Source organism: Deltaproteobacteria bacterium (assembly GCA_019310525.1).
In the GTDB taxonomy this organism is placed as follows: domain Bacteria; phylum Desulfobacterota; class DSM-4660; order Desulfatiglandales; family HGW-15; genus JAFDEE01.
Genome location: JAFDEE010000033.1, coordinates 1 through 52,320 on the forward strand (window position 1 = coordinate 1; position 52,320 = coordinate 52,320).

The 52,320-nt window shown below is 54.7% G+C and carries 40 protein-coding genes and 2 tRNA genes; 19 read left to right on the forward strand and 23 right to left on the reverse strand.

Features of this window, described 5'->3' with window-relative positions; genetic code table 11:
* The first annotated feature begins 390 nt into the window (after nucleotides 1-390).
* Nucleotides 391-744 carry a hypothetical protein gene (locus JRF57_07755; protein MBW2303591.1) on the forward strand — a complete coding sequence of 118 codons (354 nt, stop codon included), beginning with the start codon at nucleotides 391-393 and terminating at the stop codon, nucleotides 742-744.
* A gap of 111 nt (nucleotides 745-855) precedes the next feature.
* Here the strand turns inward: JRF57_07755 and JRF57_07760 are convergent, their stop codons facing one another.
* The gene (locus tag JRF57_07760; protein MBW2303592.1) at nucleotides 856-2,178 is read right to left on the reverse strand and encodes an HD domain-containing protein; all 1,323 of its coding nucleotides are present in this window, start codon (nucleotides 2,176-2,178) and stop codon (nucleotides 856-858) included.
* A gap of 579 nt (nucleotides 2,179-2,757) precedes the next feature.
* Here JRF57_07760 and gltX point away from each other — a divergent pair.
* The 3 genes from gltX (at nucleotide 2,758) to JRF57_07775 (ending at nucleotide 6,678) form a co-directional block, all read left to right on the forward strand.
* Nucleotides 2,758-4,179, forward strand: a complete 1,422-nt coding sequence (gltX, locus tag JRF57_07765; GenBank protein ID MBW2303593.1) for a glutamate--tRNA ligase — start codon at nucleotides 2,758-2,760, stop codon at nucleotides 4,177-4,179.
* A 320-nt stretch (nucleotides 4,180-4,499) separates the two neighbouring features.
* Nucleotides 4,500-5,378, forward strand: coding sequence for a hypothetical protein (locus JRF57_07770; GenBank protein ID MBW2303594.1), 879 nt, complete (start codon nucleotides 4,500-4,502; stop codon nucleotides 5,376-5,378).
* 43 nt (nucleotides 5,379-5,421) lie between these two features.
* The gene (locus tag JRF57_07775) at nucleotides 5,422-6,678 is read left to right on the forward strand and encodes an HAD-IB family phosphatase (GenBank protein MBW2303595.1); all 1,257 of its coding nucleotides are present in this window, start codon (nucleotides 5,422-5,424) and stop codon (nucleotides 6,676-6,678) included.
* Nucleotides 6,679-6,713: 35 nt separating this feature from the next.
* On the opposite strand, the gene lpdA is transcribed toward JRF57_07775, so the two are convergent.
* Nucleotides 6,714-8,141 carry a dihydrolipoyl dehydrogenase gene (gene lpdA / locus JRF57_07780; GenBank protein ID MBW2303596.1) on the reverse strand — a complete coding sequence of 476 codons (1,428 nt, stop codon included), beginning with the start codon at nucleotides 8,139-8,141 and terminating at the stop codon, nucleotides 6,714-6,716.
* 216 nt (nucleotides 8,142-8,357) lie between these two features.
* Between lpdA and JRF57_07785 the strand changes: the two genes are divergently transcribed.
* From JRF57_07785 to bamE, 4 genes are all read left to right on the forward strand, one after another.
* Entirely contained in the window at nucleotides 8,358-8,801 is a 444-nt protein-coding gene (locus JRF57_07785; protein ID MBW2303597.1) for an Lrp/AsnC family transcriptional regulator, read from the forward strand.
* Between the two features lie 292 nt (nucleotides 8,802-9,093).
* Nucleotides 9,094-9,178 (forward strand) — tRNA-Leu (locus tag JRF57_07790).
* A 155-nt stretch (nucleotides 9,179-9,333) separates the two neighbouring features.
* The gene (locus tag JRF57_07795) at nucleotides 9,334-10,446 is read left to right on the forward strand and encodes a mechanosensitive ion channel family protein (protein ID MBW2303598.1); all 1,113 of its coding nucleotides are present in this window, start codon (nucleotides 9,334-9,336) and stop codon (nucleotides 10,444-10,446) included.
* Nucleotides 10,447-10,894: 448 nt separating this feature from the next.
* On the forward strand, nucleotides 10,895-11,305 hold the full coding sequence (gene bamE, locus JRF57_07800; GenBank protein ID MBW2303599.1) for an outer membrane protein assembly factor BamE: 411 nt from the start codon (nucleotides 10,895-10,897) through the stop codon (nucleotides 11,303-11,305).
* Nucleotides 11,306-11,466: 161 nt separating this feature from the next.
* Here bamE and JRF57_07805 read toward each other — a convergent pair whose 3' ends face one another.
* The gene (locus tag JRF57_07805; protein ID MBW2303600.1) at nucleotides 11,467-11,607 is read right to left on the reverse strand and encodes a hypothetical protein; all 141 of its coding nucleotides are present in this window, start codon (nucleotides 11,605-11,607) and stop codon (nucleotides 11,467-11,469) included.
* 69 nt (nucleotides 11,608-11,676) lie between these two features.
* A complete protein-coding gene (locus JRF57_07810; GenBank protein ID MBW2303601.1) occupies nucleotides 11,677-12,477 on the reverse strand; it encodes an RNA methyltransferase in 801 nt (266 codons plus the stop codon).
* A gap of 669 nt (nucleotides 12,478-13,146) precedes the next feature.
* Between JRF57_07810 and speE the strand changes: the two genes are divergently transcribed.
* The gene (gene speE / locus JRF57_07815) at nucleotides 13,147-13,986 is read left to right on the forward strand and encodes a polyamine aminopropyltransferase (GenBank protein MBW2303602.1); all 840 of its coding nucleotides are present in this window, start codon (nucleotides 13,147-13,149) and stop codon (nucleotides 13,984-13,986) included.
* Nucleotides 13,987-14,030: 44 nt separating this feature from the next.
* Here the strand turns inward: speE and nadC are convergent, their stop codons facing one another.
* From nadC to JRF57_07830, 3 genes are all read right to left on the reverse strand, one after another.
* Nucleotides 14,031-14,879, reverse strand: a complete 849-nt coding sequence (gene nadC / locus JRF57_07820; GenBank protein ID MBW2303603.1) for a carboxylating nicotinate-nucleotide diphosphorylase — start codon at nucleotides 14,877-14,879, stop codon at nucleotides 14,031-14,033.
* Nucleotides 14,872-17,523: a valine--tRNA ligase gene (locus JRF57_07825; protein MBW2303604.1), complete on the reverse strand. Its 2,652-nt coding sequence runs from the start codon at nucleotides 17,521-17,523 to the stop codon at nucleotides 14,872-14,874. Before JRF57_07825 ends, nadC begins: the two co-directional genes overlap by 8 nt.
* Before the next feature lie 102 nt (nucleotides 17,524-17,625).
* Nucleotides 17,626-18,813, reverse strand: a complete 1,188-nt coding sequence (locus JRF57_07830) for a hypothetical protein (protein ID MBW2303605.1) — start codon at nucleotides 18,811-18,813, stop codon at nucleotides 17,626-17,628.
* Between the two features lie 442 nt (nucleotides 18,814-19,255).
* On the opposite strand from JRF57_07830, the gene JRF57_07835 reads away from it, so the two are divergent.
* Both JRF57_07835 and JRF57_07840 read left to right on the forward strand, forming a co-directional pair.
* Nucleotides 19,256-19,332, forward strand: a tRNA-Arg gene (locus JRF57_07835).
* A 469-nt stretch (nucleotides 19,333-19,801) separates the two neighbouring features.
* Complete coding sequence (locus tag JRF57_07840; GenBank protein ID MBW2303606.1) at nucleotides 19,802-20,308, forward strand: hypothetical protein; 507 nt, start codon at nucleotides 19,802-19,804, stop codon at nucleotides 20,306-20,308.
* A gap of 291 nt (nucleotides 20,309-20,599) precedes the next feature.
* Here the strand turns inward: JRF57_07840 and JRF57_07845 are convergent, their stop codons facing one another.
* The 6 genes from JRF57_07845 to JRF57_07870 all read right to left on the reverse strand — a co-directional run bounded on the left by JRF57_07845 (nucleotide 20,600) and on the right by JRF57_07870 (nucleotide 29,431).
* Entirely contained in the window at nucleotides 20,600-21,025 is a 426-nt protein-coding gene (locus JRF57_07845) for a holin family protein (protein MBW2303607.1), read from the reverse strand.
* Nucleotides 21,022-21,537 (reverse strand): N-acetylmuramidase, encoded by a 516-nt coding sequence (locus JRF57_07850; protein ID MBW2303608.1) that lies wholly within the window; start codon nucleotides 21,535-21,537, stop codon nucleotides 21,022-21,024. The genes JRF57_07845 and JRF57_07850 overlap by 4 nt, the downstream gene beginning before the upstream one ends.
* A 126-nt stretch (nucleotides 21,538-21,663) precedes the next feature.
* Nucleotides 21,664-22,377 carry a hypothetical protein gene (locus tag JRF57_07855; protein ID MBW2303609.1) on the reverse strand — a complete coding sequence of 238 codons (714 nt, stop codon included), beginning with the start codon at nucleotides 22,375-22,377 and terminating at the stop codon, nucleotides 21,664-21,666.
* A 79-nt stretch (nucleotides 22,378-22,456) separates the two neighbouring features.
* Nucleotides 22,457-25,516: an aminotransferase class III-fold pyridoxal phosphate-dependent enzyme gene (locus tag JRF57_07860; protein ID MBW2303610.1), complete on the reverse strand. Its 3,060-nt coding sequence runs from the start codon at nucleotides 25,514-25,516 to the stop codon at nucleotides 22,457-22,459.
* Nucleotides 25,517-25,679: 163 nt separating this feature from the next.
* Nucleotides 25,680-28,406 (reverse strand): PAS domain S-box protein, encoded by a 2,727-nt coding sequence (locus tag JRF57_07865; protein ID MBW2303611.1) that lies wholly within the window; start codon nucleotides 28,404-28,406, stop codon nucleotides 25,680-25,682.
* Nucleotides 28,406-29,431, reverse strand: a complete 1,026-nt coding sequence (locus JRF57_07870; GenBank protein MBW2303612.1) for a hypothetical protein — start codon at nucleotides 29,429-29,431, stop codon at nucleotides 28,406-28,408. Before JRF57_07870 ends, JRF57_07865 begins: the two co-directional genes overlap by 1 nt.
* Nucleotides 29,432-29,933: 502 nt before the next feature.
* Here JRF57_07870 and JRF57_07875 point away from each other — a divergent pair.
* The 3 genes from JRF57_07875 to JRF57_07885 all read left to right on the forward strand — a co-directional run bounded on the left by JRF57_07875 (nucleotide 29,934) and on the right by JRF57_07885 (nucleotide 37,209).
* Nucleotides 29,934-32,393 carry a PAS domain S-box protein gene (locus tag JRF57_07875; GenBank protein ID MBW2303613.1) on the forward strand — a complete coding sequence of 820 codons (2,460 nt, stop codon included), beginning with the start codon at nucleotides 29,934-29,936 and terminating at the stop codon, nucleotides 32,391-32,393.
* 812 nt (nucleotides 32,394-33,205) lie between these two features.
* A complete protein-coding gene (locus JRF57_07880) occupies nucleotides 33,206-34,591 on the forward strand; it encodes a TrpB-like pyridoxal phosphate-dependent enzyme (GenBank protein ID MBW2303614.1) in 1,386 nt (461 codons plus the stop codon).
* Between the two features lie 260 nt (nucleotides 34,592-34,851).
* Nucleotides 34,852-37,209, forward strand: coding sequence for a hypothetical protein (locus tag JRF57_07885; protein MBW2303615.1), 2,358 nt, complete (start codon nucleotides 34,852-34,854; stop codon nucleotides 37,207-37,209).
* Here the strand turns inward: JRF57_07885 and JRF57_07890 are convergent.
* From JRF57_07890 to JRF57_07900, 3 genes are all read right to left on the reverse strand, one after another.
* Complete coding sequence (locus JRF57_07890) at nucleotides 37,190-37,885, reverse strand: threonylcarbamoyl-AMP synthase (GenBank protein MBW2303616.1); 696 nt, start codon at nucleotides 37,883-37,885, stop codon at nucleotides 37,190-37,192. The genes JRF57_07885 and JRF57_07890 overlap by 20 nt on opposite strands.
* A complete protein-coding gene (gene purE, locus JRF57_07895; protein MBW2303617.1) occupies nucleotides 37,857-38,357 on the reverse strand; it encodes a 5-(carboxyamino)imidazole ribonucleotide mutase in 501 nt (166 codons plus the stop codon). The genes JRF57_07890 and purE overlap by 29 nt, the downstream gene beginning before the upstream one ends.
* Nucleotides 38,358-38,488: 131 nt before the next feature.
* On the reverse strand, nucleotides 38,489-39,133 hold the full coding sequence (locus JRF57_07900; GenBank protein MBW2303618.1) for a DUF3786 domain-containing protein: 645 nt from the start codon (nucleotides 39,131-39,133) through the stop codon (nucleotides 38,489-38,491).
* Between the two features lie 208 nt (nucleotides 39,134-39,341).
* Here JRF57_07900 and JRF57_07905 point away from each other — a divergent pair, with 208 nt between their 5' ends.
* The 3 genes from JRF57_07905 to JRF57_07915 all read left to right on the forward strand — a co-directional run bounded on the left by JRF57_07905 (nucleotide 39,342) and on the right by JRF57_07915 (nucleotide 42,534).
* The gene (locus JRF57_07905; GenBank protein MBW2303619.1) at nucleotides 39,342-40,007 is read left to right on the forward strand and encodes a Smr/MutS family protein; all 666 of its coding nucleotides are present in this window, start codon (nucleotides 39,342-39,344) and stop codon (nucleotides 40,005-40,007) included.
* 141 nt (nucleotides 40,008-40,148) lie between these two features.
* Complete coding sequence (ychF, locus tag JRF57_07910) at nucleotides 40,149-41,198, forward strand: redox-regulated ATPase YchF (GenBank protein MBW2303620.1); 1,050 nt, start codon at nucleotides 40,149-40,151, stop codon at nucleotides 41,196-41,198.
* Between the two features lie 274 nt (nucleotides 41,199-41,472).
* Nucleotides 41,473-42,534, forward strand: a complete 1,062-nt coding sequence (locus JRF57_07915; GenBank protein ID MBW2303621.1) for an N-acetyl-gamma-glutamyl-phosphate reductase — start codon at nucleotides 41,473-41,475, stop codon at nucleotides 42,532-42,534.
* Between the two features lie 164 nt (nucleotides 42,535-42,698).
* Here JRF57_07915 and rlmB read toward each other — a convergent pair whose 3' ends face one another.
* The 6 genes from rlmB to rfaE1 all read right to left on the reverse strand — a co-directional run bounded on the left by rlmB (nucleotide 42,699) and on the right by rfaE1 (nucleotide 47,338).
* Nucleotides 42,699-43,508, reverse strand: a complete 810-nt coding sequence (gene rlmB / locus JRF57_07920; protein ID MBW2303622.1) for a 23S rRNA (guanosine(2251)-2'-O)-methyltransferase RlmB — start codon at nucleotides 43,506-43,508, stop codon at nucleotides 42,699-42,701.
* A 214-nt stretch (nucleotides 43,509-43,722) separates the two neighbouring features.
* A complete protein-coding gene (gmk, locus tag JRF57_07925) occupies nucleotides 43,723-44,337 on the reverse strand; it encodes a guanylate kinase (protein ID MBW2303623.1) in 615 nt (204 codons plus the stop codon).
* A gap of 2 nt (nucleotides 44,338-44,339) precedes the next feature.
* Nucleotides 44,340-44,612, reverse strand: a complete 273-nt coding sequence (locus JRF57_07930) for a DUF370 domain-containing protein (protein ID MBW2303624.1) — start codon at nucleotides 44,610-44,612, stop codon at nucleotides 44,340-44,342.
* A gap of 12 nt (nucleotides 44,613-44,624) precedes the next feature.
* Nucleotides 44,625-45,506 (reverse strand): YicC family protein, encoded by an 882-nt coding sequence (locus JRF57_07935; protein MBW2303625.1) that lies wholly within the window; start codon nucleotides 45,504-45,506, stop codon nucleotides 44,625-44,627.
* Nucleotides 45,507-45,650: 144 nt separating this feature from the next.
* Nucleotides 45,651-46,232 (reverse strand): DUF4416 family protein, encoded by a 582-nt coding sequence (locus JRF57_07940; protein ID MBW2303626.1) that lies wholly within the window; start codon nucleotides 46,230-46,232, stop codon nucleotides 45,651-45,653.
* A gap of 95 nt (nucleotides 46,233-46,327) precedes the next feature.
* On the reverse strand, nucleotides 46,328-47,338 hold the full coding sequence (gene rfaE1 / locus JRF57_07945) for a D-glycero-beta-D-manno-heptose-7-phosphate kinase (protein MBW2303627.1): 1,011 nt from the start codon (nucleotides 47,336-47,338) through the stop codon (nucleotides 46,328-46,330).
* Between the two features lie 471 nt (nucleotides 47,339-47,809).
* Between rfaE1 and trkA the strand changes: the two genes are divergently transcribed.
* Together trkA and JRF57_07955 are read left to right on the forward strand one after the other, a co-directional pair.
* Nucleotides 47,810-49,168 (forward strand): Trk system potassium transporter TrkA, encoded by a 1,359-nt coding sequence (gene trkA, locus JRF57_07950; protein ID MBW2303628.1) that lies wholly within the window; start codon nucleotides 47,810-47,812, stop codon nucleotides 49,166-49,168.
* Between the two features lies 1 nt (nucleotide 49,169).
* Nucleotides 49,170-50,618 (forward strand): TrkH family potassium uptake protein, encoded by a 1,449-nt coding sequence (locus JRF57_07955; GenBank protein ID MBW2303629.1) that lies wholly within the window; start codon nucleotides 49,170-49,172, stop codon nucleotides 50,616-50,618.
* A 2-nt stretch (nucleotides 50,619-50,620) separates the two neighbouring features.
* On the opposite strand, the gene JRF57_07960 is transcribed toward JRF57_07955, so the two are convergent.
* Entirely contained in the window at nucleotides 50,621-51,787 is a 1,167-nt protein-coding gene (locus tag JRF57_07960) for a TraB/GumN family protein (protein MBW2303630.1), read from the reverse strand.
* Nucleotides 51,788-52,320 lie beyond the last annotated feature (533 nt).

Consider the following 52,320-nt stretch of genomic DNA (forward strand, 5'->3'; position numbering starts at 1 on the left):
CTGCCTGCCCCTTGGAATGGCAGATAGGTCCGGCACAGGCAGGCGCAGAGATTGGGGAAAAGGGCCATTTATGGATGGGCACGAAATAGGGAGATCCCGCTTCCCCCCCATGTAAAACAAGGCATACTCATCCTGCCTTCCGAAATTTCCCCTGACCTCCCGGGCACCAAGTTTGATTTTCAATGAAGCTCACCCCTGCACGCAGCAGGGAATCTTGAGCTGAATGGCTATTAGGGTTCACCATGTCATTCTTGCAGCGAGCTACAGGGCTACAGGGTATCCTGGCGAAGGCGAATGAAACGCGGTGCCGGATTAACCAGAAAAGCCTTGACATGACCTTCACTTGTGCATTTACTCATCCTAATCATATTACGAAGGGAGGTCAAATCTTTGCTTCGTCCTACCTGGCAAATCGCTTTTTTGACGGGATTGTTTTTCTTGGGGTACCCGAGTTTTTCGAGCCTTGCCCAACCGTTCGGTGTGGGGAGTACGCGCCCCCCGGAGATAAAACAGCACCTTTCCCTGGGCTGTCCGGGTGGACGGTTTGTCTTCGGACAGATTTCCGATTCCAGCAAGGACCAGTACATGCTGGATACCGCTACCGGCCGGCTGTGGCGCATAGCAGAGAGTGGGGAAGTAGGTATCTTCCTGCGTCCTGTTCCCTACCGCACGGAGTCGGGCCGGTATTCTCCCCTTCCGGACGAACCGCCGCCTAGGGAAAAAAAGAAACCGGGTAAAAACTGAAGCGATACAGAGAAAGGTTCGCATTCAGTGCAAAACGATTGATCCCGGGACTTACTCCCGAGGGGAGCCCGGGACAGAACCGCCCCCGAAAAGACCCCTTGCTTTCCCCGGCTAGGCCCTCAACTCTTCTTCCAGCAGCGTGATGAGCCTCCGACGCGTGTTCAATTGGGGGGCCTCGGTTACCCGCTCCAACAAGTGATTCAATATCCTTCCCACCTCAGGACCGGGGGAAAGATTCAGGATCTCCATCACTTCATGGCCGTCAATGGCCAGGTCCCGGATGCCTATCGCCATGGATCTCCCTTTCACCTCCTCGACTCTCCTCTCCAATTCCGAAAGCTCGTGAAGGGGAATATCTTCCCTGCCGTGGGCCAGGAGATCAGCACGGCGAAACGCAATGAGGCGGTCCAGATTCTCAGGTCCGACACGGCGGACAAAACGTCTGACCGCGCTGTCTCCCCATCCGGAATGGTAACCGACCACATGGTTCCTGATGAGGTGGGTTACCTCCTGTATCATGTTCCGGCTGAACTTGAGCCGATCCATGATTTGGGCGGCCAGGATCGCGCTTTCATCTTCGTGACCGTGAAACCGGAAAACCCCTTCCACCTTTTTCCGAACACGGGGTTTCCCAATATCATGAAAAAGGGCCACCAGCCGGAGGACGGGCTCGGCTTCGACCCGATCCAGGGTCTCCATGATATGTCTGTAGATGGTGAAACGATGGTATTTGGGGTTTTGGCGTTTCCCATACCCTTCCAGGAGTTCGGGCAGGATGTAGTCCATGAGCCCTGTCCTCCTGAGCATCGAAAATGCCTTTGAAGGAGCGGGGACAAGAAGGATCTTCATCAATTCGTCCCGCATTCTCTCCTTTGCCGCACCGGCCACCAAATCCGCCATATCTCTGATGACCTCTTGAGTGACCGGTTCAATCCGAAATCGGGTCTCGGCGGCGATCCGCACGGCCCGCAGAAGCCTGATGGGGTCTTCGAGAAACCGTTCCCTGGGCTCTTCCACTGCCCTGACCAGTCCTCTCTTGATATCGGCCTTCCCTCCAAAAGGATCAATGATACACTCCCCCATTGGATCATAGGCCATGGCGTTGATCGTAAAATCCCTGAAACGCAGGTCTTCCTCGATGCTCCGCCCGCGCCCCTCAGCCCCTTTGAACGGCGTTATCTCCAGGTGTTTTTCTCCCATGACAAGGGTTACGGTATCGTGCTTGAGAGAAAACCTGGGGGTATCCCGGAATACCGCATGGATCCGGGCCGGATCCGCTGAGGTGGCCACATCCCAGTCAGATACGCTCTCCCGCCCCATCATCATGTCCCGTACGGCCCCACCCACGACAAAGGCCTTGAATCCGGAACGATCCAGTCGTTCAATCGCTTCTCTCACGAATAGAGGTATTGCCTCTCTATAGATTGGGTTCATCCCCATCCCTTCCGGTCGCCTTGAATCTTTTCCTTGCTTCCATGAGTCCCATGATTTCACCGAGCCCGACATATATAAACTACTATCGGCTGAAGCCGATAGCTTTAGGGGCCAAGTAAAAATCATCTTTCCTTGAATCCCGATTTCTCACTCGAACCCAGGGCCCCTTGGATCCTTGAACCCTATTATAAAACGATCTAATAAAGTCTTCTTCTGAAGGCGCAGGTTTCTCCCCTTCCCAGATTGGGACATTAAAACATTTTGGATATTCGACATGCCCCTGACTTGACGAACACTATCCTGCGACTTTTGAACAGTAACACAAACGCCCCCGTCAATCCAGTCCGGGCCAGAGTATGCCCTCCCCAATGTCCTCCTTCATGGGATCTCTTCCTGCAAGGAGATAAACTTCGCAGCACTGAAACCGCTCGGGAATGCAAGCATTCCCTAAGGGGAGGGTTCAGAGGCGAGTGGATGGTGCTTGTCAGCTTCCCGGCCCTGTGTTACAGTCCCTGCGTCCGGTATCCGCGGATTCCGCGAACCGAAATCCTGACTGAGCCATTGGAGGCTGAAGAGTTCATGACAACCCAGAAAATCGTCACACGTTTTCCTCCCAGCCCTACGGGGTACCTGCATATCGGTGGGGCCCGCACCGCTCTTTTCAACTGGCTTTTCGCCCGCCAGAAGGGAGGCAAATTCATCCTTCGCATCGAGGACACGGACAGGGAACGATCCACACCGGAGGCCACCAACGCCATCCTGGAATCCTTGCGATGGCTTGGGCTTGACTGGGACGAAGGGCCATATTTCCAGTCCGAGAGGTACCCGATCTACCAAGAATTCATCGAGCGCCTCCTCTCGGCGGGGAAGGCCTACCACTGTCATTGCAGCCCCGAGGACTTGGAAAAACGGCGCAAGGAGGCCCTGGCAAAGGGGTTGAAACCCAAATACGACGGCAGGTGCCGCGACCTCGGACTGGGCCCGACCCCTGGATCGGTCGTTCGGCTGAAGGCGCCCCAGACAGGGAAGACCGTGTTTCATGACCTGGTTAAGGGTCCTCTTAGCTTTAACAACGAGGAACTGGACGACCTGATCCTCAGGCGTTCAAATGGAATGCCGACTTACCACCTTGCCGTCGTGGTCGACGACATCACCATGGGAATGACCCATATCATCCGGGGAGACGATCATGTCAACAACACACCCCGTCAGATCCACATCTACCAGGCCCTGGGCGAACCCCTTCCCCACTACGCCCACGTTCCCATGATCCTCGGGCCGGACAGGACCAGGCTGAGCAAACGACACGGAGCCACCTCCGTACTGGCATACAGGGACATGGGATACCTGCCCCATGCCCTCCTCAACGCCCTGGTAAGGCTCGGCTGGTCTTACGGAGATCAGGAAAAATTCACCATCGAAGAACTCATTGAAAAATTTTCCCTGGAAAATGTGGGTAAGTCCGCCGGGATCTTCAACGCTGAAAAACTGCTTGATCTCAATGCCCGCTACATCAGGGAATCGGATACAGCAGCCCTGGCGGAGGCTGTCCTCCCTTTCCTGGAGAAACGCGGGTTTAAAGGCCTGGACAAGAATGAGGTGGCACGAGCCGTCGAGACCTTGAAGCTGCGAAGCCGTACCCTTGATGAGATGGCGGAATCAGCCCTTTTCTATTTTCAAGACCAAGTGAGCTACGAGGAAAAGGGGGACCGGAAGTTCCTCAAGCCCGGCATCCTGGATCTCCTGGAGGAAATCAAGGGGACCCTCGCAGGGACGGAGGATTTCAGCGAGAAAGGACTGGAAAGGGTCTTCCTGGACTTCCTGGAGAAAAAACAGATCAAGCTGGGAAAGATCGCGCAACCCATCCGTGTGGCCCTTACAGGCAGGACGGCCAGTCCCGGATTGTTCGAAGTCATGGCGGTTCTTGGAAGGGAAAAGGTCCTGGACCGCCTCGAACGTGCCATTTCCCACATCCGGGCCAAGGCGGGAAAATCCCTATGACCACTCCATCCAGGGCGGTACGAGCCAATGAGAGGAAACCTAAAAGACAGGTTTCCTCTCGCCCTTCCTTTTAAAGATTTTTCTATTTTTTCATTCTTTTCCTTTACATTTCATCAATTTTCTCTTTATTCTATGTCCAATCCGCAAATATTATTGAATGTGAGGGAAATTCCAAAAAACGGGACCTCCAGTCGCATCCAAGGCTGAAGGTCCCGGCATGTGGGCGAACGATCCGGTGGATGTCCAGGCACGAAACGGGGCCCACGGACTGGATCCCGTCCTTTTCAAAAAATACCGACTCGAAATTCCACCCTGATGCCATGTTTTCCATAAAGACCGAAAGCCTTGAACTGAAACTCGAAGTGGTGCCGGTAAATTCTCTCTTGATCCACGAAGAGGTCCTGCCCAACCTGGCACACAAGTTGCTTCTCGAATTCAAGAACTGGAACAACTTGCAGAACCCGATCATTGTGGACGAAAACCACATCGTTCTGGACGGAAATCATCGGGCCTATGCCTTCAAAAAATTAAGGTTCACCTACATTCCGGTTTGCAAGATAGACTATTTCCACGAAAAAGCTGAACTACGGTACTGGTTCAGGGTCCTGGATGGAGTAAAGAATATCGCCGTTGTCGAAAGGGTTGCAAAAGAACTTGGAGGTATTGTGCAGGAGGTGGGAGACAAAGAACGATTGAACGAGATCCTCGACCTGAATCCCTTGTCTTGCGGAATCCAGAAAAGGGACTATTGCGCCTCCCTCACCTTTCCCCGGGACACCGTCAAGGATGCGGTCGACGCTTACGGGGCCCTGGAAAAGATACAAAAACGCTTGACAGCCCTGGGTATCGAGGTAAGATTCGTGCCTTGCCAGCACATCACGGAAGGGGATTTTTCCAACACCCTCAAAGATGACGAGGTCGTGCTATGGACCCCCAGGATGACCAAGAAAATGGTCGTGGATGCCGCGAAAAGGGGTCGGGTGTTTGCACCCAAATCTACGCGGCATTGCATTCCTGCCCGCCCCTTGAACGTGAATGTGCCCACCACCTGGTTCAAGGAAGAAGTGACCTTGGATGAAATGAATGATCGCTTCCGGAGGTTCCTTGAGGGGAAACGACTCAAGCGGTTCGGTCCCGGTCAGGTGATCGAGGGAAGATATTACGAAGAAGAAGTATTCGTTTTCTACGACAAGGCCTGATTTTTCGAGGATCGATACCCAGGAAAAATCATGGGTGAAAACAATGGGTGAAACGAACAAGATCTTGAGTCTGTCAGCGGTGGGTCTCGACTCACCCGGCCTGGTCTCCAAGATCACGAGAACCATATACGAATTGGCAGGCAATATCATCGACGTGGAAGAGAACTGTCGTAGGGGGCTGTTTTCCATCTTTCTCGTGATCGATTTTTCATCCTCCGAAAAATCCATGGACGACATCGAAAAGGCCCTGGGAGACCTTGAAAAGGAAACGGGACTGAAGGTAACTTTCGGAGTTTTTGAAAGCGACGAAATTTACTACCCCGGGGAGCGGGAACACCATATCGTCACCCTTCTCGGCACGGATAAACCCGGGATCATTATGCAGGTGTCCACCTTCTTCCACAAATGGAACATCAACATCGAGAATTGCAAGATGATCGCCAGGGGAGAATTCTTCTCCATGGAGATGGTAATCGACACCAGTCATATTCGTGTGGAGGAAGGACGATCGAGGGAGGAGGCCCTGGATCGGATGAAGGCAGAGCTTAAGGAGCTTTGTGGATTACTGGGGCAGAGCGTAGTCATCCAGAGTGAAGACATTTACAGGAAAGCCAAAAAGCTTGTCGTGTTCGATGTGGAATCAACCCTGATCCGACACGATTCCCTCACGCAGTTCTTCGAGAAAATCGCCGGAAAAGTGAAGGCCGCCAATGGAGAATCGATCCATGGCGAGGAGGGAGAGAACGGTCTTGAGCGCCCTGAAGACTATGCCAGGCATTTGAAAGGCATCCCGATCAAGGACCTTGAAAGCTTCGGAGAGGTGCTCCAACTGAATCCCGGCTCCCTTGAGCTGATCCGAATCCTCAAGTCTATGGGCTTCAAGATCGCCCTTATCTCCTCGGGGTTCAGTTTTTTCATCAAGAGAATCTTCGAAGAGGCCGGAGTGGACTATGCCTTCTCGAACATGCTCGAGGTCGACCGGGAAGGCATCATCACTGGAAAATTGGAGGAGCCGGCCATCACGCCGGCCAGCAAGGAAGAAATTCTCGAATTCATCATGGGGATGGAAAAGGTGGGGCCCGATCAGGTCATCGGGGTGGGGGACGGATCAACACAGTCTCATTTCATCCGGAACACCGGTCTTTCCATCGCCTTCAAACCCGAAAACACCACTATCGCCACCGACGGCATCCTGGGTGGGGACAAGATCCTGAGCATGCTCTATTGTCTTGGCATCCCGAAGCAGGAAATCGAGAAGCACTTGAAGAACGCTCCTCCCCTTTCTCCACAACAATCCTGACTCCCCCGAAACCCTGGGAGGAAAAACCGTTCCTTTTAGCCGTGTAGGGATTGATCCAACGCCTTTAAGGCCGTCTCCATCATGATTTCCGGCAGGGTCGGGTGGGCATGGATTGTGTCGGCAAGTTCCCGGACCGTGCACTCATTTTGGACGGCCAGGGTCCCTTCCGCGATCAGGTCGCTGGCATGAGGCCCAACTATGTGAACGCCCAGGATCTTTCCGCTTTTCCTCTCGGAGACTATTCTGGTCTCACCGGCGATTTCCCCGATCACGTGGGCCTTTCCAAGGTTCCTGAAAAGCACCCTGTCCACCCGAATATCCAGGCCCTCCGAGAGCGCCCCGGCTTCCGTAAGGCCCACGTCGGCCACTTCCGGAGAGGTGAAGACCGCGCCAGGAACGGCCCTGTAATTCATGAACAGGTCGTCTCCCATGGCGTTTTGGGCGGCGACGAGGCCTTCCTTGGAAGCCACGTGGGCCAGCATGGGTCTGGAGGGACCGAGAATATCCCCAATGGCATAGATTCCCGGCACAGAGGTCTCCATCTTTTCATTTACGCGGACCCACCCCTTTGCGTCCGTCTCCACCCCGGCACGTTCCAGTCCAACGGCTTCCGTGTTGGGTTTGCGTCCCACGCATACCAGGACCTTTTCCACATCACGCGTCAGGATCTTCTTGTCCTTCTCTTTCAAGTCATCGCAAAAAGGAGAGGGGCCGATGGTCACGCGACAACCGTCCTCCCCCATCTCGATCGACGCTGCGGTCCGGTTCACCATGAACTCGATCTTCGATTTCTTCATCTCCCGCTCGAGGACCTTCGAGCAGCCCTCCTCCACCGACGGAAGGGGCAGAAGCCTTGAGAGACCTTCTACAAGGGTGACCCTGGTCCCAAGGGCGGAGAAGATGAATGCGAATTCACACCCGATGACTCCGCCCCCCAGGATCATGAGAGATCGTGGAATCTCCTTAAGCAAAAAGGCATCGTTGCTTGAAAGGACCCGCTCCCCGTCGAAAGGAAAGTCAGGGAGATCCGCCGGCCGGGAACCCATGGCAAGGATCAACCGATCCCAGGGGACATCAATGGATTCTCCCTCAGGGGACCTGAATTCCACAACTCCGCCTTCCTTTAGGAATCCCTCGCCCTGGAGGTAGCGGACCCTGCTGTGGTCCAGCAAGGTGCGAATACCCCTTGCTTGATCCCGGACCACGCGGTCTTTCCGGGCCATAAGAGTTTCCAGGTCCGGCCGAACATCCCCCTCCACCCGGATGCCAAACTCCGCCGCCCGCCTGAACCGGAGCAACATCTCGGCCGTGGTCTTCAAGACCTTTGAAGGAATGCACCCCCAATTAAGGCATGTGCCTCCAACATTTTCCCGCTCGATGAGGGTGACATCCCCTCCCAACTGGGCCGCCCGAATGGCCGCCACATACCCACCCGGTCCCGCTCCTATTACAACGATTTTCATAGTTTCCACCTTCTGACTTTAAAATTAACGATCCCTTTCCTCCAGAGACCAACATGTTATGCATTAACACCTAAAAGTAGAACTTTTCAAGACCTATAACCCAAAAATCTGCGATTATTGTTAAAATAAGTCAGACATATTGACAGAACCTTCAATATTTATTAAACTTGAGGAAGTTTGTCATCGAGAGCCCTGGACTTTTGGAGGCATGTTCCTGTGAAAATTGATGAAATCAATATCGCCATCATCCGTCACCTCAAGGACGGACGCAAGTCTTTTCATGATATCGCCACCGCCCTATCGGTTTCGGAAAATACGGTCCGGGCTAGGGCCAACAAACTGATGGAAGAGGGCTTGCTGGATGTATCGGGTCTCGTAGATCCTGAACTGCTTCCCGGGCACATGGTCGCCCTGATAGGGGTTAAGCTGGGATGTATGGATCTCGTTAAGAAGGGCAAAGAGTTCAGCGAACTGAAAGGTGTCGTATCCGTAGCGGTAGTAACTGGCCGCTTCGATCTTATTCTCCAAATCCTGCTAAACAACGAGTTTGGACTCCTTGAGTTTTATACCGAGGAGGTATCCCGAATTAAAGATGTCCAATCCGTTGAAACCTTTGTAGTATACAAGGCTTACAACATGAAAGTGCCCTATATCCTGTAATCCTTGTGTGAAACGAAAGCCTTTTTCCGCCCACCAGATGGCCTTGCCCTCTGCAACATGGATGCGTACCAGCCGTGCTCTCTCCGAGGTTTCGATATCCTCATCACCTTCCATGATTCAAAGACATTGACAGGGAGGGGAAAATCTTTCATGATCTAGGCCATTCCGATCCGGGGCAATAATGGGATCAGGGTGATCATTAACAGGCTGTTGAAGGAGAGGCGGAGGATAGGATTCCAGCGGGTTTGGAGTTGATGAACCGGACGAAAAATAGTGGACAAATCCATTCCGTGCGAGAGTGGCGGAACTGGTAGACGCGCTGGACTTAGGATCCAGTCTCTTCGGAGGTAGGGGTTCGAGTCCCCTCTCTCGCACCACCGGCATAAATACCCAAAGAGGCCTTTTCTGAAACCCTCTCTCTAAAGGCCTTTCACGCCCCTTTGTCGAAACGAGCCAAGGTCGAAAAGGTCCGGGATTCACTAGCGATTTCACTCATCCGGGCTGTGCTTCCTGGAGAGAAAACGAGAGAGCCATGATCGATTTTGAAATCGCCGGTAACAGCCTCTGGCATATCATCTCACTCTTTGCAATCCTTTTGGCCGGATTTTTGGGTGGAAAAATCGCCAGGCTGGTTCTTCTGAAGACCTCGGGACAATTCGAAAAAAAGCAGAAGCCGATCCTATCCATCGTGATGAGTTCTCTTGCCAAAGGGGTGGTATTCCTTTCCGTAGTGATCGCGTTTTCCATCGGCCAGGGAATCCTGAGTTTAGGACCGGGGGCCGCCGAACTTTTTAAAACTCTTACAGCGATACTCGTCAGCGTGGCCGTGGGATACCTCCTTTACTGGCTGGTGGAAGTCCCCAACACCTGGCTCACGAACATCTCGGCCAAAACCGAGAGCCGCCTGGACGACATGATCGTCCCCATCGTACGAAAAAGCCTCCGATTCACCATCGTAATACTGGTCCTGGTTCAGATCGCCCAACTCCTCAGCGACAAACCCATAACCTCCATAATCGCAGGCCTCGGCATCGGCGGTCTGGCCGTCGCCCTGGCCGCCCAGGACACCATCAAAAACATCTTCGGCTCCATCATCCTCTTTGCAGACAAACCCTTTCAACTCGGGGATCGGATCGTAGTGGACGGCCACGACGGACCCGTGGAGGAAGTCGGCCTGCGGTCGACCCGCATACGCACGCTGGACGGCCACCTGGTCACCGTCCCCAACGGAGAACTTGCCAACAAGACCATCCGAAACATCGGGAAACGCCCTTACATCCGGCGAATCGCCAACATCACCATCACTTACGACACCCCTCCCGAAAAGGTGGACCGGGCCTTGGAGATCCTCCGGGAAATCCTGGACAATCACGAGGGCATGCACCCTGATTACCCTCCCCGGGTCTATTTCAGCGACTTCAACGCCGAATCCCTCAACCTTATGGTGATTTACTGGTACCACCCCCCCAATTACTGGGATTACATGGCCTTCTCCGAACGATTCAACAGGGAAGTTCTCCGCCGGTTCAATGAAGAGGGAATCGAATTCGCTTTCCCCACCCAAACTCTATACCTGGCAGGCGACCCATCGAGACCCCTCACCCTGAGGCTTCGACGATTGGATCAGCAACCCGACGATCCCTGATGACCCCCTTGCCCATTCGATCCAGGGGACGCGACCTTGATTCCTCTCTCCTGCCGTCCCCCATTCATCACTTTCCCTATTCAAGATTTTCCTCTTTGCTGCCGATATAGGGTCGTAATCTGGGAGAGAACGGGTATGTTGCGGATTATCAAAGAAACCTGGTGGTCCCTGGTCATTATCCTTTTAGGTGCTTATCTCTTCTGGCTCACCTGATCCGGAAACCGAGAGTTTTCCCATTCAAAACCAGGCCACCCTTTTCCTTTCAGGATATCCTTTTCCGGAAAGCCTTGCCTCCCATATTATCTTCTGCTAGTGTATTGTTCTACATACGTTGCAATGCCCTGAAAAAATCCGCGGACCCGGTTGAGCCGATCTTTTTCGATTGGATGGATCGATGTTTCCCCCTGGGTCCGACATGTTCCCAACTCGGGGCACACCCTTACGGATCATGACACCCATAAAGCTTCCCAAAAGGTTTGCACTTTACAGAATCACCCTTCTGCTGATTCTGTCTCTTTCCCTTCTGATTCCTGTCCATTCCCGGGCCGAAGACGGAGAGATCATCCAACTTAGACGAAAGGTATCTGAACTCGAAAAAAGAATCAGGGATCTCGAGACCCGCCTCCAGGAATGCGAAAAGTATGGGATCTCCGAAAACATTTCTGAAAACGGTTGGCGCAACAAAAAGAACTGGCGGCGCCTCCAGGTGGGGATGAAGAGGGGCCAGGTAGAGGCCCTTCTTGGAAAGCCGGTTAAGGTCATCAAGGGAGTCCGGACCCTCTGGTACTACCCAAACATCTTTTGCGGTTACGTATCCTTCGATGAGAAGGGGAAGGTTACCGGTTGGAGTGAGCCGTAAAAACTGACTCGGTGATCTCGGGATCTGAGACCGCCGGCCGTCAATCTTCGATCAGGTGGAACAGGAAAGAATAAGGATTATACCAGTGATGATTTGAGACAGAAATTTCTCCCCATACATCAGGAAGTCAAAAACAGACTCTCTCTTTCCTTTTCTCTTTCTCAAGAGGGACTTTCGGCCGCAAGTTCGGCCAGGATTTCCCGGTTCCGCTGGATTCGCTTCATGTCCGCTTTTCGATTGGCCTTGTTCGGCCTTTTCTTGCCTTTCCGGATGGCCCGGACTTTCTTTGTCTTGGAAGCCATATCTCTAATTACCTCCCTAATGCCCGTCCAAAAATAAGACGGCTTTTTTATCCTCAACCTGCAAAATTGTCAAGACGTATTTTTCACGAAAGTCTCCACGGTTCGTTCCCACCCATCCTTACCGAACCTCCAAAGAAAAAGCGCGATTCCCGTCGCCATAGCGGCGTTCAGGGATTCAACCCCCGGCACCATAGGGATCCCCACGGTCTCCAGATGATCCATTCCCCCGGGGAGCCCCGGGCCCTCAAGACCCGGAAGGAGGCCAAATACGGGAGGGAAGCAGAAAGAGCGGATGTCCTTGCCGGAAGGGGAAAGGGCCACGACGGGGTTTTCCGGCTCCATCAACGCTTTTATTGAAGGACCTTTTACCAAGGGAACCCGGAAAAGGCAACTCCCGGCGGCCCTGAGGCACTTGGGATGAAAGGGGTGGGCCGACTCCTCCAGCAGGACCACTCGTGGGACCCCGAACGCCGCCCCCGCCCGGATCACGGCCCCCACGTTCGCCGGGTCCTGGAAAGGAACGAAAAGGGTGCATCCCCGGGGCCAATGACCCGGATCCCATTTGTCGAGACGGGGTGCCCGGAGGAGCAGAACAGGCCCTCCTGTCCCGAAGATATCCACCTCCCTGAAAAGCGCCGGACTCAGGCGATAAAGGGGGAGGCCCGCCGGTACGGCCAACCCCGAAATCTTCCGCCCTTCCTTCAAGACCAGTGCTTCGCAAAGGTCGGGAAAGTCCCGGAGGATTTCTCCGACCTGCCGGGCCCCATAAAGGAGTGTGTATCCCGATTTTTTAACCCCTCTGGGACCGGACACTTTGACAAGCATCTTGAAAAATGAATTGTTCCGGCTGGCGATCTTCACTCCTTCCATGGACATTCATCCCTGGACGGCCGAACTCTTGTCCCCCGGCGCCCCGGGAAAGGTCCAAGCCCAACCTTTTCGGGCGGGCCACTCAGGAACCCGGTCAGCGATCTAAGATCATCGGCTGAAAGGGTCCGGGGGCGAAAAGTCCCGGCGATGGATGGAACCCCGTATCCCGCCATCCATAGCTTAGCCCCCTTAGCGGGAGGACGATGCACCAAATTTTTCTCTGTTCCGTTGCTTCAACCTCTTCTGCCTTCGCCTGCGGCGGCGTTCTATCTCTCGCCTGCGCTCGATCTTCTTGTGTCTTGCCATATTGTTCTTTCCTCCTGATTCTCATTTTTTCACGACCCGAAAACGGCTGCTTCCCCGGCGGGTCGGAACAGTACTTGGTCAAAAAGAACCGGGATCCACGCCCCGGATTACTCCCCCTTACCTATAAAGGCTTGAAAGGCCCCTCGTCAACAAATAAAACCTCAAACCCCTTACCTGCTAGAACGCCTCCCGAACACGGTCTCCTGGTCCGGCAATTTCCTGTTGACCGTCATGGGATCTTTTCCTATATTCGCCCAGGTGGCTTCACGTTGTTCAAATCCCCTTTTCGCGAGGAACCTAATGGTGGATACAAAAGAAATGAATATCGGACTGGTGGATTTTGATCCCAAAAACAACCAGATCGTGGACTTGTGGTTTCAAGACAGTATCGAGTTCGGGCACGGATGCAGTCTTCACATCAGGATCAAAAACGTCCTCTATCATGCCCGTTCCGATTTCCAGGAGATCGTAATCTTTGAAACCGAAAAGCTTGGAAGGATGCTCGTCATCGATGGGATTACCATGCTCACGGAATACGACGAGCACGCTTACCATGAAATGATCGTCCACGTTCCCCTCCTGCTGCACCCGAAACCTTCAAGGGTACTGGTCATCGGCGGGGGGGACGGCGGCACCGTAAGGGAGGTCGTCAAACATGCAGAGGTGGAGTCCGTCCATGTATGTGAAATAGACAGACAGGTGGTCGAATCCTGCCGCCGTTACTTGCCTTCCCTGGCCTCCTCTTTTGATGACCCCCGGGTTGAGGTCTTTTATGAAGACGGCGCCCGTTTCGTGAAGGAACATCCAGACTCTTACGATATCATCATCGTTGATTCGACCGATCCCCTTGGGCCCGGCCAGATCTTATTCCAGAGACCCTTTTACGAGGACATGAAGCAATGCTTGAGGGGGCAGGGTATTGCAGTCACCCAATGTGAATCCATTTACCTCCATGAAGACGTCATCCGCGGGGTTCACTCCTTTGCGAAAGAACTCTTCCCCAAGACGGGATACTATTACACCCTTGTCCCCACTTACCCGAGCGGGACCATAGGGTTCTACTTCTGTTCTCTCGGGCGGGATCCATTAGAGGATATCGACGAAGAAAGGGCTTTGCGGCTTCCGGGGCTGAAGTATTATACTCCACAAGTCCACCGCTCCGCCTTCACCTTGCCCCTTTTCGCCGCCCGGTTTCTGGAATAACACAGGGGGAGCCCAGTTCAGGTCAGGGGTCCCGCCTTGGGGGTTCAGGAAGCAACCTGCTCCAACTCCAAGCTCAAATCCACAGCCCGGACCGAATGGGTCAGGGCCCCGACCGAGATGATATCCACCCCGGTCCCGGCCACTTCCCCAATGGAATCAAGGTCGATTCCTCCAGATGCCTCGACAAGGACCTTTCCCCCCGCGATCTTGACGGCCTCCCTCATCTGTTCGACACTCATGTTGTCCAGGAGCACGGCGTCCGCACCCGCCTGAATGGCCTCCTTGAGTCCCGCCAGGTCTTCCACCTCGACCTCAATTTTCAGGGTATGGGGTATCCCGGCCCTGGCCAGTTCCACTGCACGCCCGATGGAGCCCGCGGCGGCGATATGGTTGTCCTTGATCAGGACGCCGTCATAGAGGCCCATGCGGTGATTATACCCGCCTCCCATCCTGACGGCATACTTGTCCAGATACCGCAGGCCCGGGACTGTCTTCCGGGTGTCCGTCACCCTGACCTTCGAAGAACCGGCTCTTTCCACGAAACGGTGCGTCAAGGTGGCGATTCCGCTCATTCGCTGCAACAGGTTCAAGGCCGTGCGCTCTCCCATAAGGATACCCCGGATCCCACCCTTGAGCCGGCAGACTTTCTCGCCCCCCTGAACCCGATCCCCGTCTCGGTGATAGGGCTCCATCCGAATGTCGGGAGACAAGAGTTCGAAGACCCGGTTAAAGACTTTCAACCCCGCCAGTACCAATTCCTCCTTGGCGATGAGAATAGCGCTTCCCTGTGAATCGGGTTCGATCAAGGCCTCCGTGGTGATATCCCCGGGACCGATATCCTCCTCGAGAACCCTTCGGAGAAGGGGGTCCAATGAAAAGGAAAAATCATTCATGGATCGACTCGAAAAAAGAGAGGTTTTGATGGAGTTTCCTTAGTTTCGCATCTCCTGTTTCAACCTTTTCCCTCACCTTTGCCACTATGTCCTCGGGGGCCTTGGACATGAACTGCTCGTTCGAGAGCTTCTTCCGGGCCGCTTCCAGGTCCTTCTCGATCTTACGGATTTCCTTCTTAAGCCGCTTTTTCTCCTCCTCGAAATCCAGAAGCCCCTTCAGGAGCACGTGAACCTGGTTTTCACCAAAAACCGCCGTGGCAGAGGCCTCGGGCTTGGCAATCTTTGTTTCCACGGTCGCGGAATCGATCCTGGCCAGGCTTCGAATATAGTCCATGTTCCCCCGCAAAACGTCCGCATCCTCCTTGCGCGGGGCCTCGATGGCGATGCTCACCTTCTTGGAGGGCGCGATATTCATCTCCCCCCTGATATTCCGGATCCCCGTGACAACCCCCATGATCAGCTCCATTTCCGAGAGGGCCTCCAAATCCTGCGGGAACTCTCCGGGTTGTGGAAAAGGTGCGACCATGATGCTGCCTTCCGTCCCTGGAAGCCTGTGCCAGATCTCCTCGGTGACAAAGGGCATGAAGGGATGCAGGAACCTCAGGACGGCCTTGAGGGTCTCGCGGACCACATGGCGGGCTGATCCCTTCAGGATGGGATCGGTGGAATAAAGGCCCTGTTTGGCCATTTCCAGGTACCAGTCACAGTACTCGTGCCAGGCGAACTGGTAACAGAGTCCCGCCGCGTCGTTGAATCGATACTCGTCCAGTGCCCGGGAAATCTCGGCGCTCACCTGACCGATCCTTGTCAGGATCCAGCGGTCGGGCAGCGTATATTGAAGAGTTTCCGGGGCGTTGCCCTCGTCTCCTTCCAGGTTCATGAGGGCGAGCCGGGCCGAATTCCAAATCTTGTTCACGAAATGCCGGTATCCCGATATCCTTTCCTCAGAGAGCTTGACATCCCGTCCCTGGGCGGCCAGGGCGGCAAGGGTGAACCGGAATGCGTCCGTGCCGAACCGGTCCATGACCTCCAGGGGATCGATCACATTCCCCTTGGATTTGCTCATCTTCTTCCCTTCTGCGTCTCTGACCAGGGCATGGATATAAACATCCTTGAAAGGGACGTCTCCCATGAAGTGAAGCCCCATCATCATCATTCTTGCCACCCAGAAAAAAAGGATGTCGAAACCCGTGATGAGCACCGAGGTGGGATAAAAGGTCTCAAGCGCATCGGTCCGGTCGGGCCAGCCAAGGGTGGAAAAGGGCCAGAGGGCCGAGCTGAACCAGGTGTCCAGCACGTCGGTCTCCTGCTCGATGTGCCCACTACCGCAGAAACGGCACTGTTCTGGCGTTTCCCTGGCCACGGTCACCTCCCCGCACTCCCTGCAATACCAGGCCGGAATGCGATGGCCCCACCAGATCTGCCGGGATATACACCAGTCCTTGATATTGGTCATCCACTCATAGTACACCGCCTCCCAATTGGAGGGTACGATTTTAGTACGGCCCTCCCGGACCGCCCGAACGGCCTCCTCCGCCAGGGGTCCGACCTTTACGAACCATTGCTTGGAGAGGAGAGGCTCGATCATGGTCTTACACCGGTAACAATGCCCCACGGCGTTCCGGTAAGGCTCCACCTTCTCAAGGAGACCGGCCGTCTCCAAATCGGCCACGATCTTTTCCCTGCATTCGAAACGGTCCATTCCCTCGTAGGGACCCGCCAACTTATTCATCCGTCCCCGCTCGTCGATCACCTTGATACGTTCGAGGCCGTGCTTGTTCCCGATCTCGAAGTCGTTGGGGTCGTGGGCGGGTGTGATCTTGAGGGCACCGGTACCGAACTCCATGTCCACGTAACGGTCGAAGATCACGGGTATGGGCTTGTTCAGCACCGGCAGGAGCACCTTGGCGCCCGAGAGGTTACTATAGCGTTCATCATCGGGATGGACGGCCACCGCCGTATCCCCGAGAAGGGTCTCGGGACGCGTCGTGGCCACGGTAAGGGATCCCTCCCCATTTTCGAAGGGATAGCGCACAAAATAAAGGAAGCTGTCCATCTCGGCATGTTCCACTTCAAGATCCGCCAAGGCCGTCTGGCACCTCGGGCACCAGTTGATGATATAGTCGCCCCTGTAAATAAGGCCCTCCTCGTAAAGTTGAACGAATACCTGTCTCACGGCCCGTGACAATCCTTCATCCATGGTAAACCGCTCGCGGCTCCAATCGCAGGAACAACCCAGCCTCTTGAGCTGATTGAGAATCACCCCCCCGTATTTTTCCCTCCACTCCCAGACCAGTTCTATGAATTTATCCCTTCCCACCTGGTGCCGGTCCAACCCTTTAGCGGCCAGATCCCTTTCCACCACGTTCTGGGTGGCGATACCGGCGTGATCGGTGCCCGGTTGCCACAGGGTATTAAACCCCTTCATTCGCTTGTAGCGGATGAGGATGTCCTGCAGGGTATTGTTGAGGGCATGCCCCATATGAAGCGAGCCCGTAACATTGGGCGGGGGGATGACGATGCAGAAAGGTTCCCGTTCAGACCTTTCCTCTCCCTTGAAAAGACCGTTCTCTTCCCAGTACCGGTACCACCGGATTTCCACGTCTCTCGATTCATAGGCCTTGGGCATAATCTCGTCATGCATGGGTTACACTCCTAAAAAATCATATAGAAAAGGGGCCGCAGCAACTGCAACCCCTTAACTAAACACAAAACGTCCGAATTTCAAAGTTCTTTTTTGCTGCAACTAGTCCGAGGAGGTATCAAGGCTCTTTCGGAGAGAATCGATCGCCTCGGTGATGAGCTTCTCCGCTACTTCAGCCATGGTCTCCCGGGCAGTGTTTTCACTCAATTCCCGTACGGCCTGTTTCATTGTGGGCTCGAGTCCTTCCCGGATCCGGTCCACGGCTTCCCCGAGAAATCTCTCCAGCCTCTCCTCCATAACTTCGCGCACGGCCCTATCCACCGCCTCCTTGACCACGGGAGCCACCATGGCCTCGAGCTCTTCCCTGCCAAGGACCGATGCGGGCTCCGGAATGGTTTCAGGGGGGCCGGCTTCCTGTTCGACCGCAGCAACCCCTTCCTCCCCGGGAACACCCTCGCCGGTCATAGGGGTTGCTTCCAGATCCCCTTCGGGTTCCGGTAAAGGAGCCCCTATCTCATCGGCCGCCAGGTCCGCTTCCCCGGGAATTTCCTCGCTGAGCATCTTCTCGAGATCCTCCTCGGTGATCTCCTCTGGGTCCCCGGTGGTCTCCATCTCCTTGGCCGGCGTCTCTTCCAGGCCCCCGGCCGACACTTCGTCCGTTTCCATCCCTCCGGGCTCCAGCTCCGCAGCAGAAGGGCTTACCTCTTCGAGCAAACCTTCGAGATCTGATTCACTGATTTCATCCTCGCCCTCGCCAAGATCCGCCTCATCACCGGTAATCAGCTCATCAGCACCCTCCTCGGGTTCTTCCTCCAGAATCCCCGCTAAGTCCTCAGCGCTGATCTCCTCTTCATCCAAGGAGACGCCCTCTTTCGCTTCTTCTTCCTCGATTTCAAGGTCCAGGTCGTCCACGGCCTTTTCCAATAGGGCGTCTTCAAGTTCCCCTTCGGAGATCTCCCCTACACCCTCTTCATCAGGCTGGAGTCCCGCCCCGAAATCAGGGCTCTCTTCATGCAAAGTTTCGGCAAGATCCCCCTCCTCATGCTCTGACTCTTGTTCACCGGGAGGAATTTGATCACTGTCGGAATCCACCCCCTTTTGAACTTCCAGGTCTTCCTCTGCGGTCGTTTGAAATTCCGGGCCCTTCTCCACGAGGTCAACGAGTTCGATGACCTCCTCCCCGCCGGCTTCCTTGTCCTCCTCCTCCAGCGACAGTTCATCAAGGTCAAAATCGAGCAACTCCTCGTCCTTCAGCACCTCATCGTCCAAGGGCCTATCTTCCTTGTCCATGGTCGGGCTCCGTTTCTCGTTGGTTTTTCAAAGGTCTCCCTGTATCCACCGGTTACAGTGAATGTCCGTCATCAAGTCTCCGTCTTCTCCTTGGACCGTCCTGTTAGTAAAATTCCGGTCATTTCAAGGTACACGGACGGTACTCAATGGTAACATTACGGAAAAATTATAGAAATGATCATCTCTAACTGTCAAGATTTTTTCTTCTTTTTATTAATTCAAATTAACTGGTGTCCATCCATAAACAGGCAATTTTATTCAAGGTCAAGGAAGGCGAAAAATTTATGTGTTTCAAGGATTAAAATTTGTCCGCACGCAGCGACGACCCTCCGCCTTCCGGGAGCATATCTCGAATGATGCACTGATCACGGCCGGACATTTCCTCAGGTTGGCTGTTGACCTGAAGATACAAACCTGGTAGAAAGATTATTAATTATATTGTGGGCGATTAGCTCAGTTGGATAGAGCGTTGGTCTCCGGAACCAGAGGTCGCGCGTTCGAGTCGCGCATCGCCCACCATAGGAAAGAATTGAAAAACGTTCGATTTTGTTCAAGGTCAAGGAAGGCGAAAATTTTAACCGCAAGAATACACTGAGTATTCCGAGGATTCTAATTTGTCCGCGTTCAACGACGACACCCCACCTTCCGGGGGGACCCTTGGGTTGAGCCTGACAATAATGTTGGACAAAAGAGAACGCTTTTCAAAGGTCTTAGAAGATCAAGGGCTTAGATCGATTTCTAAGCCTTTTTTATTGACCCGAAAGCTCTTTTTCCAACCCCTGAAACTCCTTTCTGGTTAGTCACAACATCTCGTTGTGCTCCGAGTGGCCTTCTTTCCCGGAATCGTGGACACACCAAACAGCGAAATCGTATCGATAAAGCTCCCCTCCGCAAGCTACAGGGCATCCCGGCAGGGCGGCCCGGGAGAGCGTCTCGAAATGGGTAGAGAGAAGGGTCGAACTGCACGACCCCCAAGGAGACAAGGCAGATGAAAGCCTATATCTTGATGTCCGACGGGAAGCTGGAACCTTTCGACGACCACCCTCGCGAGTGTCTGATCGTGAACCGGCCCTTGGCCAGCCTTCAGCAGGAGGCCATGGAAAAGGTGGACCTGTCCCCCGTGCCAGTGGCAGACCTCGCGCTCATTGACGACAGGGACGAATACATAGTGTTCGACGACTACCTGTATTTTACCCCCGAACTCCTCCTGGAATTCATATCGAGGTCCCGCCCCTTGCGGTGCAGGACGGTAGCGGCGTTCAAACGGGGGATCACAACGCTCAGGACCATTTCGGCCACCCAAAGCGTGGAGGAGTGCGAAGACCTCGTCAAGTATCGACTTTGGTACGTACCTTCGGAAGACAAACGGGGTGAAGATACGCGGGCCGTGATAATTATGGGTGTTCAATGTACCCGAAGGTGGCACGGGTGCCATCAGCCATGCCTTTTACGCCTTGGGCGGGAAATACTCCATCACGGCCAAAGGATTCTATAAGGGATTGGGGTGGTGGAGCATCCTGTGGACCTATGTGATATTCACCATCGCCACCTGTATCGGCGCCTATTCCATGAAATGGAACATGAAGCGCTATTTTATCGGATGGACCATTATTTTCTTCGGTTCCTCGACGTTTTGTCATCGGGTTTTAACCTTAGAGATCATGTGTTCAGCCGCGATCCATCGGCCATGATCCGCTGACACAATCGAACATGAATATCGTGGCACCACCATGCAACACCCTTGGCACAGCCGGGACCTGACAGCAAAACCGGTGGATTATGGTTGTCATCTAATTCTGTCTGTCTGGGTTTTTTTGAGTTTATCAAAGCTTCGCATGCCTCCAATACCAAGCATTCCTGTAACGATGGCGAACAACGGACCTGCCTGGAATACGGGCGGAGGCTTTATCTCAGCAGATATCCAATTATTCGCCTGAGAAAGGGTCCAGAGCCAAACCATCAACGGATAAATTATGAACTGATAGGCCAAAGCCAATCCGCCGACCCAACCGATAAACGGCCGCCAACCGGCCACAAAAATGCTTTTATGTTGGGCCTCGGCTCTATTGATCTCAAGTTGACCTTTCACCAATTCAGCCTCGATTTCCTTTTCTTTCAAGGCGATCTTTAACCGCTCTTCATCTGAAGTGAAAAGGTCATCTGCGATCTTTCCCACACCTTGTATAATACTTCCAATACCTAACAAATTCATGCCAATGCCCCCAATGTTCGATTGATCCATCCAAGGAGAAACTTCTTCTGGCTTGGATCACGATTACAAATTTCCGCATAACGCGCCACTTTTGCCAAAGCATATTTGGTTACAAAGGTCTCTTCCCCGGCCTCGTTCAGCTTTGCGATCGATTTTGGGCCGATAACCCCGTCAGGTGTAGCGCCGACAACGATCTGAGCAAGCTTTGATGCGGTTCTAACCCCGGCGTTCACCGAAAAATCAAACAGACTCTCCGCGATTCTTTGTTTGGTGAGATCATCTCCTTTGATTTTGTCCCAAAAGTTATCTTTGTAAAAATCACGCACCATCTGGGTGAGCTGTGGATTTTCCAAATCGTTTTTATCTATCAGTTCCCAACCATTCCAGTTCGGGTGATAGTTTCTGGCGATTCCCGCGTAGGTTTCACCTCCCCGGTCGCCGGAAACCCTGTGCAAAACATAACCACCCTCATTTTTTATCATCTTTTCAAAAGCACTATTGAAATCCGCCATTTCATCTCCTTTTGAAAGATAAGGTTTAATGCATTCCCGGGAAGGGATCGCCCCTTTCATCTTCCCAACTTACGCGAAAATCCTTGTACTGTGTTCAACTGCCAATAGACTTCGTTTACCAGACCATCACACATGTTTTTCCAGAATAATAGTGGTCAACAGACGGGTAAGAATTTCCCCTCTGTTAGCGAAAAACAACCAATTCTTGTTTGAGTCGATCACAGGGATGGAGTCCGTATGCATTTTTTGCATTTTTTCCAGCACAGTCATTACAGAAGCATTTTGTTCCACTGTTTCTTTGTTAATACCAACGATCATATCCTTAAGTCTATAATAATCTACGGCCCTGTCTTCTCTTGGCAGTTGGGCTACAAATGTACTTGATGGGATCCAACCATCGAATTTCCCTCTATGCTGAAAAACAACGAATTGCAAACCAAGAGTACTTATATATTGTTTCAGCAGATCCACTGAATACCTAGGACCATTTGACAATATCAGCGTATTGATGGTCTTTGACGGATTATTCCGGAGTTCTCGTTTCAATCTCATAAGGTAAAGCTCTGAACTCTTTCTTATTGCTCCTGCATGACCACCGACGGCTTTTATTGATATATTTTCAGTTGTTAAATCTCGGATCTCGGTTCGTTTGGCAGCCTCGCCGAGTTTCAAAAATCCCCCTATTTCCACACTCCTACCTGACTTTATGCTTTTAAGTATTATATTGTACACTTCACCGGCTTCTTGATTGAAAACCAAAAGTAAGATTACTATGAAAAAAGGCCAGACCAATTTGTTTATCAGGGGAATCCAATCGGTTATTCTTCTATCTTCGCCCATGGCCTTCCACCCTCCATTGTTTTATTTCCATCCATAAATGGTATTTCAGCGTTTCCGGGCCTTTTTCAAAATCTACCTACTACTTGAAGTCCTCCCTCAGGATCTTCTCCATGGTCTCAACCAGGAAATCGGCGTCCCTTTCGGAGAAAGGCATTGGAGGCCTGATCTTCACCACGTTGTGGTATGGACCGTCGGTCCCCAACAGGATTCCCTCCTCCCGCATACGATCGGCGATGAAGGCCGCTTCCTCGCCTGCCGGTTCAAGGGTTTCCCGGTCTTTAACGAGTTCCACACCCAGGAACAGGCCGGACCCTCGAACGTCCCCCACGATGGGATACCGCTCCACAAAAGGACGGAGGCCTTCGAGCATCCTCCGGCCGACGTGAAGGGCATGTGCCTGGAGATCTTCTTCCAGTACTACGTTAAGCACCGCCAGTCCTACCGCGCAGGATACTGTGTTTCCTCCGAAGGTACTGAAAAACTCCATTCCGTTATCAAAGGATGCCGCAATCTCGGGCGTGGTGATGACCGCGCTTAAGGGGTGCCCGTTTCCGATGGGTTTCCCGAGGACCACGATGTCGGGTACCACCCCCTGGGCCTCAAAGGCATAGAAGTGGGTTCCGATACGGCCGTATCCCGTCTGGACCTCGTCCGCTATACAGAGCCCCCCGGCTGCACGCACGTGACGGTAGACCTCGGACAGGTACCCCTCGGGGAAAAAAATCTGTCCCCCCACGCTGGGGCAGCTCTCAGCTATGAATCCCGCCGGTCCTCGGCCCTTCTCCTCCAATTCCTCGATGATCCGTTTCACGTGAAGAGCGTACTTCTTACCGGCCTCGGGATCGTCCCGCTTATAAGGACCGCGATAAGTATCGGCGATCGGAGCCCTGTGAACCCAGTCGGGAGCACCGGCTCCTCCGGGGCCGTCGTGCTTGTAAGGGCTGATATCGATCAGGGAGGTGGTATGACCGTGGTAGGCCGCCTCCAGGACGATCATATCCTTACGTTTCGTATGGGCGCGAACCAGGCGAAGTGCCAGCTCATTGCCTTCACTTGCCGAATTTACGAAGAAGCACACGCTGAGTGGCCTTGGCAAGGTGTTGCACAGCTTCTCTGCAAGCCGGTTGATGTGGTCGTGCAGGTATCTCGTATTGGTGTTCAACACCCCCATCTGGCTGCAAGCGGCCTCTACGACCCTCGGGTGGCAGTGCCCCACGTGGGGCACGTTGTTATATGCATCCAGGTATTTCCTTCCCGTCTCATCATAAAGGTACTGCATCCAGCCCCGTACCACCTTGACCGGGTCCCGGTACCCGATGCTCAAATTCCGGCCGATTCTCTTCTTCCTCTGGGCCAGGGTCTCCGCCTTGGTCGGCTCCGGAGGCGGGAAAAGTCTGTCCGGAATCCGGAGGATGAGGTTGGGATCGGGCGAGAACGCGGTCCAGACCCTGCGTTCAGCGGCCCGGCATACGCCGGGGAAATCGCAATCGAGATCAAGGGAGTCAATAATGATCTGGAAGTGGAGATGGGGGGACCAGCCGCCGTTTACATCCGGGGTTCCTATGGTCCCGACTCGGTCCCCGGCCTCCAGATGCATCCCCACCTGTAGACCTGCGATGGATTCCCGGTCCAGGTGCCCGTAAAGGGTAAAAAATGGAATGCCGTCGCTTGTTTCATGTCTCAAAAGAACGACAGGCCCGTAATCGCGTTCCTCCTTATTGTCCGCAAAGGCATGTATGATACCGGGGAGTGGAGTATGGACCGGGGTCCCGGGGCGGGAGAAGAGATCCATTCCAAGGTGAACGGTGCGGTACTCACCCACAGGGCCCTCTCCCACCTTGAAGGGGGGCATGTGGTAGAGTCGGGCTTCATTGTACCGGCCGATGCCCACGAGTGCACCCGTCTCCTCCATCTTTCCGAAAATTCTCTCTGTAAGTTCCGGCTCTCTGTTTTCCGAGGGATCCCCCTTGACGAGAGGGCTTCCGACGCCCAAATCCAGGACGATACAAGGCTCCTTTTCCATATCAAAGCCCAGTATCGGGGCGTAGGGCTCTTTTCTGCCCTTGAGCCACTCGGTCACGACCAGGGCACGTGGAACGGGGGCCAATCCGCAGGCCTCTCTTAAAACCGCTTCGGCGAACCGGGGGGGGATTGCTGAAAGAACAGGCAGTGTTTTTCGAATCGGCCCCTGGCTCACCACAAGGTAATCATCCTCCGGCCGCTGTCTGACCTGCCATGCCGCCACGGAAGCGCTCAGGCAAAGGCGCATCTTCACAAGTCCAAAAAGCGCCCGGATTTCCGGCTCCTCGAGGGGAAATTCGGCGTGGTATCCTTCGACCACCTGGGCCGCAACCCCCAGGGGATCGGGCTTGTCTAACACGGCGTAAGCCAGAGCCACGGCCAGATCGGCCACGGTATAGCTGTAAACCATGTCCCCGAAATCGATTATCCCAGTGACACGTTGCCCCCTGGAATAGAGATCCTGGCCTCCCCCTACGATAACGTTGTAATCATTGGCGTCGTTGTGGATTACGCTTTTCCTGAGCCCTGGAAGGAGGGGTCGGACATCTCTTTCAAACTCCGCCATGCACTGCTCGACCAGCCTCCGAATTTCCGGTTCCTTTATCAATGGGCCGTACTCCCCGATCACCTCTTCGGCCCTGGCTAGGTCCCAGTGGAATGCCCTATGTGCCCCGGGATGATCGAAATCGGCAAGGGCTCTGTCCAGCTGTGCAACACGCCGCCCGAGATCCTGAAACAAGTCACTCGAATGGCGACTTATCTGCCCAAGAGGTCTGCCAGAGAGAAAGGATACCAGCCGCACGAAATGGGTCTTTCCGTCCGGGGACCGGACCTCTGAAATCAGGGTTCCCGTCCTGGAGGGGAATATCTTCGGACAGAAGGGCACCTTCCCTTCAAGGTGTACCAGGGCCTGGTTCTGGGTTTCGAGAAAATCACGCTCCTCCCTGGCGTTTGCAATCTTGAGGACGTAACGCTCACCGCCCTCCGCTTCCAGGAGAAAATTCTGATCCCTCTCGCTGGGTAGCGGGGAGGCTGTAGCCCGGATCCCGAAAAGATCCAAGGCGATCTCGGAGGCTTCGGATTCTGAAAAACAGGGTGTATCGTCAAGCAGGGGCATGGTTATCCTTTCTTTTGCAGTACCGGGAAACCGGTTTCTAACTAGTTTCCATCAATAAGGCCGATTTTGGCAATCTTTCTCCTTCCCCTCCGGGGCGTACGTAGGTCCTACGGGCCAGAGATTTGACCTTGCATAAATTTTCTCATTTATGGATGGATACCAACTATCCCTTCAATCCATCCAGCACCCTCCGTACGGTCTTTGCCAGTGTGGTCATATCTATGGGTTTCATAACAAAGGCCTTGATACCCAATTCCCGGGCCTTTTCCTCGTGGATCCCTTCACTGTACCCGGTGCACAGGATGATAGGGATATCTGGGCGGATCGCCATGATTTCCTGGGCCAGCCTATCACCCCTCAATCTGGGCATGGTCAGGTCGGTGATCACCAAGTCGAATCCTTCCGGACTGGAGCGAAAGACATCCAGGGCCTCAATGCTCTCCGTCTTGGAAAGGACCCGGTACCCAAGCTTTTCAAGCAAAGGATGGTAAACACCGATTACGGCCTGCTCATCATCCACGAGGAGAATCCGCTCCTTTCCACCGGGAAGGGGTTTACGGCGTCCGGTCTCAGCCGCGGGCCGTGCTTCCAGGGCGGGAAAGAGGATTTGAAAAACCGCACCCTCCCCGGGTTGGCTGCGAAAAGCAATTTTCCCTCCGTGTTTCTCTACGATGCCCTGGGCCACAGCGAGTCCCATCCCGGATCCCTCGCCAACATCCTTGGTGGTGAAATAGGGATCGAAAATCCTGCCTTGGATCTCCAGGGGGATCCCGTGTCCGGAATCCTGTACCGTGAGCCGGACATAGTCGCCCTGCCCGGCATCCGGGAAGTCCGGATCGCTTTGATCTGCCTCCACTCGCACATCCTCAACTGAAATCTCCAGGACTCCGCCATCCTCTTTCATGGCATGGGCCGAGTTCATGCAGAGGTTGATCAGGACCTGATTGATCTGGGAAGGATCCGCCGAAATTTGCCGGGTCTTTTCCGGGACGGACAACCGGATATCGACGGTGGTGGGGATAGAGGAGCGAAGGAGTTTGACAAACTCCTTTACGAGCGGGACCAGATCGAGGGGCTGCAGGCTATGGTCCACGTGCCTGCTGAAGGCCATGATCTGCTGGATGACGTCCCTGGCACGGAAGCTTGCCTTCTTGATCTCCTCCAGATTGTAGCGGATAGGGCTCCATTCAGGGGTATCAGTGAGGGCCAAATCCGTATTTCCGATGATGATTCCAAGAATGTTGTTGAAATCATGCGCCACCCCTCCGGCCAGGGTGCCGATGGCCTCCAGTTTCCGGGCCTTCTGGAGCTGTTCCTGGAGTCGCTCCTGCTCCGTGATATCTCTCAGGAGTCCTTGGATGACGAATTTTCCTCCGTAGGTTACGATGGATCCTGAAACCTCGGCTCGGAATGATGAGCCGTCCTTTCTCAAGGCCTGGTAAATATCGGTTGTATAGGACCCGGTCTTTCCCACAAGGTATCCCTTGATCCGCCTCTGGACACGGTCGTGGTCTGCAGGAGCGATGGCGTCCCATAGTGTTATTTTAAGGGCTTCTTCCATGGAATACCCGAATAGTTTGCAGATCCGCCTGTTGAGGAACAGGAAGCGGCCGGACGGAATCTCCGCCATGAAAAACCCTTCCAGGGTATTCTCCACCAGGGAGCGGTACCTTTCCTCGCTCTGCATAAGTTCCGCTTCGGCCTTCTTTCGTTCCGATATGTCGTTTCCTATGACGAGCACCCCGGGTTCTCCCCTGAATTCGATGGGCAGGGCCGCAGCCTCCAGAAGGAGCTTTCCGCCGTCCTGCTTCATGACCTCGATCTCGGCAGGGGAGGAGCCCTGCCCATCCTTCGCGCTTTTCTCTACACTGGAAGTGATGGCCTCCAGTGAAAGGGGATCCATTATATCCCCGGCTGCCAGGCCCATAAGCTCCCCGGATCCTGAAAAACCGAGCATACGGGCGGCGGCCGGGTTGTTGAATGCGATCCTGCCCTCCTGGATGACGAGGATGAAGTTGGGAGAGGCCTCGATCAGGGCCCGGTACCGTTCCTCGCTTTCACGAAGGGCCTCTTCGGTGTGCTTTCGTTCAGAGATCTCCTGGACCAGCTCACTGTTTTTCTCCGCAAGGTCAGAAATTTTCTCCCTCACGGCATCCCGCATTCGGGCGAAACTCCTTGCCAGCAGGCCGAGTTCGTCCCTGCGGCCGGTATCGATGGGATGGCTGAGGTTGCCGGAAGCAATCTCGACCGCAGCCTGGATAAGGGTCGAAACCGGCCTGGTGAAGCGGTTGATCACCACAAAAAGGACCGCCAGCACCAGGAGAGTTACCACGAGAAGGATCTCACCCAGGGTCCTCCGGAAGGCGGCTCCGTCGGCGTATTTGAGTTTAATCGGAACCGCATACCCGACGATCCATCTCCATTCCTTGAAAAAGGAGAAGATACACCAGATCTTCTCCCCGGCGGAATTCATGAAAACCAGTTCTCCCCTCTTCTCCTTCAACATCTCCCGGACATACCCTTTCTCAGCGAGGGACCGGTCGCCGCGGGAAAGACGGGGATGCATAACGACCTCGCCGTTTTCCTTCAGGATGAACGGAGATACGGCCTGTCCTGGAGACTTGTAATGGAGCCTTCGCAAGTCTTTCAACGCGGATTCCTTGAAATCCTCATCATAGGCCGCCCTCATTCCAGTAGCCTCGAGGCGGTCAACCCTTCTCTCAAGCATCCCGATGATATTTTCGATCTTCTCGAAATACACGGCTCTCTGGCTTTTATCCAGGATCGTTTTCAGCCGGTTATCCGCCAGGAGGAGGATGCAGAGCGCGGCGATTGCGAAGGCCATGGCGATGATGACCAGCAACTTAAAGGTGATGGAATTTCTCCCCATCACTGCCTCCCTTTTCTGATGAATGTGGCCCTGTCGATGAGTTCCATGGGAAATTTGATTTCGAGTTTTCTGGCCAAGTCCATATTGAGCAGAATCCTCGCCTGCCTGTTTCTGGTTATGGGAATCCGATCGGGGGCCACTCCGTGCAGGATACGGAGTGCGGTGCGTGCGGCATACTCACCGAACTCCTGATTGACTTTCGCAAAACTCACCAAGACCCACCGCCCCAGATGGGTCGAGACCGTTCCGGTCGGAACGCACGTGTTTTCCATGACGAACTTCTCGGCGGCTCGGTCGTTCCAACCCTTGATTCCGGAATTGTTCCGAAAGAAAAGAATATCCACTTCCCGCTGAATAGTCTTGTATTGCCTGCGCCATTGGAAGAAGTCATCCACGAGGGCGGTTCGGTCGAAACGGAGGTGGAGCACACGGAGGTAATATCCGAGGGCCTTGCGATCGGTAAGAGTATCCCCGCTGATCATGCCGATTCGGTCACCCCGCGAGTACTTCCGAAGTTCATCAAGGAGTTCCATGATCAATTCCACTTCAATCTGCCCGGTGACATTCCGGCATGGGTATCCGTAAACGGCTGCATCCCAGTTGACTCCGATGAAAACCACGGGCAGATCCGAATCCCGATAATAGGGAACAATGAGGTACTGGTTGGCGGGGTTGGCGGGGTCATCGGCCGCAATGATAAGATCCGGCTTCCACCTCTCTATGACCTCCCTGGCCTTGAGGGCCGCCCTTTTGAGCATTTCCGGTGATTTCTTCCGCTTTTCGTCAAGATAGACCACCTCCATTTTCACTCCGGAGGCCTCAAGGATTCGGCGTGCGGCCCTCTGCATGATTCGGCCCGGCACATACTCGGCATGGTAGGAATCCACGTAGATCACTTTCTTTAAGGGATTCGCCAGAGCCTTCGCCCCGGCCTTCACCACCGATTCCATCTTCCCTGAAAACAGAAGGATGGAGGAGAAAGCAAACAGCCCGAGAAACCTTGCCGCAAAAACGGATATCTTCATGTCTGCCCTCGTCAACAGGGCATATTCATATACCGATCCCGCCACGGATCCGTACAGGGCCTTGATATTGGATTTTGGGCGGGAAGATCGCGGGAGATGAGAAGTCAAGACTCGTTCGCGCTTTTTTTCGCTCGAGAGTATAAGGTCGGTCGCTATGCTCTTCCCTGTACCGGGACAGATTTTTTTATCCTTAGAAACGCTCTAGAAGGAGAGACCGTACGAAAAAAATCTGCATATAGAAATTTTCCGAAATTGTCAAGGGAAAACTATGAGTTACTGCAATATAAGTGCTTTTTTCTGGAACTTTCGATCTGATCCTGCTTTCAGCCCTTTGATCCTTTCCCGCGGCCCCGGCCCGGGACCCCCGTGATCCTGTAAAAGGTGTTTGACAGGCGCAACAAATCTGGATTAATAACAAATAGTTCTTCGATACATTCACCAGCCTCCATAAAGGGCGCGTCCCCACAGGCCTTTATTGAAACAGCACCAGTTGGGGGAAAGAATGAGCGAAAAAAGAAGATCCCTCAGGACGGTAGAGGTCCCCCTCTCCTTTCAGCCCGCCTTCAACCATGCCGAGGAGTACGTAGCACGATACTTTGATCAAAGGCTGGAAGATCCCTCCCGGGGGCGCATCGAAATCTCAGGGGAACGATACATCCTTGTGAGAGCGGCCTCCATGTCCAAGGAGTTTTTCGACCTTGTAACATCCCTTTACCGGGACCGGGGAGACCGGCGGGCAAGGGCCGAGGCCCTGAGTTTCTTATTCGATCTGGCCCATGCCATCGGAAAGGCTGATGCAAAGAGTTTCTTCACCAAGATGGGCGTAAAGGACCCCATCGAGAAGCTTTCCGCAGGCCCGGTGCATTTCGCCTATACCGGGTGGGCTTTTGTCAAGATATTTAAAGAATCCCGTCCCACCCCGGACGAAAATTACTTTCTGATTTACGATCATCCCTTCTCCTTCGAGGCCGATGCCTGGCTCAAGAGAGGCGAGAAGACGGATTTTCCCGTGTGCATGATGAACGCGGGGTATTCTTCCGGGTGGTGCGAAGAGAGTTTCGGGGTCTCTCTTGTTGCCGCAGAAGTGCAATGCCGCGCCATGGGCGATGATTGTTGCCGTTTCATCATGGCCCCTCCCTCAAGAATCAAGGACCATATTGCCAGGTATCAAGGTGAAACGCCCTCAGATGACCGCGATCCCGGCCCTTTCGGAATCCCGGAATTCTTTCAGCGGAAGAGACTTGAGGATGAACTCATCAAGAGCGAGGAGACGGTCCGGGCACTTTTGAATGCTCCCAACGACCGGGCCATGCTGCTTGATGCCGGAGGGAAGATCCTGGCCCTTAACAAGACGGCCGCCGATACCTTTGGGAAAAGAGTGGAGGAACTTATCGGGCGAAACGCATTTGATCTGCTTCCCGAAACTCTCTCTAGCCGGAGGAAGTCCTGGCACGAGCAGGTAGTCCGAACCGGAAAGCCTTACCGTTGCGAAGACCGCTGGAACGGCCGGTGGATGGATACAACCGTTGACCCTGTAAGGGATGCCCAGGGAAACGTGGCCAGGGTGGCTGTGGTGAGCAGGGACATGACGGATTATAAGCGCATGGAAGAGGCCCTTCGCAAAGAGAAGGAATTCAATGCCACTTTGATCAAGACATCTCCAGCCCTGTTCGTGGCGATCGATGCAAAGGGTCGAATACTGCTGATCAACGAGGCCATGCAAAAAACCCTTGGATACTCACATGAAGAAGTCGCCGGGAAAAACTATTTGAAAACCTTTGTTCCCAGAAGTGAATGGCCTTTCCTCAAGGCCGTGTTCCGGGATCTTCGTGGAGCTGGAACGACCGTCAACGAGGGAAAAATGGTCACCAAGGACGGCAGGGAACTCATCGTCGAGTGGCACAGCCGGCATATCCTCAAGGAGGACGGAAGGCTCGATTACTTTCTTGCCATCGGGGTGGACGTAACGGAACGCAAGCGCGCGGAAGAGGAGTTGAGAAGACACCGTGATCATCTGGAAGAACTGGTAAGGGAACGTACCGACAGCCTGACAAAAACGAACGAGCGGTTACAAAGGGAAATTGCTGAACGGAAGCAGGCCGAAGAGGCCCTCAAGAAAAGTGAGACCATGCAAAGGGCCATATTCGATCAGACCTTGCAGTTTACGGGCGTCCTGAAACTGGACGGCACAGTGCTCAAGGTAAACAAGACAGCTATGGATTTCATCGGGGCCCGGGAGCTCGAAATCACGGGGATGCCCTTCTGGGAAACACCCTGGTGGGAACAGTCCGAGAAGGAGCGCGAACGGCTGAAAAGGGCTGTGGGCCTGGCGGCCAAGGGGGAGCTTGTGCGGTTTGAGACCACCCATGCCGCCGCCGACGGTCGGCAGATGGACATAGACTTCTCGCTCAAGCCGGTGCGGGATGATACGGGAAAAATCCTCCTTCTCATCGCCGAGGGTCGGGACATCACTCCTCTGAAAACCGCGATGAGGGAACTCAGGAAGAGCGAGACTCGTTTGAAGGTCCAGTCCAAGAGCCTTGAAGAAGCCAACATCGCATTGAAGGTCCTGCTCAAACAGGTAAAAGAAAAGGAAAAGGAGGACAAGGAAAACATCCTTTCCAACGTGAAACAACTCGTGATCCCGTACCTTACCAAATTGAAGAAGACGGGGCTCGACAAGGGACAGATGACTCTGGTGGAAATCCTTGAGACGAACCTGAACAGCATTGTCTCTCCCCTTGTGACACGCCTCTCCTCCACATTCCTGAACCTGACCCCCATGGAGATCCGGATAGCCCACCTCGTCAAAGAGGGTTTGACCAACAAGGAAATGGCGGATCTTCTGGGGACTTCGCTGAATACCGTTTCCTCACACCGCCATAGTATCCGCACCAAGCTGGGACTGAAAAACAACGGCACGAACCTTCGATCCTACCTGCTTTCCCTGGAAAATCAGTGATTTTTTCTCACCATTTTCTAACCAAAATAACCTTCTTGACCCCATATCTCCTACCGGATATGTAAAGATAATCCAGGTCTTTCAGCGTTGTTTTGGGTTCCTGCGACCTTTCCCCGTGCGAGCGCCGCGTTTCATCACTCTCCTCCCTTTTCTACTGAGATGCATGTTCCCGCTCTCCTGCCTTCAATCCTGGATGATCTCCTGCCGGAGACGGTTCCATGGCTCGTTGTGAAGTTTCCGCCATTGCGGTTAAGAGACCTTTGAACCCAGATTATGCATGACAAATCTTGAAAGAAGTTGTTTCTTTAATGATTGCGGACCGTTGGACATCTTTCCAAACCAAATTGCATTCACCAGAAAGGTGCAGTCCGGGAACATCAAATTCATTCAAAATTTGTCACCCTTCGGGATTGCCGATTTTGCCGAATCTGCTGCGTTGCAAGGCGCTCGAAGTACAAAAGTACGTCTTCGCACCTTGGGCCTTGCATCTTCGACAAACTTGGCAATTGCACAATCCGGGTTGCAAAACGTTTAATTTTGTTCAAAGTCACGGGAAAGGAAAATTTCGACCATCCCGCTTAGGATGCCAAGCGGCAGAGGCACCATGCATTGGAGTATTTCGAGGATTGAGATTTGTCCGCACGAAGTGACGACTCCCCGCCTTCCAGGCTGATCCCCGGTTTCAGACCAACGGTGAGGAGATCGGGCAAAGTTAAGCGTTTTGCAAAGGTCTGGTTATGGTCCTGGGTGCCTGCTGGGAGCCCCCCCGTGGGCGGGATAATAAAACCATCATCAAACGAAGGAGGGAGAGCATGGACAGGAAAAAGATTTTTCTACCCGAATCCGAGATTCCACGTCAATGGTACAATATACTGGCAGATATGCCCACTCCCATGGAGCCGCCGCTTCATCCTGGAACCGGTGAACCCATTGGGCCCGAGGATCTGTCTCCCATTTTCCCGATGCCCTTGATTGAACAGGAGGTGAGTACCCAGCGCTGGATCGACATACCGGAAGAGGTGCTCGAAAAATACATGCTCTGGCGGCCCTCGCCCCTCTATAGGGCCTTCAATCTTGAAAAGTATCTGGATACCCCCGCAAGGATCTATTTCAAGAACGAGGGGGTGAGTCCGGCAGGCAGTCATAAGCCCAACACCGCCCTGGCCCAGGCATACTATAATAAAATCTCAGGCACCAAGCGCATCACCACTGAAACCGGGGCAGGACAATGGGGCAGCGCTCTTTCCATGTGCTGCGCCCTTTTCGGGCTTGAATGCAAAGTGTTCATGGTGAAGATCAGTTACAACCAAAAGCCTTACCGAAGGATCATGATGGAGACCTGGGGTGCAAATTGCGTGCCCAGCCCGAGCCCAGAGACCAAGGCCGGCCAGATGATACTCTCCGAGAACCCCGAATCCCCTGGGAGCCTGGGTATCGCCATCAGTGAGGCAGTGGAATTGGCGGTTCAGGATGACGAGGCGAAGTACTCCCTGGGAAGCGTATTGAATCACGTTATGCTCCACCAGACCATCATCGGCCTGGAGGCCCAGAAGCAGATGGCCATAGCCGGAGACTACCCGGATGTTGTCATCGGTTGCGCCGGCGGGGGAAGCAATTTTGCAGGCATATCCTTCCCCTTTCTGAGAGACAAGATCAACGGGAAGGACATCGACGTAATCGCGGTGGAGCCGACCTCCTGTCCCACCATGACCAAGGGGCCTTTCGCTTACGATTTTGGGGATACCGTGCAGATGACACCCTTGCTGCCCATGCACACCCTGGGACACAGCTTCGTGCCCGCACCGATCCATGCCGGAGGCCTCAGGTACCACGGGATGGCCCCGACGGTGAGTCAGCTTATCATGGACGGTCTGATCAGGCCGGAAGCCATCCCTCAGTTGGAGACCTTCCAGGCCGGCATCACCTTCGCCAGGACTGAAGGGTTCATCAGCGCCCCCGAAACGGACCATGCAGTGGCGATGGTCATACGGGAAGCACTGAAAGCCAAGGAAGAAGGGAAAGAAAAGGTGATCCTTTTCAACTGGAGCGGGCATGGCCTCGTGGACATGGCCGCCTACGAGGCTTATCTCAGGGGCAAACTTGCGGACCATGCCCTGCCGGAGGACGAGATCCACAGGGCCCTGAACGACATTGAGCCCTTGCCTAAGCCGAAACAATTCAAAAAGGGAACCATATAGCCTTCCACGCAGGGGCGGGAGGGAGCGGGGGACTCACCCGCTCCCTCCAACCTCTCTCCTGGACCACCATCCCGTTCACCCCCGATTCCATGCCCACCCCCCTCTGGCCCCGGCTTCAGGTGGAATCCGCCGGGGTTGCGGAAATCCGCTGGAGCATTTATAAAGGTCCTTGACAGAAATGGATATCGAAAAAGTCGGCCGTTTCCCGACCCGGGCCGCCCTCTTTCTGAACCATCGAACGATCCAAAGGAGCAAACACCATGAGACCTTGCCGAAAAGTCTTCCTGATGGGAATTTTCCTGTTGTCCGTTCTTTTCTCGGCCCTGCTGCTCCAGGGCTGCTCGGGCGGAAAAGAAGGGGAGAAAAGGGAAAAATCCTCAGCAAAAACCACCTCAAAAGCCACCTCGAAAACTTCGATCGAACTCATCCTGGAGGACTTAAAAGCCGGTAAAATCGATTATGAAACCGCCCTGATCTATCAGGTCTACGCCGTTTTCAAGCATCACGGTCTCCCCCGCCAATATGCCTCTGACAAGATGACCCGAAGGGCCACCACTCTATTCAAAGAAATCAGAGAGAAGTGGGATACCCTCTCTCCTGCGGCCCGGAACAAACTCAGGCCTTTCCTGGTAAACCCGCTTTCCCCGGAAAGCTTTTACATGAAAGGCCCGGAGGCTGACAAAAAAAAGAAGACCAGCTTCCTTTCCCTGGCCTATGCAGGAACCCCTCCTATGCCCAATACAGGTAATCTCAACCATTACGACGCCGCCAACGGAAAAGTGAAAATCTGGTACCGCTCAAATGAGCGGCAACAGGCCCAATGGATCCTGGAATCCTTTGACCAGGACAAGGTCTTCGAGAAAGAGACCACGCTCATGGGAAGGCAACCCAAGTCCGACGGTGGGGCGGTCGGGACAGACCAACGCCTGGATATATTCCTGGCGAATATGAGCGACATGGGCCTGACCGTGGGTGGTCCTGTGGTTAATCACAAGACCTATGTCCACATTTTCATCAACAAGGGCATGTCCAAAAAAGAAATCCAAAACAGCACGGCCCACGAGTTCTTCCACGCCATCCAATATAATATGGACTGCAACGAGGCCAGCTGGTGGATGGAGATGACGGCCACCTGGTGCGAAGATTTCATCTACCCGGACTATGACATCGAACACCAATATCTCGACTGGTATTTCAAAAACTTCAAGATGCGAAAATCCCTGGCCTTCGAAGACGGGAAACACGAGTACGGGGCTTACGTGTGGCCCCTGTACCTGGTTCAGAAGCACGGGAAGGATATCATCGGAAAAATATGGCGTGCCTGTGAATCATCCGCCGCCCTCACGGCCTTCGTCAACACCATCCCAGGGGGAGTAGAAAAGGCATTTAAAGAATTCTCCCTCTGGATGTATAACGAGGAACCGGCCAAGTATTTCAGGGACGGCGCCAGGCCCGGAAGATTTCTTCCTGCCAAACCTTCCATCTCCAACAACCGAATCACGGTGGCCGGAAGTGTGAACACGCCGGTGAATCTCTCGTACCTTTCCCTCACCATGGAGCGGTTCTATTTCAAACCCGGGGACAAGCAGCACATCCGTTCCATCGATTTTGACCTGACCAATCTTCACAAGAGGCATCCCAAACTGGCCGTATGGGCGATCATCAAGATCGCCGGGGAAATCGAGGTACAGGAAGACTGGTCTGGGGTAGATTTCCGCAACTATTGCTTTGACCTTCCTGAAGAAGACCTGGAAGAAATCGTGTTTATCTTCGCCAATCCTACTGCCACCGAGGACTTCAATGGAGCGAACCTTGTGGATTACACGGCCAAGGAGTACGGTTGCGATGCAAAACTTGACATCAAATGGGATATCCAGTCATCGTGGGCCGGCGACTGGGAGTACCTGTATCCCAATTCAGGCGGAATGAAGGCCCGGATGGGCGGCAAGGTCCAGCACCGGGAAGGCGGGGAATTGAGCGTCAGCTTCATAGAGAACATCGTTGATCCTGAGATCGCCGATGACCCTGAAAGCGGCAAACGTCTCGTCCCTTACGGAGGGTTTTCCTACCATTCGAGCGGCTCTTCCCGGGCAGATTTCCTCCCCGTAGCCCCCCAGGGACTGAGGGGCTCTTCCAGCATCATCTGCCGGGCCTCGGACACCTGGGAAGGGGATGAAAGGAGTAAAGCCACAAAGACCCTGCTGCGCCTCAAAATCATTCCTCCGGAAAAAAAAGAAGAACGGGTTCAGGTGACGGAGGAGGAGCTCAACCAAATGCCGGAAGAGATGCGCAATCAAGTCAAGCAACTCTTGGAGCTTTCCCGAAATCTCCAAAACTCCATGGGAGGGAAGTTCAGCGATCAGGAACCCAAGGAAGGGGAATTAAAGTACAGTATATTACTCTCATTCGGTGCGCTGCCTGCCACCAGTACGGTCAGCATGGGTGTAAACGACGCCTCGAACGTAACGGAGTCGACCACGATCACGCCCGATTCGATCGAACTTGAAGGCGTTTTCAAACAGGAAAAGCATGTCATCCCCATCAACAAGACGATCCGGAGCACTTTCGGGTCCGCACACTTGACAGGGACCCTGCGGCTCAAAAAGAAGCGAAAGTAATGGAGGGACAGGCGGCGAGGTGAGGTTCCAGGATTTCCTTTTCCACCATCCCCTCCCGAATGAATCGGGGGGGATGGACGGTTACATCAAGTACCGTGGACCCCTTTCCTCCCGGGGTCCTGCCGCCGTCAAGAATCAGATCCACCTCTTCCCCGAGGGTCTCCATGACCTCCCGGGCGCTCCGGCAGGCCGGGCTTCCTGTGGGGTTGGCGCTGGTTCCGGTTATGGCCGTGCCCACTTCCGCGGCAAGCCTGGTCGGGACAGGGTGGCTTGAGAGTCTAATACCGATCTTTCCCGTGCCGCCGGTCAAAAGGGGTGAGAGGCCGTGACGGGCCTCCAGGACCAGGGTGAGCCCGCCGGGCCAGAATCTTTCCATGAGCCGCCGGGCCAGGGGGGGCACTCGCGCCACATATCTTTCGAGGACATCCACGGAAGGGATAAGAATCAGCACGGGATGTCCCTCTCGCCTCCCCTTGATCCGGAAAAGCCTCTGGAGGGCCTTCTCATCCAGGGCATTCACACCGAGGCCGTAAAACGATTCCGTGGGGAAAACCACTGCCCCACCCTTAAGCAATACCTCGGCCCCCAGTTCTATCCCCCGATCCGACTCTTTGCCGCTTGAAACCCGGATGATCCTGGCCATGGTCTCAGGGATTCCATACACCTGTCGGTTCACGGGCTTCCCGGGCCAGGTTTTCCCGGTAGGCCTTGATTCTGGCTGCAACGGCGCTATCCGTAAGCCCCAGGATTTCACCGGCCAGCACCGCGGCGTTCTTGGCTCCTCCCGCACCGAGGGAGACGGTGGCCACGGGGATACCCGGGGGCATCTGGACTGTTGAGAGCAAGGCGTCTATTCCTTTTAAAGGAGAGGAATCAATGGGGACGCCGATTACGGGAAGGGTCGTGTGGGCGGCGATGAATCCCGCCAGGTGTGCGGCCCATCCCGCCCCCGCGATAATGACCCGGAGGCCCTTTTCTTCCGCTTCCTCCGCAAACCGTCGGGTATCCTCCGGGGTACGGTGTGCCGAAAGCACACGCACTTCGTGTGGGATTCCCAGTTCGGCCAGGGTCCGGGTGCAGCCTTCCATCACCGGCCCGTCCGACTTGCTCCCCATCACCACGGCCACCAAGGGTTTCTCATCCGCCATACCTCGTCTCCTTTCTTTTTCCTTGAAAACACGCAATGAATTCCTTCCGGACTGCTTCCCGCCGGGACCTGAAAGGGTTCCGACGCTCATTGAAGCGTCAAAAGGGGCGGTCCAGCAGCACACAGGGATTTTCAGCGCTCGGCCCTTGCCATGCCAATCAGGGGATAGATAGCCATGCCGGCCAGCCAGGCGATGTCTTCGGCGGAGAGAAGGCCTGTGATATTCCCGTCGAAGAGGATGTTCCCCTCGGGTGGGAATTCATCGTCCCCCTTCCATAGGATCAGGGCCAGGGGCACCAGGGGGAAGGCCTGGATCACCACCGAGACGTCTCCGTGATCAAAGTCTTTAGCGCCGTATACCCGCCCGGCCAGGTCCCGAAGCAATTCCGGGCGATCACCGAAGCCCTGGACCAAAGGATTCTTTGCCCTTTTCAAAAAGGCGTCCAGGTAGAACCGTCCGTCCGGGATCTCCTGGTAGGCGATCCACCGACCGCTCAGGGGGGCCCCGCTCGTCTCCCAGGCCCCGCGAAGATAATGGGCCAGCAAGACCTTCTGCTGGACGGGCAATTCTTCGCCCGTATCCCGGTAGTTCATAGTCATTCGGGGCCAGGTGACCAGCACCTCCCTGTTGAGAAAGGCCAGGGAAAACCCATCAACCCCGGCTCCCTTGCCCTGGGGTTGGGCTCCCGCATAAGACGCCAGGAGATCGGGATTTCTGCCTGAAAGCTCTTCAATTGCCAATTCCAATGCCTGGTTGTAATCGTCGATCCGTGCCATTCGGCCTCCTTACCCGGCGCTTCACACGGGAAATGCCGGTTCCATAATAACGTATAGTAACACCTTAATCCTGCAAGCGTCGAGTCTGCCTAAAGATGCAAGATTCAGGTTGAAAGCTGAGTGTGTTATAGTAGAAACGCTCCCAGGAATTCAAGACCTTATGCCCCTATTTTTGGTCCCCTTGACCGTGGAAAAAGGAACTTCCGGTATGGCCAGGAAAAAGGACAACTTCAACCCGGCTTTCAAAGACCTCCGCGTGAAATGGGAAAGGGCCCGGAGGAAAGCTGAAGATGCTCACGGATCCCCCGCCATTCCCCGCACAAAGGAGGAAAGAGGTGAGGACCGGGTCTTCCTCGAGGCCATGTCGGATGTCATTCCCCTCGAAGATGATAAGCGAAAAGTCCCGCGAAGGACAAGGTCCCATCCCAGGCCCTCCCATCCCGCACCCGACGACGAGCAGGCCGCCATGAATCACCTCCATGGCCTGGTACGGGGGGTCGTTGAAATGGACATGACCTTTACGGACGAGTATATGGAGGGATGTGTCAAGGGTTTCAGCCGCCGACTGATGAAAAAGCTCAAGAGGGGGGAGTTCCCGGTCCAGGACTTCATCGATCTCCACGGGCTGACCCGCCGGGAGGCTGAAGAAGCCGTTCGAGGCTTTCTTATCCAGAGTCACAGGGTAGGACTCCGGTGTGTTCTGATCGTACACGGCCGGGGCCTGAATTCCCCGGACAGTTTCCCGGTCCTCAAGGAAGGGCTGCCCCTTTGGCTCGGGAAGGGCGCAATCCGAAAGGTCGTTCTTGCCTTCGCAACGGCCCGGCCCTATGACGGGGGTACGGGGGCGATCTATGTTCTGCTCCGAAGGCGCTGAGGGAGCCTTCCGATCCCGCCCGGATTCCCAAGATGCTGTTTCGGCAAAGGAGACGTTTTGCCGTGAAAAATGCGCTTCCATGTTCTATAATCCCCTTGGCGCTTCATTCGTCCTGATCATCCAACCTGCCGGAGGAAAAACATGAAACTCGGCATCATCGGCCTTCCCCAGGCCGGCAAGTCCACCATCTTCGCCGCCCTTACCGGGGCCAGGGGCGAAAAGGACGTCTCGAAAACCGGCAAGGGGGACCGGAGGATCGGGACGGTGAAGGTGATGGATGAAAGGGTGGACTTCCTGGAAAAGCTCTATTCTCCCAAGAAAACCACCTATGCCAGGGTCGAGTACCTGCTCCCCCCCCCTGCTGCCGGAGGAGGAGACGGGTCGGTATCGGAGAGTGCTCTATGGAACCGGGTGCGCGTGTGTGACGCCCTGATCCACGTACTCCGGAACTTCAAGACCCCTGGAGGGATCGAACCCGCTCCCGAGGAGGACTTCTGGCGGCTCGAAGAAAATATGATCCTGGCCGATCTCGTGGTGGCCGAGAAACGGCTCGAACGCATCGAGCTGGACAGGAAGCGGGGAAACCCTCCCAACAAGAAAGAATTCGAACTTCTCCAACGAGCAAAAGAGATGCTTGAAATGGGCCGGCCCCTTCGGGCCGATGCCGATCTCTCATCGGCGCAGGTTCTGCGGGGATTCACCTTTCTCTCGGCCAAGCCCCAGCTCCTCGTGATCAACAACGACGATGACGACGAGTCCATGCCCGATTGGGAAAAGGGGCCCGAGGATCTGGAGTCGATGGTCGTGCGGGGACGGCTTGAAATGGACATCGCGGCCATGCAGCCGGAGGAGGCCCGAGAGTTCCAGAGGGAATTTCACATCGAAACATCGGCCCTGGACCGGGTGATCCAGGCCTCTTATCGGCTCATGAAACTCATCTCCTTCTTCACGGTCCTCAACGACGAGGTGCGGGCCTGGACTGTCCCAGAGGGATCCACCGCCCTTGACGGGGCCGGGGCGGTGCATTCGGACATCCAGAAGGGCTTCATCCGGGCGGAAGTCCTCCCCTTCGAGGCGCTGAAACGCCACGGGACCTTCCAGGCGGCAAAGAAGGCTGGAGAGGTCAAGCTGGAAGGCAAGGAATACCTGATTCAAGACGGTGATATCATTGCATTTCGATTCAACCTATAGGAACCCCCAAAGGGTTGTGGTCCCTGTTTCATGGCCGCAACCCTTTCGACCCATGATCCAAATCCTGAGTCAAAAAGCATACGGTTTCGAAAAGGTCTCACAATAGGAGACCTTTGAAAAACGTTCAATTTTGTTCAAGATCAAGGAAGACGAAAATTTTAACCACAGGAATACCTTGAGTATTTCGAGGATTAAAATTTGAGTCTGACGCAGAGATTGGGCAAAAGGGGGCATTTTTCAAAGATCTCACAACAAAGGAGGATGAGTAGAGCCCATGGACAAGATCAAGGTCGGCATTATCGGAGCCGGCGGTTACGGAGGATGCGGAGCCATCGAACTGCTCTTGCGGCATCCCACGGCTGAAATCACTGCACTCATCGACAAGCAGGACACGGGGCGGCCCATCAGCGGGATCTATCCCCACCTCGAAGGGTTCTGCGACTTGCCTCTCATGGACCCGGAAGACCCCGACCTGCCCGAGAACTTCGACGTTGTCTTCTTCGCCACACCTGACGGCGTGGGACAGACCCAGGCCCCCCATTGGCTGGAAAAGGGAGCCAAGGTGATCGACTACAGTGGAGATTTCCGCTTCAACGACCCGGAGACATACAGGGGCTATGCGGCCAGGATTGGAAGGCCGGGAGAACACGCCTCTCCGGACCTCCTTTCCCAGTCCGTTTACGGCCTGGCGGAACTCCATCGGGAAGAGATCGCCAAGAGCCGCCTCGTCGGCAACCCGGGCTGCTTCGCCGTAAGCTGTATCCTGGGCCTGGCGCCGGCCGTGAAGGCGGATATCATCGAGCCGGAATCCATCGTCTGCGACGCCAAGACCGGCGTATCCGGAGCCGGGAAAAATCCCTCTCCGACCTTTCACTATCCAGCCCGCTATGATGCCATGAACGCCTATAAGGTCTCGGGTCATCAACACGTCTTTGAAATCGAGAGAGAACTAAGCCGCCTGGCCGGGAGGGAAATCCGCATCACCTTCACTCCCCATGTTGTACCAATGTGCAGGGGGATCCTTACCACGATCTATGGGGACCTGAAGGAAGGCATCGGGATAGAGGAGGCCCAGGAGGCCTACCGGGAGTTTTTCGAGGAAAGCGTCTTCGTACGGATTTACGGTCCCGGGAAAGGCCTCACCACGGCCGACGTTCGAGGGAGCAATTTCTGCAACCTGTCCCTCAACGTGGATGAAAGGACCGGGAAGATGATCCTTGTCAGCATGATCGACAATCTGGTCAAAGGGCAGGCAGGAAGCGCCGTTCAGAACATGAACATCTTGTTCGGACTCGACGAGGCCACAGGTCTCATCCACCCCGGGCAATATCCATAGACTTCGCTTTTCTGCTTGCCGCAAAGGCCATCTTGGGATGCGACCGCACCCGGGGCTTCATTCACGTTCGCAGGGAAACCCTGAAGCTTGCTACAAGAATAAATGCGATTCCCCTTAAGATAATACTCCCCGCTGCCCGAAGCGGAGAGTTTCATCCGGGCGTCCTATTGCAGGTCCCCCCGCGGGGAAAAGCGCGCCTGTCGTTGCCGGTTGATCTCGGAGAGGATCACACCACCTGCCACGGAAACGTTCAGGGATTCCACGACACCGTGGCCGGGGATCCGCACCACCTGGTGGCACCGTTCCCGGACACCGCGTGTCAATCCCCTGTCTTCCCGGCCCAGCACCAGGACTACGTCCCGGTTCCAGTCCACCTCGTAGACCGTTTCCGGGCCGTTCCCATCGGCACCAATGAGCCAAAAGCCTTTTTTCTCTGCGTAGTCCAGCGCCCTCCCCAAATTCACGACCCGGGCTACGGGCAGGCAGGCGCAGGCCCCTGAAGACCGTTTCATGACCCTTGGCGTGACCCTTGCCGAGCGATCCTTGGGCAGGATGAGACCATGGACCCCGAAAAAGGCGGCCGCTCGGATGAGGGCCCCCAGATTTCCCTCATCCGTGATATGATCCGCTGCGAGGATCAATCCTCGACCCGGCTCCCGAAGCGCGGCCTCTATGATCTCGTCCTTGTCGGTATAACTGAAGGCTCCTGCCTCGGCCGCGATTCCCTGGTGAGGGATGTCCGGGAACATGGCATCCAGTGCGGAACGATCCCGGTATGTGACGGGAACCCCCCCTGCCTCGGCAAGCTTCAGGACCTCTCTTATCCGATCGGTCTCTTTCTCCCTGGCAATCCAGAGGTTCATGACAGGGGGATTCCCCCTTATCAGGGCCTCTCGCACGGCATGGAAACCCGGGACAAGGTTCCTCCCCCTCTGAAGGTCTCCACGGTGAGCCTTTTTCTTACCCTTTACCATATCCCTGGCCGGACTCCGACACCTGAAGAAAATCCCACAAGTGATCGGTCACCTGGGCCTTCATCCTCCTATTTACCCTTCCTTTAGCAAGAGCCAACGCTCCTCCGGCGGCCTCCCTCCTGACCGGGGGCGAGGCCTGGCCTCAAGGGATGGGGCGGGGGGAATTGGATCAGGTCTGAAAGCAGTGCAACTGCGGGTCGTCCCCCGGGAAGAATCAATCCCGTGAGGCGATCTGGATCATCTCTTTTATCCGGGGCATTTGGGCGGAGGTGCGGCAGCGCTCGGCGATAATGATGGAGGCGAGTTCTTCCACGGCCTGCTCCAGGCTGTCGTTGAAAACGATATAGTCATACCAGGAACAGTTCTTGATGTCCGCAACCCCTTTTTTGAAACGGGCCTCGATCACCGGCCCGCTGTCGGTAGCCCTCTTCTTGAGGCGGTTTTCCAACTCCTCGAGGGAGGGAGGGAGGAGGTAGATCAGGATGCTCTCCTTGAACAGTTTCCTCACGTTGGCCGCGCCCTGACTGTCTATGTCAAGGACTACATCGATCCCCTTCTCCATGGGCTCCCGCAAGGCGGCATAGGATGTCCCGTAATAGTGATTGTAAACGACCGCCCACTCGACAAAGGCGCCCTCGTCGATCATGCGCTGGAAAGTCTCCTGGTCCACGAAATGGTAGTGGACCCCTTCCTCCTCTCCTTCCCTGGGCTCACGGGTGGTATGGGAAACGGAAAACCCGAGCCCGTCCACCCGTTCTCTCAGGCCTCTTACCACCGTTGTCTTTCCGGTACCAGAAGGGCCTGAAATGACGAACAATCGGCCTGGCATGGCTATTCTTCCATCTCGTCTTTGGTAAGCTTGAAATCCGGGCTGAAACGCTGGGCTATCGTTTCGGCCTGAATCGCCGAAAGGATGACGTGGTTGCTGTCGGTAATAATGACGGATCTTGTCTTTCGGCCCTGTGTAGCATCGATGAGCCTTTTCTCCTCGCGGGCCTCGTCCCTCAGGCGCTTGCTGGGGGCCGCATTCGGAGAAATGATCGCGATGACACGGTTGGATACCACAGAGTTTCCAAAGCCGATATTCACCAGCTTGTGTCCCATCGACCCCTCCTTTCATTCAACATTCTGGATCTGTTCCCTGAGTTTTTCAAGCTCACCCTTGATCTCCACGGTCAGGCCCGAGATAGAAGCATCGGAGGCCTTCGCGCTCATGGTATTCACCTCCCGGTGGATCTCCTGGATCAAGAAATCCAAACGACGCCCCACAGCCTCGTCCAGGGCCATGTAATGCCGAAACTGGTTGACGTGGCTCCGGGCCCGGAGGATCTCCTCGGTGATATCGCACCTGTCCGCAAACACCGCCACTTCCTGGAGGATCCGGCCCTCATCCGGTTCAATCTCCCGGGAAAAGCTTTTCACGCGCTCCAGGAGCCGCTCTCGGTATCGTTCAACCACTTCAGGGGCCTTTCCCTCTATGACCTGCAGATGACCTTCGATGGTGTCCAGACGTCTCGCGAAATCCTCCTCAATGGCCTTTCCTTCCCTGAGCCTCATATTCTCGTAGGAATCAAGGGCAAGCCGAAGGACCTCGTAAACCCCTGGTTTCACGGACTCGATATCCACCTCCAGGGGCTTGACCATCAAGACATCCTTCATCTGGCAAAGTTCATGGGCACTCAATTGGTCTCCCAGGTCGTAATCCGCCCGGAGTTGATCGTAAATCCTGAGATAGGAATCGACCAAGGGCCGGTTCAGCTCAAGGTCATATTCGGCGCCGCTGTGGTTCCCTTCCATCTGGAGGGCCACCTCGATGCGTCCCCTGCGCACCCTGGCGGCCACCTGGGATCGGATATCTTCTTCGAGCACCTGCAATGACCTGGGGATCCTGAGGATGATGTCCCGGTAGCGATTGTTGACCGACTTGATCTCCGCAGAAAACCGGGTTTCCCCCAGAGCGTACTCGCCGTTTCCATAGCTGGTCATACTCTTCAGCAAGAGGGATCCCCTCCTTTCATCACCCAAAAATGCTGACCCACCGATCCTTCCTCCCTCGTCTCAACAGGAGACCTTTGAAAAGCGTCTGGCTTTGCCCGATCTTCCGCCTCTGTTACCGCTATGGCATGACAAGCTGTGTCAGACTCAAACCAAAGACCCGCCCGAAGGCGGCGTGTTCAGGAGCGGCGCCCCGTTCTCGTCGATCCCGCGGAGCTGCCGCTTGTACCTCTCACGCACAGCATTGAAATAGGAAATAATCCGGGGCTCCGCATAGTCACGGTACGTCCATTCCAGCGGCCTGAAGCTCCCCCTCTTGAAAACCAGGGTCAAATCGGCGTAGATTCCTTTGGAAAGATAGATTCTGTGGGTATAGTTTTTCCCCGTGGCCAGCACCAGCCTTTCAAGCGACAGATGACCCGGGTCGATATTCACTCTTCTACGGGTCCCCTCCAGGTACCGACTCTCAAGGGTATTCGTCCAGAGTTTTGTCTCCACCAATGAATCTGGAGATACGAGCCTCTCAAAGGAGACGAAGAGGCGGTGAAGGGGCCACCCCATTTCACGTTCATAGTACCGGGTCCGGTCGAAGTAAAGATCCGGGCTTTTCCAATCCTCCGGGCCGAAAAGACCACGGAGATCTCCGAGGACCTGCTCCAGGAGATCCCTTTGCGGGGAAAAAAGGCTCGCGATCAATTTCACCCGCTCAGGTTCCTTTGGACGGCTCATAGTGGTTCCGTGTGGCTCCCTTTTGGAGGCGATACCCTTAAAAAACCCGTTCCAGGGAAAAAAGTCTTTCTCAGGCCGTTCGAAGCCAGGGAAGATCATACCAGTTTTGAACGAATGGCCCTCTTGAGTTCCCCTGCGCTCACGGTGGAGGTTCCTACCTCTCCCACCACTATGCCGGCCGCCAGGTTGGAGATGATAGCCGCCGATTTCAGGTCCATCCCTGAGGCCAGTCCGAGACTCAGGGCGCTGATCACGGTGTCCCCCGCGCCGGTGACATCGAAGACCTTTCGGGCCACCGTGGGAATGTGGATTATTTCACCTCCCTGCCTGAAGAGCGTCATACCGTCTTTTCCCTGTGTGATCAGCACAGAGCGGCATTTCAAGGTCTGCAGGATATCCTGCCCCGCCCGTACCAGGGATTCCTCGTCGACGATCTCCAGACGGCAAAAGGCCCCGGCTTCATGATGGTTTGGAGTGATGATATCCGCACCTTCGTAATATTCGAAGTTCCCGGTATTGGGGTCAACGGCGAGTGGGATGCCCGATTTGTGGGAGATTTCCCGCAGGCCCTGCATCAGGGATCCTGTAATCACGCCCTTCCCGTAGTCGGCCACCACGATCCCGTCAAGGCGGCTCCCCATGCTGGAAACGAACTCGAGGAGTTTTTCCGTGTCGTCCCGGCCTATGGCCTTCCTGTTCTCCCGGTCAAATCGCACGACCTGCTGGTTGTGGGCGACTATCCTGGTCTTGATCGTTGTGGTCCTCTCAGAGTCCACGACGATCCCATCCGTGGGGCAGCCCAGGTCCCTCACCCTTTCGAGCACGGCCTTTCCGGTTCCGTCACCGCCCACGACCCCGCAAAGGATACATCGCCCTCCCAGGGAGACGATGTTATGGAGCACGTTGGCGGCGCCTCCCAACATCCGTGTCTCCTGCTTCACGTCTACCACGGGTACCGGGGCTTCAGGGGAAATCCTGCTGACATCCCCCCAGATATACTCGTCCATGATTATATCCCCTACCACCAGGAGGGTCGTATCCGGAAAGCCGTCGATGTGTTTTTCGAGTTCGTCTCCGTCGTAATTGAAAGCGGATTCCTGGATCATGTTCCAACCTTCGCCGGCGCTTTCCCGCCGTTTTTTCCTGTAGAAACGTAACCCGTGACATTATCATCGTAACCCGGGAATGTCTATTCTTTTTACCTGGGATCCTTCTCATAGTTCTCCTGAGCTGAGGGGGGGGAAACAGGGACAGGGTGTTGACTTTTTTCCGTCACACCCCTATATAATGACCCCATGAGACCTTTGAAAAACGTTCAATTTTGTTCAAGGTCAAGGAAGGCGAAAATTTTAACCGCAGGAATACATTGAGGTATTTTGAGGATTAAAATTTGAGCCTGACGTAGCCTGTCCGCCGCTGTCTGGCGGGTTTGTCGCGCCGTAGCCGCGGCGAAGGCGGAAGATTGGGCAAAAGGGGACGTTTTTCAAAGGTCTCCCCATTTGAGCCTCCGCTATCTCGATAGGACCCCGACCTGAAGGCTCACCCCGGTAACCGATCCTTAGACTGGAGAAAAACCGGTGAAGATCATTATTGTCGGGGCCGGCGAAGTCGGCTTCCACATCGCCCAGAAGCTCACCGAGGAAAACCAGGATGTCTTCCTCATCGACAAGGATCCGGAGAAGATCAGGCGCATCAACGAGAATCTCGATGTCCAGGCCATCCTGGGTTCCGGCACCAGCCCCAAGACCCTGAAGACCGCCGGCATTCAGGATGCGGAACTCCTTGTCGCCGCAACGGACAGCGATGAAGTCAACCTCATGGCCTGCCTCCTGGCCCGCCACCTCAATCCCTATATCTTGAAAGTGGCCCGTGTACGGAGCCCCGAATTCCTCGCCGAAAAGGACCTTTTCGGTAAGGACCTCCTGGGTGTAGACCAGATCATCAACCCGGAATCCGTCATGGTGGAAACGATCCGGAACCTTATGATAGCCCCGGGGGCCTCCGATATCGTCGATTTCGTGGATGGACGGGTCAAACTCGTTGGAATCACCGTGGACCAGGAATTTCCCTATGTGAACCGGAAACTCTCCTCCCTTGCCGACAGGGAGGGCAAGGTGCTGGTAGGAGCCATCATCCGGGACGACCAGGTTTTTATCCCCCACGGTGACGACATCATTCGACCCCATGATGTCATCTACCTGGTGGTCCGAACGGAGGATCTGAAAGAGGGGTGTCCCTTTCTCCATGCGGGAAACGAAGGAGTCCGGCGGGTCCTTATCGTTGGAGGAGGGCAGACCGGCGCCGCCCTGGCCAGGGCCCTGGACGGGACCGGGACACATGTCAAGATCATCGACAAGGATACCCGGCGATGTACGGAGCTTTCAGAGGAACTGGAAAAGGCGATCGTCATCAACGGGGACGGAACGGACAAGGACCTCCTCATGGAAGAAAACGTCAATGACGCTGACTTCCTGGTCGCCGTTACGGGAGACGAAGAGAGCAACGTCCTGATCTCCCTCTTGGCCAAGGAGTTGGGGGCCAGGAGGAGCATTACCCGGATCAGCAAATTGAGTTATATCCCTTTGGTCTCGGCCATCGGCATCGATACGGTGGTCAGTTCCAGGCTCTCGGCCATTCGTGCCATCCTCCAGTACATACGACGGGGGAAAATCATCTCAGTAGCCCCTCTCAAGGGTGAGCACGCCGAGGCGATCGAAGCGGAAGCCCTCCAAACGTCCGATATCGTCAATATCCCTTTATCAAGGGTAAGGTTCCCTAAAGGGGCCCTCATCGGCGCCGTGGTCCGGGGGGATGAAGTCATCATACCCCGGGGAGACACCGTGATAAGGCCCAAAGACAGGCTCATCATCTTCACCCTTAGAACAGTTGTTCCCAAGCTGGAGAAACTTCTCACTGTCCGACTGGAATACTTCTGACATGCATCCCCGCCAAATCTTTCGTTTCATCGGGATTCTGCTATTTTTTCTGGGGCTTTCCATGTCCCTGGCCCTCCTGGTTTCTCTCATCTACCACGAACAGGCTTCGTGGGCCATTCTCTTCTCCCTGGTGATAACCTCTGCTGCGGGCCTTATCCTCTATTCCCTGGCGGGGAAAGACGGCGGGAACCACTTGAGCCACCGAGACGGGGTTGCCATCGTGACCCTTGGCTGGGCCGCGGCCGGACTGGTGGGATCACTCCCTTTTCTCCTTTCCGGCACCATCACGGGTTTCACCGACGCCTACTTTGAGTCCATCTCCGGGTTCACTACCACCGGGGCCTCCATCCTCAGTAATATAGAGGCCGTCCCCAGGGGTCTCCTCATGTGGCGGAGCATCACCCAATGGCTGGGAGGCATGGGCATCATCGTTCTTTCAATTGCCATCCTGCCCTTTCTAGGCATCGGCGGAATGCAGCTTTACAAGGCCGAAATCCCAAGTCCAGTCGTGGACAAGCTGAAGCCTAGGATCTCCGATACGGCCAAAACCCTGTGGCTGGTCTACATCCTGATCACCATTCTGGAGATCTTTCTACTGCTCGGCGGGGGAATGGATCTTTTCGAATCGGTCTGCCATGCCTTCTGCACCATGCCCACCGGGGGATTTTCCCCCAAGAATGCCAGCATCGCCCACTACCAAAGCCCTTACATGGAAACGGTCATCATCGTTTTCATGGTTCTGGCCGGGATCAATTTTTCCCTCCACTACCGATTGATCAAAGGGGACTGGGGTGTCTTCGGAAAGGATCCGGAATGCCGGGTCTTTCTGACCCTGGTGGCAATATTCACCTTTATGGTGACGCTCGATATCCACGGCGCGGCATACGATTCCTTCCTCGCCGCTTTTCGTTACGCGGCCTTTCAGGTCAGCTCCCTCATGACCACGACTGGTTTCGTCACCGCGGACTATGATCAGTGGCCCGCCCTCTCCCAGAAAATCTTGCTCCTCTGCATGTTCCTCGGAGGTATGGCCGGATCAACGGGAGGAGGAATGAAAACCCTTCGGATTATGCTCCTTGCCAAGCATGCCTACCGGGAAATCTTCCGGATCATTCATCCCCATGCCGTAACCACCGTGAAACTGGGTGGAAAGCCTGTTCCTCCGGATGTTCTGAGCAGCATCTGGGGATTTTTCGTCCTATACCTTGGACTCTTCGTGGGGGCTGCGCTTCTCATGTCCTCCATCGGGATGGACCTGATCTCCGCCTTTGCCTCGGTTGCCGCCTGCATCTTCAATGTGGGTCCGGGTCTGGGGACCGTGGGGCCTGTAAAAAACTACCTTGCTGTTCCCCTTGTGGGGAAGTGGACCCTCATTTTCTGCATGCTGCTGGGGAGGCTTGAAATCTACACGGTCATCGTTCTCTTGATTCCCGAATATTGGAGAAAGTGATCTCAGGTCAACACCTTTATCATCAGGGGGATGGCGACAAAGGTACCCAGGGAACTGCCTATATTGGTGAAAACAACCACCATGAGGATCCGCGTGATCTTGTTGCGCCAGAAGCCCTTTAGAGAAGAGATATCTTCGGGGAGGTTTTCGAAGTCTTTCACCTTTGGTTTTCCCAGAAAGGCCTCCACCAGTCCGGCAACCCAACCGGCGGCGATCATGGGATTGAGGGAAGTGAAGGGTGAGGCGACAACAGCGCTCAGGATGGTCAGGGGATGCGCCAGGGCGGCGGCTGCTCCCAGACCGGCCAGCACGGCGTTCGCCGATACCCACCATTTCACCATATTGGATCCGCTGCTGGGACCTGCAATGAAAAAACCCAGCACGATGAGGCAAAGGATGAGGGCGGGAATCATCCACTTCAATATACCTCCGAGGCGCCCTTTAGGTGGAAGCCTCTCGAGGTCCGCCACGTCCACGGGTTCGTCCCAGTATCTCTCTATTCCCGGGACGTGTCCCGCCCCCACGATTGCAACGATCCGGTTCCCGGGGGCAGTCCGGATCTTTTCCGCCAGGTAGCGGTCCCTTTCATCTATCAGGATCTCCCGGATTTCCGGGAAGGACTCCCCGATCTCCGAGAGGAGGGTTTCCAAGACATCCCGGTTTTTCATTTTCTCAACATCTTCTTCGGTGATGTCTTCCATTTCCCCCACGGAAGCAATGAGATGGAACAGAAGTTTGAGCTTTTTCCAAAAACCCATGAGTCTCCAGGTCCGAGAAAGGGTGATCCGAATATCTCGATCCGCCGGGTATATATGGGCACCCACGGCCATTCCTGCTTGAACGGCCCTGATCATCTCCTCCCCGGGCCGGATACCCAATTTTCTCCCGATTTTCTTTTGAAAATAAGACAGCATAAGGTTGGAGAGCAATAAAAACGCCTTTTTTTCCTTGATGACTTTCAGCAGTTGCATCTCCTGCCATTGCTGCTTCTTGATGAGAGCCTGATATCTGGACCTGCACAACTCAATGCAGACCGTGTCGGGTTTCTCCTCTTTAATCACCCTCTCAACCGTCTCGGCACTCTGCTTCGATATGTGCGCGGTACCGATCAGGATAATTTCCTTTTCCCCGGAAGTCATCCGACGGATATTTCCTGCATCATTTTCCATGTTGATCATCCCATGTACTCATCCCGCCCTTTCAGTCGATTCAAAAAGAGGAACTCAGGGTGAAGGACCCGATTTTGCCACCCTTAAGGAACGGCTTATAAAACACCAATCCACGAATCATATCTGGCACTGGCGAGTTTCACATCCAGAAAGGATATCCATCCTAAGACACTCTCCCTTACCACGGGCTGCCTGAAAAGGAAACTGTTTTCCTTGTACCGGGCCTGGGCCGAACCTCCAGTCCCATGGACCTGTCAAAAAAAAGGGCGTTTCGAATGGAAAATCGAAACGCCCTTTGGGAAACCCTCTACCTCCAGTTCACTCAAATGGAGCAGGTAATTTTACACTACCGGCCACGTGGGCTCTTCCTGTCCTTCTTCCGGGAAAGTAAGGTTTCCGATTTCTGTTATTTGGATATAAACCCAAATTATGCGTTAACGGGTAAAAGGTTTTAGAATTTGTGTTCGAGTTCGACAGAGCGGTTATCTTGTTGCTGCTTTCCGGGGATTGTCCAACATGTATTGAGATTTTTT

Coding starts and splice junctions, on each gene's coding strand:
- JRF57_07760 (MBW2303592.1), bottom strand. CDS start 2,178: ATGAACCCAATCTATAGAGAGGCAATACCTCTATTCGTGAGAGAAGCG.
- gltX (MBW2303593.1), top strand. CDS start 2,758: ATGACAACCCAGAAAATCGTCACACGTTTTCCTCCCAGCCCTACGGGG.
- JRF57_07770 (MBW2303594.1), top strand. CDS start 4,500: ATGTTTTCCATAAAGACCGAAAGCCTTGAACTGAAACTCGAAGTGGTG.
- JRF57_07775 (MBW2303595.1), top strand. CDS start 5,422: ATGGGTGAAACGAACAAGATCTTGAGTCTGTCAGCGGTGGGTCTCGAC.
- lpdA (MBW2303596.1), bottom strand. CDS start 8,141: ATGAAAATCGTTGTAATAGGAGCGGGACCGGGTGGGTATGTGGCGGCC.
- JRF57_07795 (MBW2303598.1), top strand. CDS start 9,334: ATGATCGATTTTGAAATCGCCGGTAACAGCCTCTGGCATATCATCTCA.
- bamE (MBW2303599.1), top strand. CDS start 10,895: ATGACACCCATAAAGCTTCCCAAAAGGTTTGCACTTTACAGAATCACC.
- JRF57_07805 (MBW2303600.1), bottom strand. CDS start 11,607: ATGGCTTCCAAGACAAAGAAAGTCCGGGCCATCCGGAAAGGCAAGAAA.
- JRF57_07810 (MBW2303601.1), bottom strand. CDS start 12,477: ATGGAAGGAGTGAAGATCGCCAGCCGGAACAATTCATTTTTCAAGATG.
- nadC (MBW2303603.1), bottom strand. CDS start 14,879: ATGAATGATTTTTCCTTTTCATTGGACCCCCTTCTCCGAAGGGTTCTC.
- JRF57_07825 (MBW2303604.1), bottom strand. CDS start 17,523: ATGCATGACGAGATTATGCCCAAGGCCTATGAATCGAGAGACGTGGAA.
- JRF57_07830 (MBW2303605.1), bottom strand. CDS start 18,813: ATGGACAAGGAAGATAGGCCCTTGGACGATGAGGTGCTGAAGGACGAG.
- JRF57_07840 (MBW2303606.1), top strand. CDS start 19,802: ATGAAAGCCTATATCTTGATGTCCGACGGGAAGCTGGAACCTTTCGAC.
- JRF57_07845 (MBW2303607.1), bottom strand. CDS start 21,025: ATGAATTTGTTAGGTATTGGAAGTATTATACAAGGTGTGGGAAAGATC.
- JRF57_07850 (MBW2303608.1), bottom strand. CDS start 21,537: ATGGCGGATTTCAATAGTGCTTTTGAAAAGATGATAAAAAATGAGGGT.
- JRF57_07855 (MBW2303609.1), bottom strand. CDS start 22,377: ATGGGCGAAGATAGAAGAATAACCGATTGGATTCCCCTGATAAACAAA.
- JRF57_07860 (MBW2303610.1), bottom strand. CDS start 25,516: ATGCCCCTGCTTGACGATACACCCTGTTTTTCAGAATCCGAAGCCTCC.
- JRF57_07865 (MBW2303611.1), bottom strand. CDS start 28,406: ATGGGGAGAAATTCCATCACCTTTAAGTTGCTGGTCATCATCGCCATG.
- JRF57_07870 (MBW2303612.1), bottom strand. CDS start 29,431: ATGAAGATATCCGTTTTTGCGGCAAGGTTTCTCGGGCTGTTTGCTTTC.
- JRF57_07875 (MBW2303613.1), top strand. CDS start 29,934: ATGAGCGAAAAAAGAAGATCCCTCAGGACGGTAGAGGTCCCCCTCTCC.
- JRF57_07880 (MBW2303614.1), top strand. CDS start 33,206: ATGGACAGGAAAAAGATTTTTCTACCCGAATCCGAGATTCCACGTCAA.
- JRF57_07885 (MBW2303615.1), top strand. CDS start 34,852: ATGAGACCTTGCCGAAAAGTCTTCCTGATGGGAATTTTCCTGTTGTCC.
- purE (MBW2303617.1), bottom strand. CDS start 38,357: ATGGCGGATGAGAAACCCTTGGTGGCCGTGGTGATGGGGAGCAAGTCG.
- JRF57_07900 (MBW2303618.1), bottom strand. CDS start 39,133: ATGGCACGGATCGACGATTACAACCAGGCATTGGAATTGGCAATTGAA.
- JRF57_07905 (MBW2303619.1), top strand. CDS start 39,342: ATGGCCAGGAAAAAGGACAACTTCAACCCGGCTTTCAAAGACCTCCGC.
- ychF (MBW2303620.1), top strand. CDS start 40,149: ATGAAACTCGGCATCATCGGCCTTCCCCAGGCCGGCAAGTCCACCATC.
- JRF57_07915 (MBW2303621.1), top strand. CDS start 41,473: ATGGACAAGATCAAGGTCGGCATTATCGGAGCCGGCGGTTACGGAGGA.
- rlmB (MBW2303622.1), bottom strand. CDS start 43,508: ATGGTAAAGGGTAAGAAAAAGGCTCACCGTGGAGACCTTCAGAGGGGG.
- gmk (MBW2303623.1), bottom strand. CDS start 44,337: ATGCCAGGCCGATTGTTCGTCATTTCAGGCCCTTCTGGTACCGGAAAG.
- JRF57_07930 (MBW2303624.1), bottom strand. CDS start 44,612: ATGGGACACAAGCTGGTGAATATCGGCTTTGGAAACTCTGTGGTATCC.
- JRF57_07940 (MBW2303626.1), bottom strand. CDS start 46,232: ATGAGCCGTCCAAAGGAACCTGAGCGGGTGAAATTGATCGCGAGCCTT.
- rfaE1 (MBW2303627.1), bottom strand. CDS start 47,338: ATGATCCAGGAATCCGCTTTCAATTACGACGGAGACGAACTCGAAAAA.
- JRF57_07955 (MBW2303629.1), top strand. CDS start 49,170: ATGCATCCCCGCCAAATCTTTCGTTTCATCGGGATTCTGCTATTTTTT.
- JRF57_07960 (MBW2303630.1), bottom strand. CDS start 51,787: ATGGAAAATGATGCAGGAAATATCCGTCGGATGACTTCCGGGGAAAAG.